The organism is Peribacillus sp. NPDC058002, assembly GCF_042886655.1.
Classification (GTDB): Bacteria; Bacillota; Bacilli; order Bacillales; family DSM-1321; genus Peribacillus; species Peribacillus aracenensis.
Window position 1 is genome coordinate 1 of record NZ_JBHVQU010000011.1, and the last position, 56,724, is coordinate 56,724.

Sequence of the window (56,724 nt, forward strand, 5' to 3'; positions counted from 1 at the left end):
TTTTTCTGTCCTAGTTCCACAGTGACTAAACTGCTGTCTTTAAGTTTACTGATTTTATCGCTTTCCTACAAGTGCATTTTTCACTAAACTTAACATTTCATCCATTAAACAAGATTCAAACCGTCAAAGACTCCTTCAGCTGATCTGAAGAGCGCTCCCACATTCCTTCATCATGGTTTTTCAGGAAGTCTGCAAGCACACGCTTTGATTTATCGTCCATGTCCTCGACGATGATTTTTCGTTTCAGCGATTTATCCATCCGGTTGACATGCTCCGGAAGCGATTTGTAACCGCGTCTAATTGACCTGTCGACCATCATTTCACATGCTGTCACACCTGCATAGTGCGGACCGTTTTGAGTGGCTTCAATGGTCACCCAAACAAGCCAGTAAGGTTTGGCATTCGGGACTTCCTCTTTAGTCTTTAAAAACTTGATCCCTTTTTCCACTGCACTTCTCGCATGCATCGCGCCGATATCGACCTCCGCTTCACCTGCATCCACATCGATGATGACCGGCGAAATATTATCTAGCGTTAAAACCCCTGCTCCATATCCGCCATGACCTTCTGTAGGGTCGTTTTTTATAATATTGAAGCCTACCTTTTTCTTTGGTTGTTCTTCCATGTTTGTATCCCCCTTTATCGTTTGTCATTCCTTATTATTGGTTAAAAAAACAAAAGTGAAAAAAATTGACTCAAGATGCCTCCTACAAATTTAACACCGGTATCCATAATCGGTCTGATTGTATAATCGCCCAGCGGTGTGATGATCAAAATCAAAAAAATCAGGGAGCCATATTGTTCATATTGGGTCATTTTTGCCCGCAAGTCCGCTGAAACAAGATCCTGTACAATCCTATAGCCATCGAGCGGCGGCAGCGGTATCAGATTAAATACAAATAAAAGGACATTTAAATTTATGAGTATATTTAAGAACGGCTCGACGAAAAACGGTAAATCAGGTCCAACGCCTGCTGCAAGCAATCCGTAAAAGATTAAAAACCCCAAAATTGCAACAATCAAATTACTGAACGGACCGGCAAAAGAGACGAGCACTCCTGCCAATTTTGGATTCTTGAAATGAAAACGATTAACCGGTACAGGTCTAGCCCAACCAAATCCGGCTATTAATATCAGCAATGTCCCGATCGGATCCAAATGGGAAATCGGATTCAATGTGACTCTTCCTTCATTTTTTGCAGTCGGGTCACCGAACTTATAGGCCACATAAGCATGTGAAAATTCATGAACAGTAAATGCGATTAACAGTGACACAATGACATATGGAAGCTGCTCCAAAGGATAAACCAAAAACCGTTCTATTTGCTCCAAGAATTGCATCGATAGCTTCTCCCCCATTGTTTATTACCGTTAGTATACATCAAAAGTCCAAGAAGTGAAAAAACTCTGACTTCCGTGTCTTGCAATTCTTTTTCCATTGTGAAACACTACAAGATAAGGAAGGAAGGGGGGAAAAGAGATGCCATATGTAACAGTCAAAATGCTTGAAGGCCGTACAGACGAACAAAAAAAGGCTTTAGTCGAAAAGGTGACTGCGGCCGTTACGGAAACAACTGGAGCACCAGCTGAAGCCGTGACGATTTTCATTGAAGAAATGTCAAAAAATCATTTAGCGGTAGCCGGTGTCCGTAAAAGCGATTTATAAGCTTTACATAATGGGGAAAAGCTAAGCCGTCAATTCGGCTTAGCTTTTGTTTTTAACTGCTCAATATATTCATATGCCTCATCAATTTCTTCAAGCGTATATTTTTGTTTGCTTTTCAGCGTGAAAATTTTCTCGGTGACTTCCTCTTTTTCAAGCGTGTCGAAGTATAACACCGTTGAAACCAGCTCCAAAAACCGGGCATTCTGTTCGTTCATATCCAATAAGCATGCCTCAAGTGCCGGCATCTCCACTTCCTGTATGGATAGGAAATCCTGGCCGGCATCCGTTATCGAATAACAATATTGATAATAACCTGCTTTTTTTTCCCTCACTTCATTCAAGTAACCCATTTCGCAGAGCTCTTCAATCCGTAAGGTCAACTCCTCCGAATACGGTCCGTAAAAGTGAAATTGAAACTTTTCATGAAATGGGAAGGAAAGCTTCTTCGCGATATAAACGATTTTTTGCAACTTTTTCCGACCCGAGATTTCACCTGCAGTAGAAATTGCATTGATAATGTTTGCATGATCCTTAAACAAGGCTCGTCACTCCTCACCAAAAATGTACCACTTTAATCCGATAGCTCCAAAAGCTTACGAATCTGTTTTTTTATATTTTTCTTCGTAGATTCATCACGCAATAAATCCGCTGGATAATACAACTTATGATCCGTTCTTCTTTTCCCTGAAATTGCGTCGACAATTTCGGATTCACGCGATAATTCACGAATTTCTCCATTATTTTTAAGCAAGTGAATCGGCAGTCTCTCCTCTTCCTCACCCGGCCGGTAAAAATCATACGGCAGATCTGATGAAGAATCGACGACAAGATAATAATCCGGATCGATGCCTGCCTTCTTGAATAGCGTCCTTAACTCCATCAACCTGTTCATTTGACTGTTCGATGGATGGAATTCCACATATTTAAATAGTTTACGGTTAACGAAGCGAGTGCATAAATCTTTTAAAATCGCATCGTTCTCCTCTTCCCATGCTTCGAAATAATAGAGCATCACCGCTTCATCCATTTTCAAGTAGTCCGTTAAAGTCACTTCACCCTTGAACAATGAATAAAAATGGTGCGGTTCTTGAGCAAACTCATAACCGGATTCATATAAATGCTTCGCCCTATGTAGAATCTTGGTAAGTATGACCTCCGCACTTCTCGTAACTGGATGGAAATAAACCTGCCAGTACATTTGGTAGCGACTCATGATGTAATCCTCAACCGCATGCATCCCGCTTTGTTTTATGACGGCATGTTCTTCCCTTGGCCTCATTACACGCAAAAGCCTTTCCATATCGAAATGTCCATAACTAACGCCAGTGAAGTAAGCATCACGCTGTAAATAATCCATTCTATCGGCATCGATCTGACTTGAAATCAGGCTGACTACTAATTTGCCTTTATAGGTTTTCGCTATGACTTCTGCCACTTTTTTAGGAAAATCACGTCCAACTCTAAGGAGGATCTTATTCACTTCCGTATCGCCGAGGATTATTTGCCGCGTGAATTGCTCATGATCCAGGTCAAACACTTTTTCAAAAGAATGAGAGAAAGGACCATGCCCCAAATCATGCAGCAGTGCTGCGCATAAGGATAGTAACCGTTCCTCAGGTTTCCATTCCGGTCTGCCCTCGAAAACATCATCCACGATTCTCCGGACAATCTCATATACCCCAAGCGAATGGCTAAGCCGACTATGTTCCGCACCATGAAAGGTCAAATAAGTCGTTCCCAGCTGTTTAATCCTTCTAAGACGCTGGAATTCCTTCGTCCCTATTAAATCCCATATAACCCGGTCACGAACATGTATATATCGGTGCACCGGGTCCTTGAATACCTTTTCTTCTTGTAACTTTTCGCCGGAATATCCCATGAACTTCCCTCTTTTTCATAATCTCGATGCATTCATTATAGCGTGTTTTGACAAAAAACCCTAACATCCACCTTGCTAGCAAGAGAGGTCCTTTTGTAAGAAAACGGAAGTTTCAGTCTGAGTTTGTCTTGAAAATAAGAAAATAAAAAATCACCGCAGTGTGTTGAATTCTGGGTGATGATCACTTGTTCCATTTATCTTAAGCAAACAATCCACTCTACCTATATATCATGGATCCTACTTTAGTTTTTTATTGATTTTATCTAGTAACTCGTCTTCTGTCGGTGCAGCAACTGGACGGTTATTGACAAAGGCAAAAGACTTCTTTCTGCCAGGACCGCAATAGGATTGACAGCCCACTTCAATTTTCGCGTCGGGATCAAGCTTTTCAAGACGCGGGATCAATGTTTTAATGTTTACCGCCAAGCAGTCATCGCACACTCTGAATTCATTGGACATCCTCCGGTCACCATCCTTTCCATGACAAACTATTTTTCATCCATTTATATGACTAAAGGGTATTTTACCGCTTCTACTTATGAATATCAAGAGGGCTTGATTGTGTGAATAGGAAGGGCAGCCGCTGTAAAAGTATGTAATTAATCAAAAAACTAGTATCCTTTTAACCTTTTTGTATAAAAAATCCAGATTTTGTCCAAAATGCTAGTAGAACACTCCATAAATCACTGCCACACGATATTTTATATAGTTATTTATTTTAAAAGTTACCAGAAAGGGAGTATGTAGAAATGAAGGTTCGTCAAGACGCCTGGACAGAAGAAGATGATTTACTTTTGGCTGAAACGGTATTGCGCCATGTGCGGGAAGGCAGCACTCAGCTTAATGCTTTTGAAGAAGTAGGAGATAAGTTGAATCGCACCTCTGCAGCATGCGGATTCCGCTGGAATGCAGTTGTCCGCCATAATTATGATAAAGCGCTTTCCCTTGCCAAGAAACAGCGTAAGCAGCGGCAAAGGATCCTTGGAAAAGATCAAGGAGGAAAAAAACGGCTTCTTTATACACCGCCGTCCCCAACGATTTCCGACATAATGGTTCCCCATGTACAAGAAGAGGAACTAGAGGTGAAATCCGAAGTCGATACAACCAATTATGAAGCAGCAGAGGAATTCGTTGTGGCTGAAGCCCTCGCTCCTAAGACACAGCACACGCCAGTAACTCTGGAAACGGCCATGAGCCTTGAGGCCGTCATCGCTTATTTGGAATCCATGAACGCCCGCATGCTTCAAGCTGAAGTATTAAAAACCGAAAATGAAAGATTGAAGCTTGAAATTAAAGGGCTGAAAAAGCGAAATGAAGATTTGGAGAATAAAATCAGCCACCTGGAACAAAACAGCGGCTTGATGCAGGAAGATTATGAAACTTTGATGAATATTATGAATCGGGCAAGAAAGCTGGTCTTGTTAGAGGAAGAGGAACGTCCGGCAACGAAGTTCAAGATGGACCGGAATGGCAATTTGGAGAAAATGGCCGAGTAATAAGATAATGTGGGGTTCAGTTATAATAGATCAACCACATGCCAAAGGCCGTTTCACCCATGTTTATCTTAAAAAAGGGAGCCGACAAGGCTCTTTTTTTTCATTGTTTCAAGAACTCCGCCTATCATACAGGCCTTTTACAGTTTCAGTGAATGCTAAAGTCGTATTTAATGAAAAAAACCGATCCCGAATTACTGGAACGGTTTCTTTTATATCAATCCTTTAATGCATCGAATACTTTATCATTACGTTCCACCACTCTTGTCAAGTATGCCTCATACATCGGCCATTCCTGAACGGAAAGAGTGTCAGAGAATATCCTTTCACTATGTTCCTTCAATACATGCAGGAATCTGAGCATAACGTCCTGAACACTCAATTGCACGCCAAACAATTCCGTTAGGGACGCCATTACCGAAGGGACGATATCAGGATAAGCGAATTTGGTTTCTGCATTTCCTTTAGCTGCATCATAAAAACCCTTTACGAGGCTGGCACGTTCAGCCCCGCTTCCATTGACACACAAATAGATTTGCACCGCTACGCCATTGCGGATCCTGCGTTGGGATATCCCGGCAAATTTTTGCCCATTAATACTTAAATCATAACTTCCAGGACAATAGGAACCGACGATTTCCCTTGCCTCCATCGTGACCGGGAAATCGGCAAACATCAATTGGACAAGCTCCCACATCGCATCATATCCACGATTGATTTCAATTTTCTGCTCGTTTTCAGGAAAAATGAGCGACAAATTAAGGACACCCTCATCCAGCACGACTGCCAGCCCCCCGGAATTCCTCACGATCGCCTGAAAACCATGTTCTTCTAAATGATCCAACCCCTTTTTAAGAAAAGGCAACTTCGTATCCTGAATACCCATGACGATGGTTCGATGATGTACCCACGCCCTCGCTACGGCCGCTGATTTACCTGACCCTACGGAAGCACAAAATGTATCATCCATCGCAAAGGACTCCAGAGCTGGAAACTGAGGCCCAACGGAAGATTGATCAATAATCCTCCACTCTTGCTGCATTAATAATGAATCTGTTTCACTCATACGAATCTCCCTCTACATTTAATCCTCAGGGTGCCTATTGATACTGCGCCACAAATCCCTGTGCCGCTGTAATGACAGCCAGTTTATATACATCCTCTTCACTGCATCCCCTCGAAAGGTCATTCACCGGACGGTTCAGCCCCTGTAGGATCGGACCGACCGCTTCGAAGCCACCCAAGCGCTGTACCATCTTATAACTAATGTTCCCTGCTTCGAGACTTGGGAAAATAAAAACATTCGCATCCCCCTGAATAAGGGAATCCGGCGCTTTTTTTCTTGCTACCGAAGGAACGAAAGCCGCGTCAAACTGAAATTCCCCATCAAGAATGACTTCAGGGGCCCTTTCTTTTGCCAAATCGACAGCATCAGCCACTTTTAAGGTTTCGGGGGATGTTGCCGACCCCTTCGTCGAAAAGCTCAGCATCGCCACACGCGGTTCGATATCGAACATTTGTGCAGTCTTCGCACTTTCGATAGCAATTTCGGCTAAATCTTGGGAATCGGGGTTTATATTGATCGCACAGTCCGCGAACACATATTTTTCTTCATCCCGGACCATGATGAATACTCCTGATGTTTTTTGGACGCCTGTCTTTGTTTTTATGATCTTTAAGGCGGGGCGAACCGTATCGGCAGTCGAATGCATTGCACCACTCACCATTCCATGTGCCAGTTTCATATGGACGAGCATGGTTCCAAAGTAGTTCTCATCCATTAATATTTCACGTGCTTGTACCTCGGTCGCTTTACCCTCACGGACCTTCACGAACGCTTCAACCATTTCATCCATCATGATATAATTCTTCGGATCATATATTTCGATTGCGTCAAGGGAGATTTTCATATCTTTTGCCTTCTCTTGAATCAACCCGATATCCCCGATCAATACCGGTGTCACCAGTTTAGCATTGGCAAGCCTTGCTGCCGCTCCCAAAATCTGTTCATCCAGCCCTTCTGGAAAAACGATCTTTAAATTATGTCCCATAACTTTCGCTTCCAGTATTTCAAATAAATCACCCATTGGCTCTTCCTCCTTTTTTAGATACGTTTTCCCTCTTTCCTTCAATATTTAACCATCCGGTGAAAATCCATAGTCGTCTTCTTTTAAGAATACTCTAGCAGCCAGGTAAATTCCAGCCACTTTGGTACCCTGCCAATCGGACGCAAATTTGAAAATTGTTTGAACACCGAAAAACAGTGATGGTGTTTGCGGGTTGATATAAATTTCCTTATACTGAAACTATGTTATATTAAAGTTATAATAAGACTTAGGAGTGATTGTAATGAGTGAAGCAGCACAAACACTGGACGGCTGGTATTGTTTACATGATTTCCGCCTGATCGACTGGGCTTCTTGGAAAACGTTATCAAGCGACGAACGCCAATTGGCCATCTCGGAATTCCAAGGTTTACTGGATAAATGGAATATGACACAAAGCGACAATGAAGGCAGCCATGCCCTATATTCCATCGTAGGTCAGAAAGCGGACTTCATGCTTATGTTTGCCCGCCCAACCATGGAAGAATTGAATGAAATTGAAAACGAATTCAATAAAACGAAGCTTGCCGAATATACAGTTCCCGCTTATTCATACGTTTCCGTCGTGGAATTGAGCAATTACTTAGCTGGAGGAGATGGTGAGGACCCTTACCAGAACCCTCATGTCCGTTCAAGACTTTATCCGATACTTCCAAAAGCGAAACACGTATGCTTCTATCCAATGGACAAGCGTCGTGATGGCGATGATAACTGGTATATGCTTTCCATGGAAGAGCGCAAAGGCTTAATGCGTTCCCACGGCTTGATTGGCCGCAGTTATGCCGGTAAAGTAAAACAAATCATTTCGGGTTCTGTCGGTTTTGACGATTATGAATGGGGCGTTACACTTTTCGCAGATGATGTCCTTCAATTTAAAAAATTAATCTATGAAATGCGTTTTGATGAAGTGAGTGCACGTTACGCTGCATTTGGTTCTTTCTTTGTAGGCAATATCCTGCCGGAAGAAAACGTACCTTCATTCCTATACGTATAAGACGATGGGCTTCCGGTTTCCGGAAGCTTTTTTTGCGTCCCCTCCTTTTTATTTTTCCCCGGCTGTGGAATAAATCCAATCCACATCCCATACATTTTCAATAGTGATGAATTTATTTTTTCACAGTCCCATTCAGCATCAGGAAAATTGATCAAGGCAATTCCAGACTCCAGCGAGGTGAAGGAACGTTACTTCTATTCATTGGCCGGCAAGAGGATATGGTTTATATCATGAACGGCAGCCGTTATGTATCGCTTAACTTTCATTGTGGTTTTTTAAGCCACCCGGGGATTGTCCAGAAAACATATACAATACTACCGGTCGCTATAAATCGCACAGTTTCTCCCAGTCCACACTCTTGGATTGTCCAAATTCCACAGCATCAACTAAACCTTGAATTTAGGAGGGAATGCAATGTCACAAAATAATCCTTATGGTAACTACCCGTACGGGGGAAGCCCCTATTATCCCTATGAGAATAATGAGCCTGAACTAAGGCAGCAGAATCCTAGCCCGCAACAAGGTTATCCGCAACAAGGTTACCCGCAGCAAGGATTCCAGCCACAACAGCCCACTATGGCAGGCACGCCACAACAAATGCCGATGCAGGTGAGTCCAGCCACTTCCGGGCCACAGATACCTGGCATGCTCCCGATCGAAGCGTCATACATCGAGAACATCTTGCGATTGAATAAAGGGAAATTAGCCACTGTTTATACAACGTTTGAAAACAACAAGGAATGGAATGCTAAGATCTTCAAAGGAATCATCGAGGCTGCAGGTCGCGATCACTTGATCATAAGCGACCCTCAAACGGGAAAACGATACTTAATCCCGATGGTATACTTAGATTATATAACGTTTGATGAAGAAATCGAATATGAATATCCATTTGGAGGCGCTGGGCTTGCCACCTACTCGCCAAGGTGAAGAAAATCCAAAAAAGAAGAGCCTCAGAATCCATTTGATTTTGAGGCTCTTCTTATATTGGAATGAATTTTTTCATTACAAGTATTTATATGCAGCAATGATCATCAAAACCCAAGCAACCAAGAATGAAACCCCGCCAAGCGGTGTGATGGCCCCAAGGACTTTGATTTGCGTAACGCTTAGAACGAATAGGCTTCCGGAAAACAGGATAATTCCTATTAGCATAAGCCAGCCGGACCAGTTGATCAGCGGACTTGAGATTTTCCCAGCCAATAAACCGATTACCAATAAACCCACTGCATGGAACATTTGATATTGAACAGCGGTTTGCCAGGTTTCTAAATATTTATCAGGAATTTTCCCTTCCAGTCCATGTGCGCCGAATGCACCTAGTGCCACAGCAATAAACCCATTCAATGCACCTAAAATGATGAACAGTTTCAATTATTTCGCTCCCCTTCCCTCATTTAAAAATCGAACAAGGACTCCCCATTGGCTTCATCCATTTTAACCGGTTCTACATTCGGTGTAGCCGGCATAACGGGCTGGGTCAATGTGATTGGCTTCGGCATGCTGATGTTCGCCGCTTTTTCATCCACCATTACTTCACAAAGGGACTTAATGGCGATTACATACCCCTGCACCTTATCCTCTGAATTTGCCTGTTTCGCTTTTAAAACAAGCTCTTCGATTTTATCCAACATTTGTCTTGATGAAATATCCAACTTTATCACCTCGTCTATATACAGGTCAAAACTATCATAACTAGCATAGCAAAAATCAGAGAAGAAAACACCTTGCATATTTCCTACCTCTTAATTGGCTTGGCTTGAAATTTCAAGCATGGCTGTCCTGAAGAATAAAAGACATCAAGAGAAGGCTGGTTTGATGTTTTAAATTGAAAAGCACGGCAGCCCTTTGGAAAACTGGGATCCCAAGTTATATAGAAATGGCGGCACGCCATACAATTCACCCGTTTCGTTTTCTTGCCCATATCATCGGTTCGAGATTTTCCAATCAATTGGGGATTCCCCCATTTCCACCAGCAATTGATTTGTTGTGGAAAAAGGTTTGGTGCCAAAGAAACCACGGGATGCCGACAGCGGACTCGGATGTACAGACTTAATGATTTTATGACGGGTCTCATCAATTAATGGGATTTTGGTTTGTGCAGGTTTCCCCCACAGGATGAATACAACAGGTTTCGGACGGTCATTCAATAGGTGAATAACTTGATTCGTAAAGATTTCCCATCCTTTTCCGCGGTGTGAGTGGGCCTCTCCCTCACGGACAGTCAAGACGGTATTCAATAGAAGCACTCCCTGTTTTGCCCATTCGACTAGGTAACCATTATTTGGAACCTCATAACCTAGATCTGTGTGTAACTCTTTAAAAATATTTCTTAAAGAAGGCGGGATGCGAACCCCCGGCTTAACTGAAAAACTAAGGCCATGTGCTTGTCCAGGGCCATGGTATGGGTCCTGACCAAGGATGACAACCTTTACGTCTTCATAAGGAGTATAGTGAAGTGCATTGAAAATATCGTCCTGATCGGGATGAACGACCTGCTGACTGTACTCTTGCTTTATGAATCCTCTTAGCTCCTGGTAATATTCTTTTTTGAATTCCTCTTCCAATAGAGGCCACCAATCATTTGTTAATAACTGCTTTGCCATCTGCCACAGCCCCTCTCCACTTTTTGAAACTATATTATATCAAACTTCATCGCCTTGCCTTTTTCCATAGATTACGATTTATGTTTCTATATACCCCAAAAGTGGGAACATAGAAAGTTAGCAAGCAATTTAACCATGTTGGAGGATTCCCTATGAAAAAATGGTACAAAAGAAAACGATTTTATCTGCTTGTCAGCATTTTGATCGTCCTTGCACTCGTAATCGCCTATAACAGCTACAAACCTCTCCCCGATGGCATTTCCTATGAAGGAAAGGTTCACCATGTCGAGGATATCGATTTCATCTATGACCTTTCCTATCACGATGAACAAGGGGAAATACAACATGAGCAGCGAATTTTCAAAACCATAAATCAAGCCATAGAAGAGGCTGATTCTTATATCGTAATCGACATGTTTTTGTTTAATGCTTTTTATGATGAAAAGATAAACTTCCCGAAGCTAACCGAGACTCTGAAGGATAATCTCGTTGAACAGAAGAAAAAGAAACCTGGCCTCCAGGTCATTTTCATTACGGACGAAGTGAATACTTCCTATAATTCCTACCAGCTAGAGGCCTTGGAAACGATGAAGAAAAATGGCATTGATGTCATTGTTACCAACTTAGACCGCCTCCGGGATCCGAATCCTCTCTATTCAGGTGTATATCGGACCTTTTTCCAATGGTTCGGTGAAAGCGGGAAAGGCTGGGTTGTGAATCCAATGGCTAAAAGCGCACCAAAGGTCACCTTGCGTTCTTATCTTAGACTGATGAATATCAAAGCCAATCACCGAAAAGTGGTCGCTACTGAAAAAACGGCCATCATCTCATCTGCCAATCCTCATGACGCAAGTGGATTCCATTCCAATATTGCATTCCAGATGGATGGGAATATCATCGGAGATTTTGTCAAATCCGAAGAAGCCGCTTCGAAATTCTCGGGAGGGCCGAAGTCATTTCCTGAATTTAAAAGGACATCAGCAGATAAAGGACCGATATCAGTACAACTGCTAACGGAAGGAAAAATTAATAAACATGTCCTTAAGGCTATTAAGGATGCAAAAAAGGGGGACAACATCCACCTTGCCATGTTCTACATTGCCGATCGCGGAGTTGTTGAGGCATTAACGGATGCAGCTAAACGGGGTGTGAAGATTCAAATGATACTGGATCCGAACCAAAACGCTTTCGGAAGTGAAAAAATCGGGCTTCCCAATCTTCCGGTTGCCGCCGAATTCGAAAAACTGGGGGATGAAAACATCTCGATCCGCTGGTACAAAACAGATAAAGAACAGTTCCATACAAAGTTGATGATGATCCAAAGAGCTGATGAAACGGTTATCCTTGGAGGATCCGCTAATTATACGTCACGCAATCTAGATGACTATAATCTTGAAGCGAATGTTGAAATCCATGCTCCAAAAGATGCGGATGTCTCCAAGGACGTCGATAGCTATTTTCAAAGACTCTGGACAAATCAAAATGGAACATACACGGTGGATTACAGTGCATACCAGAAGAAACTGCCTGTCTTTAAATACTTGACCTACCGCATTCAGAAGGTGTTCCGCTTCACCACTTACTAAAATTTTCTTTTATATAAATGTTTATCAGTGCCCAAATGAGGTTATATATTACTATAGCCGCACAGCAACTGTAATAAGCAAGATTCCATTTACCTATATTCAAGAGAATCTCACTAAATTCAAGGAGGAGTTTATATGTATCAAGTACATGTAGTAGAAAACGGTTTACAAGCAAAGGAAAAAATCGATGAATTAGTTACATCAGGTTATACGAAAGACGATGTATATTTGTTTGCCCATGATAAAACCCGTTCAAAACACCTTACCGAGAATACAAATACAGAAGATGTAGGCATGAAGGAACAAGGTTTCCTTGATACCGTCGGAAATCTCTTTAAATCACGCGGAGATGAACTTCGTAACCGAATGAGCAACCTTGGCCTTAGTGATATGGAGGCAGAACGTTACGAGGAAGTGCTTGACGAAGGAAAAGTAGTCATCGTTGCTTCCAAACAAGATAATAAAGACGGGGTTACACACTAATACCCGCTAACCATTACCCTATATGGATTCATAAAAAAACGAGGCTCCTTAACCGGCAGCCTCGTTTTTTATACTCATTATCCCAGGATGCTTTGGTACGTGGCCTTTGCATGGACCATGTCCTTCGTACCGTGAATCAACGCCCGGCCATCCTTGAAAATGACGATACGCTCCCCAGCTTTTTCACAAGAGAGAAGAAATGGATTGAATTTCACCAAATAGCCGCTGCCGTCCAGATCTTTGGCCAGTTTCTCGAGTTGAAGTTCCAAAGGTTTTGGCGGTCTTACCTGTACAGTATCCCTCCCGCAAAGAACAGCCGTTTTCGTTGCATTTTCCAGTGTTAAAAAGGGGTAGGTCCTCTTCTCCCCGCATGAGAGACAATCCTTCTTTTTTGCTTTTGTCAATTTAACGGTTTGGTATTGATTTCTCCACAGATCAAAAGAAACAAGTGCAGGCCGTACCGATTTCCAATCTTCAACAAGGATTTTCAAAGCTTCGGCAGTTTGGTGTGCCACTACCATCGTTACAGCTGGTGATATGATTCCTCCTGTGTCACAGGTCATTCCTTGAATGGGGATCGCTTTCAGCAAACAGTGCAAACATGGAGTCTGTCCGGGAAGGATCGTCAATGTCATGCCAACACTCCCCACACATGCCCCATAAATCCACGGTATATGAAGCTTTTGTGATAAATCATTAATAATCATCCGTGTCTCAAAGTTATCGGTTGCATCCAATATCAAATCAACATCACCAAGCAACTGTTCGAGGTTCTGGGCAGTTGCGTCCATGATGATGGCATTCACTTCAACTTCATGATTGATATCAAACAAATGACGCTTTGCCGCTTCTGCTTTTGGCAGTTTCTCCTCGACATCCCGTTCCGTATACATTTGTTGCCGCTGTAAATTACTGATCTCTACATAATCCCTGTCGACAATGGTAAGCTTTCCTACTCCTGCCCGAGTGAGGGCCTCGGCATTAGCAGATCCCAAAGCCCCTGCACCAAGAAGCAAGACATGCTTCTTCATAATTTTCAATTGGCCCTCTTCACCAATGGGGCCGAATAAAGTCTGCCTTGAATATCGCTCTTTCACCTTGAACCCTCCCTTCCGAACGCTTTAGCCCCCACTTACTGGTGGAATGAAAGCAACTGTATCTCCATCAGATAGAAGCGTGTCATCATCGGCAAATTCTTCATTGACCGCCGTCATCACGGTTTCTAGACCTTCCAATTGAAAATCCACCTTCATTTTTCCTTTTAGCTCCGCCACACTCATTCCACTTCCCTCTATAGAAAGAGTCTCTTTGCCTAGCTCATCTTTCAATTGGGCAAATAAAAGTACATTAATCATCAATATCCCCCTTTTCCGGTTTCCCCGATGGATATGGAACGGTTTCCAACTGGTTTCCTACCCATGTCTCCCCATCTTCCCAGTGTTCTTTTTTCCAGATCGGGACGATTTCTTTAATTCTTTCAATCGCATACCTGTTCGCCTCGTATGCATCATTTCGATGTGGCGTACTAACGGCAATAACCACTGCGATATCCGTGATTTCAAGTTTACCTACACGATGGGTGATCGCCGTTTCTGCATCAGGCCAACGTTCCTTGATCTCAGATCCGATTTGCTCCAATTTCTTGATGGCCATCGGCTCATACGCTTCGTAAATTAAGAAGAGAGTCTTTTTTCCTTTCGTCATTTCCCTCACTGTACCAATAAAGGTCGTTACGGCACCTGCATTTCGCTTGACTACTTTATCAATCACTTCCTGGATGACAATCGGCTCTTTTGAAATATTATAATTCATGTCTACCATCCTTTATATATAATTCAGTTTGATCAATATAACCTGCCTCTTGATAATCTTCCATTGTATTCATATTGAAAAAAAGGTATTGAAAATGTTCAGGATTCTCGCGATATAACTTAAAGTCGGTTTCTTTCATGACTTTCACCGAAATCTTTTCCAAAAATAGACTCATTTTTAATTCGTGTTTTAATAAACACTCCGTCAATGCAGGAAGGCACCTTTTATGGTAAACAGCAAAAAGCGGCTGGAGCCTGCCATTTATTTCGGGAACGACAGCATCGAATTCAGGTTCATGATGGGAGATGATATCCTTTATGGCTTCTGCACTCACAAACGGCATATCACAGGCTACAAGAAACTGAAGCTCCGTTTTCGATGAGGTCAACCCTGCATGCAATCCGCCAAGCGGGCCTTGATCTTTATGTAAATCCGGAATGAGCGGAAGTTGCAGAAAATGATATTCTTCAAAAGTATTCGTAATGACCATGATGTTTTCTGATACCTTTTTCAATTCGGATGCCACTCTTGAAATGTTCACAACGCCACCTATGGTCAACAGGGCCTTATTCACTCCCATACGACTTGATTTCCCACCAGCTAAAAGCAACATTGTCCATTCCACAAGAATCTCCCTCCCTTTTTGGGTTTAATCCGGCATAGAACGGTAAAGCTATACAAAATGTGTCCGCTATATTTAAATATTTTAAATCAACTTTGAAAATAATGACACCTTCTCAAACTTTACTTTGTATATCAAAGGATGGAAAGTGGGGTCCAAATCTAAACAAGCAGGCTACCCATCCATCCGATTTCCAGAATTCCAGGTACGAAAAAATGACTTATGCGTAACCATTGCAATTCTTTCTCTAAGACACTCATAATAGGGTGAAAACTAAGTTTTACATAAAAGAAATTTTGGTATATTCTAAAAATAGGATATTAACTGGTATGCTGATAATATCGAAAACTAATTCTCCTGAGGAGGTCACATAATGACTATGAAAAGAGCTATGACAGTTGCCGGATCGGACTCGAGCGGCGGTGCTGGTCTTCAAGCAGATTTAAAGACATTCCAAGAATTCGGTGTTTACGGTATGTCCGCTTTAACGACAATCGTGACGATGGATCCGAAGAATGGCTGGTCGCATAATGTATTCCCTACGCCGGTCGAAATTTTGGAAGCCCAAATCGAAACGATTTTATCAATCGGCATTGACGCAATGAAAACGGGAATGCTTGGATCAGTGGAAATCATTGAACTTGTTGCCCGTAAAATAGACGAGCTGAAGCTGGACAAAGTCGTAATCGATCCAGTTATGGTCTGTAAAGGTGAAGATGAAGTATTGCACCCTGAAACGGCCGTAGCTCTGCGGGAACTGCTTGTTCCACGTGCAACTGTAGTCACGCCAAACCTGTTCGAGGCCGCTCAGTTAGCCGGAACTGCGCCTATCAAGACGATTGATGACATGAGGGCTGCAGCTGAGAAGATTCATGCACTTGGTGCAAAATATGTCTTGATCAAAGGCGGTAATAAGCTGGATCTTGATAAAGCCATCGACCTTTTATATGATGGAAAAGAATTCGAAATCCTTGAATCAGAAAAAATCGAAACGACCAATACACATGGTGCCGGCTGTTCTTCTTCTGCAGCTATTGCAGCCCAATTGGCCGAAGGGAAAAGCCCGCGTGAGGCTATCCTCATTGCTAAAGACTTCATTACCGAGGCGGTTCGCCATTCTTGGAAGATGAATGACTATGTTGGGCCTGTCAATCATGGTGCATACCATAAATATGGAATTGCGGAAAAAACACAAAAATAAAACATCAAGTTTAATGGCTGCTCAAATTCATCGAGCGGCCTTTTTCGCTTTTTTTGCTTTTATTTAGTAAAATGGAAAGAAGGAAAAGCTTATCTAGCCGCCCAGTTAAGGAGGAAATTATAGAATGAAACCTATAGACCGTTCAGAGGTGCAAAATGCCATTGATTCTTTCGCAGGACAAGATGTATATCTTCACCTTGAAACAACAAATGGCGCCTATGCCACTCATGTAGATGAAGCTTTCTTTTCGGCAGGTGCCTATATTCGTAATGCTTTTATACAGTATGAACATGGGAAGATAGTTGGGGATGGACCCTACCGCATCGGCTTGAAGCTCAATATTGGCTGGGTATATGCAGAAGGCGTTAACCACTTCGAATTGGATGAACAGGGGAGATTGCTATTGGCAGGCCTTGATTTTTCCGGAAAGCTCGCTGTCTCCATGCAGCTCAGTCCCACTCCCTTTGAATGATGACAACTTGCTTGATATATATCATATGATTCCGATGAAAACTCCCATTCACCGATAACCATACTCTGTAAGTAGAACGGAAGGAGAAATATACCTTGGAAAAAGAACGCCATGTATTAGTTATATTCCCACATCCCGATGATGAAGCATTCTCGGTCTCCGGAACGCTTGCCCTTCATAGAGAAGCGGGCACTCCTGTCACCTATTTATGCTTAACTTTAGGAGAAATGGGACGTAATTTAGGAAACCCTCCATTTGCAACAAGGGAATCGCTACCTAAAATTCGTAAAAAGGAATTGATTGATGCAGCAAATGCGATTGGCATCCAAGATTTACGCATGCTTGGATTGCGTGATAAGACAATTGAATTCGAAGATGATGAAAAGCTGACTTCATTATTTACCGATGCCATCAATGAATTGAACCCTTCATTGATCATTACGTTTTACCCAGGATACAGTGTCCATCCAGACCATGAAGCGACAGCACGTGCTGTGGTTCGGGCAGTGGAAAGGATGGAAGAGAAAGAGAGACCTAAACTTCATTGTGTCGCCTTCTCGAATAACTGCATTGACGAATTGGGACAGCCTGACATCATCCAGGATATCTCTGCCGTCGAAGAAAAAAAGGTAGCTGCATTCACTGCCCACCGTTCGCAAACGCAGGCAATGGTGATCGATTGGAAAGAGAAATTCGAAAATCAGGATGCAGATTTTCTGGACTGGATCCGCAAAGAACGATTATGGACCTATAAATTTTAAGGAAACCGCCAATAGGCGGTTTTTTTGTTTATGGCATAAAAAAAACGCCTGTCGATTACAGGCGGAGAAAAGGGGGATACTTTGGAAAATCAATCATAATATAAGCATCCCCAAAATTCTTCGTTTTATACAAACCTAATCAAAAAAATTAGGCGGACAAGCGTTTTTCATGCTGCATTTTCGTTCTTGCCGAGGCTTTTTTTCCATGCGCCAAGAAATAAATGCCAATAAGTATGAATGCAAAGATCGACATTCCCATGAATAACCCTTTGAACCCTGTAAATGGAATAAGGAATCCCAATAGGAACGGGCCGACACCAATACCGAAGTCATACATTGTAAAAAACGTGGATGTGGCTAATCCCATCCGATTTGATGGAGCTTCCTTAATCGAAATCGCTTGACAGCTTGATTGGAACGTACCATACCCGACTCCGATAAAGGCGCCGGCAATCAGAAGCGTGATACCGTGATGGGATTGGCTGAGGATGACCATACCGACGGCAAATAGTAGTAGCGATGGGTAAATGACTGCATTTTCCCCCTTCACATCAAACATACGTCCTGTAAACGGACGGGACGCCAAAAGGAATACAGCAAATACGACGAAGAAAAAGCTTGCCGCATCCATTAAATCCATTTCCTTTGCAAAAGACGTTAAATAGGACAAAATGCTCGAATAGGTAAATCCGGCAAATCCGATAAAAATGGAAATGGGCAGTGCCCTTTTCTCAAAGTAATCACTGATTTTAAATCCTTTTTGTGTTGAAGCTCCACCCTTTTCCCCTTCAGGCACATTCATGAATAATGATGCAACTAAAGAAAATGCGGCAAATAAGGAGGCTGCATAGAAAATGATGGAATAACTGAAATGCTGTGTTATCAGCAATCCAATAAACGGACCGAATGCCATTGCCAAGTTTGTACTCATGGCAAAGTAACCTGTACCTTCCCCGCGTCTTTCATTCGGAATGATATCTGCAGCAATCGTTCCAGTCGCCGTTGTGGCCAGGCCAAAAGCAAAACCGTGAATAAGCCGGTCAATCAATAAGAGGGATAAACCATTCACCAGGAAATAGCCAATGGATGCGATCAGGAATAGAACCAATGATCCAAGCAACATCTTTCTGCGGCCAATCTTGTCAATTTTTTTCCCTGCAATCGGTCTGACAAGCACAGCCCCGAGAACAAAAATACTTGAAGCAAGTCCTGCTTGTGCTTGCGACGCATGAAAGTTATCCATCGTGTAAATGGTCAATGTCACCATCAAGACATAAAAAGTTAAAAATAAAAAAAAGTTCGCAGACGAGACAATCAGGAAGTCTTTCGTCCACAGTTTCGGTTTGTGATTCATTTCAATCCTTCTTCCTTACTATTGTTTTAATTTTTCCTTCAGGAAAATCAGCGTTCGTAACGTTGCCTCTCGATCCTCTTCAGCCAAACCGCTCATTAATTGAAGTTCAAATTCTTCAACTACCTTTTTGGCCTCGTGATAAGTCCTTAAACCCGACTCCGTTAACTGTATTCTCCGTTCCCGCTTATCTTTCCCTGGGACTTGTTCAATCAAATCAAGTTCTTCCAACCGGTTTACCGTCCTGGTTACCGTCGGTTTCTCCACATCTAGATATGTGCTTATTTCAACAAGTGTAGAACAGCCAAACTGACTCAGATAATATACAATCGACCATTGGGAATGAAAAAGATCAACCTTGGCCAATTGTTCATTTAACTTTTTGGTAAATGACCTCGAAAATTGTAAGTTATGATGAAAAAAACCATTATTAAAGGACAAAGGTATTCCTCCTGTAAATTAGTTACCTAGGTAACTATACACCCATTCATTAGAAATGTCTAGCTTTCAGCTGAACGAAAATAATCGTATGAACACTGTTTCCTCAGCTTCTCCATTGCTTCAGGACAAAATTCAGGAGGTTCATGCTTTTAATTGGAAGTTTGGTGAGAAACACTGTGTATTTGGAGTAAATACCCGTGGGTTTGGACGTTACTCGTGAATTTGGAGCGAATACTCGTAAGTTTCGCGCTTTTACTCGTGAGTTTGGAGCAAATACTCGTGAGTTTCACGCTTTTACTCGTTAGTTTGGAGCAAATACTCGTGAATTTGGCGAAATCGTATGGGGCAAATCGGGGCCATGTCATGCTCTTCGTGGTCGATGCTTCGAGGCCATAAACAAAAAGGAAACCCCGCTATTAAAAAGCGGGGCGTCCGATATTCGATCCTTGCGATGCAGAAGGATTTCATTCGAACAAATCCACATCTCCGAGCTTCTCATGATAACTTCAGGGCATATTTCCTTTTAAGCTAGATAGTGGCAAACGAAAAAGTTTATCATCCTTTTCATCAGGATTTCCTCGGCCGTCCGTATTATTGCTTATGAAATAAAGGAATTCTTCATCAACGAATACATCACGTATCCTTCCTGAGCCTGTAATGATATTAGTCAGTTTTCCGCTTTTTACATCATAACTCTTAAGCGCTTCGCCCCTTAAGGCTGCAAAATAGAGCTTTCCGTCAAAATAGGCCATGCCAGATGGAGCCCACGTATTCTCACCGGAATGAATCAATGGTGTTACCATATCAGGTTTTTGCTCATCGCCCTCTATATCTGGCCAGCCATAGTTCTTACCTGGATCAATTTTATTTAATTCATCGTGTGCAAAATCTCCGTGTTCACTTTCATATAACTGTCCTGCTCCATCCCAGGCCAGACCTTGTGGATTGCGGTGACCGTATGAATAGACGTATGAATTCCCGAAAGGATTATCTTTCGGAATGGTGCCATCCAGGTTCATGCGCAGAATTTTCCCGCCTAAAGAATCCAGGTCCTGTGCGATTTCAGCCTTTCTTGCATCGCCTGTTGTTGCGTATAGCTTATCATCCGATCCAATCTTGATCCTGCCGCCATGGTGGTAGTCCCCGCTTGGTATTCCGTCGATTAAGGTCTCCATCTCCTGCCATTTATCATCATTTTTTTCTAAAACGACGATTCGATTGATGGAATCCCCGCCTTCTTCATAGGTATAATAGGCGAAAGCTTGCCCGCTCTTAGAGAAATCGGGAGCTAGCAAAAACCCAAGCAACCCGGCTTCCGCTTTAGCTGACAATGTCCTTTTAAGGTTGACCTTTTGCCGTGTCATCTTATCCTTGTCCAATTCAACGATTGTTCCTGCCCGCTCTGACACATACATTGTGTCGCCATTCTTCTGGATCGACCATGAGGCCTGCAGGTTCGTTACAAGCACATCCGGGTCTCCCCCTATAGTGCCCGTCTCTTCTTTGACAGGATTCGGCTGAGGTTTGCTGTCGCCATCTTTCATGTTACAACCAGTTAAAATCAAAGCCATAAGGAAAAAAAAGAGCGATTTTTTCAAAATCTTTCCTCCTTCGATTCATGAGTTTAATAGGCTGACTGTTTAAGCACCTTTAAAATGGCCTCCGCGACACCGGCTTCATCATTCCTTCCTGTTATTTCATCACACAGTTTTTTAATTTCGAGCGGGGCATTTCCCATTGCGACAGACAAACCTGCCCGTTCAAACATGGATATATCATTATAATTATCCCCGATAGCCATCGTTTCCTGCATTGAGCCGGATTTTCCATTCACGTATGTTTCAAGTGCCGTACCTTTTTGAGCTGTTTCACTCATGATTTCCACATTTTCGCGTCCCGATGAAGTGACTGTAACTCCCTGTCCTTTCAATTTCGAAGCAATTTGATTTAATAAAGTTAAATCCTTTGAGAAGCTAAGAATTTTATAATATTCCTCATTCGAACGGCTGAATAACTCGGAATAATCGGAAATGGAAGTTACCTGTCCAAGCTGTAAACGCTGCTCCGCATATTTCCGCATGTTCTCAGGGTCAATGTCAGGGTTCGCTGTAACGAATACATCAACCAAAACAGATATTGCATTTTCATAGTCTTTAGAATAAATCCCTTGGCTCGTATATATTTCGAAATAAATCCCTTGTTCTTCGAGGAATTCAGCGACCATTTTGGCAGTGGCAGCTGACATTGGATTGGAAGCGGCAATTTTTCCGTCCTCCGTGAAGATGGCCGCACCATTTACACAGATGACAGGGCAAACGATGCCAGCTTCATCCAAGGCGAACCTAGCTTCCACATAAGATCTTCCAGTAGCAATGATCACTTCCACACCCTCGCTTTGCGCCTTCTGGATGGCATGTTTATTTTCCTCACTGACTTTTTGCATTTTGTTTAGCAATGTTCCGTCCATATCAATCGCAATCGTCTTAATCAATTCAATCGGCCCCTTTTTTCAATATAATCCCTATTTTAACCGAAAGATCGTGGATAAACACGTTTAACAAACCCGTATATATTCTTGGTGTGACTTCAGTCATTAGAAAATTCGATTATGTAAATAAATAAACTGCACCTAACTAAGATAGGTGCAGTTTGTTTTCTTAATGTAGAATCGTTTTTCTATCCACATCTTGGGCACGTTCAATAATCTGTTCGTGGATGTCTTTTTGAATGTCATCGATTGCTGTAAAATCCATTGCTTTTACATAAATCCTTTCGAGTTCGTCATGCAGCTCTTTTGCCTTAGCCAGATTTGCTGTCGCTTCATTCATTTTCGTCCGGTACCTAGTGGAAACATCCTTTAACTGTTCGGCATATATTTCATCTGTTCCCGGCAGGATGGCCGTCTTATATATATCAATGATTTCATCCCCTCCACAACTCGGGAAATATTCATGCGGCGATGTGCTGTCAAATATGGCGATTCCAACCTCCCGGACGATTACCATGTCCAAGCTATGCGGATCGAAACCACAATGATATATTTCCACATCAAAGCCTCTTTGCTCCGCAGCTTTTGCTATCTTCTTCAGCATCGTTGATTTACCGGAACCTGGACGGCCCTTTAAAAAGTACCGTTTTTGTATTCCCTCAGTAATATTGGGGATGAAATCAACTGCACCCTTTGGTGTAGCTGCACCTAAGAATCGGTGACGAACATCCGACTTTTTATTAAGGACGATATCTCTATAAAAGCTTTCTATCAATTTATTGGTCAACCCATTCAATTTTGCGAAATCAATATTTGCCTTATAAATGTCTTCCCATTCATCATGTATTTTCAATGCTTCAGCGAACAAGGCATATGCCTTATCGAAACTCTTGCTTCTCGCATTCGTCAACTTTATGATGGCCGCTCTTTCAGAAGCCAACTGCTGGGAATCCCAGGCTGCTCCTAGATTGACATATTCCTCAATGGCCCCTGGTGCCTTCGGTTCAATCACATGCGGGGCGGTCCCATCCACGATCCCGATTTTCAAAGCCGGTATGATGATTCCATCAATGGAATCATTATCGGATGAACAATGTAAATACTCGATGTCAAAGCCTTTATCCAGCCATTCTTGGCCGATTTTTTTCATAATGGTCGATTTACCGGAACCAGGTCCGCCTTTTAATATGAATAATCTTTCCAGACCTTTTAAATTGGAATCATATAAACTATAAAAACCTTTAGCCGTATTGCCCCCAGCAAAATAATTCATCACTTTTCCTGTCACTATCACACTCTCCCTCACAATACAGATATGACTTCAAGACAGCGTATGATGAAAAGACCCAATAGGTGAATACCTAAAGGCAAACAGTTTATTTTATGAGGGCTACAGATTCCGCTTGGGTGACTTCCAGGAATTCCGACGGTTTTAATACGATCTGTGTACCGATTTTCCCTCCACTTACGATGATTTCAGGCAGGTTTGTTGCACTTTCATCGATAAAGGTCGGGTATTGCCTTTTCATTCCGATCGGGGAACAGCCTCCCCGAATGTACCCTGTGTATTTTTGCAGATCTTTAACCGCAAGCATTTCAATTTTTTTTGCACCTGCGGCCTTCGCTGCCTTTTTCAAGTCCAGTTCGGTTGCTACAGGGATGACAAATACGTATAGCTGCTGCGGTCCGTTATGGGTAACAAGCGTTTTAAAAACGGTTTCCGGCGCTTTTCCAATCTTGTCCGCAACAGTGATCCCGTCGATTTTTCCATCGCGGGCATCATAACTCATCATGCCATACTCTATACGTTTGTTATCAAGAATTCGCATTGCATTCGTTTTACTGGCTCCCATAAGAAAATTCCCCTTATCGTTTTCTTCCATCTTACCATTTTAAAGACCGGGCAAAAAGAAAAGCACAGTGCTTATTCATCTGTGCTTTCCCTAAAATTTATTCTAAGTGGCGTCTTTGGAAATCAGCGATCCTCTTGTAGTCGCCTTCCAATTGCCTGCTCACGGATAAATAAATCGACATTAACTCTTCATACACTTTAACGTTCTCTTCGATTGGGACAAGTTCATTCGTTTCACCAACCATACCCTCAACCTCATCAAGGCTTTCGATTTCGCCTAAAGCGTATAATCCAATAACGGCGGCACCTAAGCTCGAACTCTCAAAGCTTTCAGGAATTGTCACGTTTTGATTGAATATGTCAGCCATGATTTGGCGCCAGAGCTTCGAGCGGACAAATCCGCCGCTTGCATGAATCTTCTCGGGAGCACCAGTCAGCTCCTTTACAGCAATAAGGACGCTGTACAAATTATACATCACACCCTCCAGCACTGCCCGGACCATATGGTCACGAGTGTGATGTAGCGCCAACCCAAAGAAGGAGCCCCTTGCATCGGCACTCCATAATGGTGCCCGTTCCCCTGCCATATACGGGTGGAATATCAACCCATCTGAACCAGGTGCAATATTAGAAGCCATATCCGTCAGAATCTCATAGGAGTCCTGTCCCGAAGCCTTCGCTTTTTCGATTTCCATACGGCCCAATTGATCGCGAGCCCATCGGAAGGTGATTCCCCCATTGTTGACCGGTCCGCCGATTACCCAATGATTCTCAGTAAGGGAATAGCAGAATGTCCTGCCTTTGGGATCGGTAAGCGGCCGGTCACTGACGGTCCTTACCGCACCGCTCGTTCCGATTGTCACTGCCAGAACTCCTGGCTTGATTGCGTTTTGCCCTAAGTTGGCAAGCACGCCATCACTCGCGCCAATCACAAACGGGGTACTAGCATGAATGTTCATTTTTGCAGCTAATTCCTCACTTAAGCCTGAGAGGATATGGGTCGTAGGGACAAGCGCCGGCAGCTTGTCAGCCCCGATTCCAGCGATGGTGAGTGCCTTTTCATCCCACTTCAGGTCATTCAAGTTGAACATGCCCGTTGCAGAAGCGAGCGAATAATCCATCACATACTCATTGAAAAATTTATAGATGATGTATTCTTTTATTCCTATAAATTTTTCCGTTTCGTTAAAAATCCCGGGATGCTCATTTCTTAACCACATTACTTTCGTGATTGGCGACATTGGATGAATGGGTGTTCCCGTTCTGTGATACAATTGCATCCCCTGTTCCGAAGCCTTCAATTTCCCCGCATAGGCAACACTTCGATTATCTGCCCATGTAATGCTATTCGTCAGCGGGTTGCCGTCTTTACCAATTGCGATCAAGCTATGCATCGCCGAACTGAACGATATGAAGCCCAGTTCTTGCTTTTCTATTCCGCTTGCAATCATAACCTCGCCTATTGCAATGATGACCGCTTTATAAATTTCCTCGGGATCTTGTTCCGCAACGGAAGGAGTTGGACTGTGAAGAGGATATCCCCTCGAACAAGATTGGACAACCTCCCCCCCTTTAGAAAAAAGAACGACCTTCGTACTCGTCGTACCAATATCGATTCCCATCATATAACCTGAATGTCCCATATTTACATCATGCTCCTTTCTCTTAAACAATTGAATTCAATAGTAAGATTAGGATAAGTGAAACGACTGATATAATCGTTTCCATAACCGACCAAGACTTTAACGTTTGCGTGCCTGTTAAAAAAAGCTTTTTGATCATCCAAAATCCGGCTTCACCCCCATGCATTTTTAAATGCACCGCCGGCTCCAATAATCAAGATGATGGATCCAGTGGGGCGAGGCAGGGTGCCATGAATTGGCTTAGTTCTTCTTTATTAAAACCTTTAGCTCAACCTAATGTAAAGAATGAAACAACCACAGAAACATAAGGGGATGATCGGTTTTCCAATGAAGGCAATCCCATCATCCAATATTGAATCTTCACCAAACACAGCACCGAAAGCTCCGATCAACATTAGTAAGAACGGCATTAAAATCATGATCAAGGAAATGCCGAAACCTGGGTGCTCACGGTTATGTATATTGGAGAATTGATCCGCTAACCCCTCGCGTGCTTGTCCATCCATTCTTTTAGATATGCAGGAACCAAAAACAGGTCCAGTTAACATGGGAATTCCTATTTACACACTCGGCCATCGCCTTTCCATGCATGGCACCTAAACCGACAAAGAGTGCTATCTAACCAAAATTATTACCTGCCCCTGTCTGAACAGCATCTGCAACATCCGGAATATCCATACGTGCGATAATCCCTAAAACGACGGAGGCGAGAAGTAACGCACTACATGGGTGCCATTTTACTTTGGCCATGGTAATGATCAAGAAAACTAAACAACTTAAATCAGGAAAGGAATGCATAAAGGTATGGCTCTCAAAGAAAAAAGCATCGAACCAGTTCATTGTGAACTAAACTCGATACCTGATTCAGTCTTGAAATATCATTCACCAATAAAAAGAGGACCGGATCGGTGCTTGATTTCTTCCTCCAGTTGTTCAGGATAAGCAATGAGGAAGCATGTGGATGGACCTGATGATTTTGCAATATCGACTTTATTACTAATATGCACGGAAACACCTTCACCATTTTGATCCAGATGCCCCCATTCATATGCTATCCCTTTTGAACCGATTGGAAGTGCCTGAACACCTTCCATTTCACAAAGGCTTTTATATAAAGATAACGGCGCGACCCAATCTTGCTGTTCCATTACTTCTTCTCCAACGAGCGGCCTGCCGATCAGAGCTATTTTCCGTTTAGGATGCTGCTTTTTAACGGATTCATTCGTTCGTTTACCGATCACCATAAGTCCAAGTGCTGATTGAAGAAGCGGCATGTTACTTTCAGTGCTGCCTGTAATGGGGAGATCCTCCATTCCCAATTCATTCAGCCCCTTCCTGACACCCCTGGTCAAGTCCTCCCAGGCTTGATCGCCGCAAAAATTATTTAGAACGACTGATACTGGACTCCCGCCAACGCCCAAACATTCCATGACGGCAACCCGAAAGGAATAATATCCAACGACCTCATAAGGGACATGGACAAGATCTTTTTCTTTCAGGCCGATTCCGCCGCTATTATCACTTGAAATAATCAAAGAATCTGATTCGGAAAATGGCAAAATCAATGAATCATTCATTCTGCGAGTCCATCTTTAAAAATCATTTTTTTCAAGACAGGCTCCAAGCGTGGCAGTAAAAGGCCAGCCAATGCTACATTTACCGCCGTCGCTGTCGTCAATCCCGGAACCAATAACGTGTAAAAACCAGGGCTGATCAGAAATGCGAAAGGCAGGGCTAAAACGAAGGCATTACCGATAAAGAAGAGGAAAAATGCGCCTATTTTTTTTCCGTTTATATATAAAATGCTAAACATCCATGTCAGGACCGCCATTTCGACCATGATCAAAAAGTGGAATGGCCCAAGTGGCATTCCGCCGAATAACGCTGAAATGATATGGCCAAGCCCAGCTACAATAGCCCCCGATACCGGGCCAAGTATGACAGCCGCCAAAAGGGCCGGAAAACTATCCAAAGCGATACTCCCGATCGGGGAAGGGATTTTAATCATTGCCCCTACCGCCGATAAGGCAATGAATATAGCAATTGCACTAATTTTTCTTACATCCATGTTTACTCTTTTTCCTTTCTTTTCCCTCCACGGAATACATTTGCGCTGCGGATATATTCCACATCTTTCACACCAAGACGGAAGTTGATCACACGTGCAACGGCAAAGAAATAATCCGACAAACGATTTAAATATTGAAGTGATAATGGTGAAACGGCCGCACCAGACTTGATCAATGAAACGACCAATCGTTCCGCCCTTCTTGTAACGGTACGGGCGATGTGAATGGTTGCAGCCGCTTTTGAGCCGCCAGGCAGGATGAACTTTTCCAATTCTGGCGCTTCAAGTATGAAGGCATCTATTCGTTCTTCCAAATAGGTAATGGCCTCCTCCGTCAGCTTTTGTGGGGCCTTCTCGGAAACGGTTGCCAAATCACCGCCACAGTCAAACAGCTCATGCTGGATTTTCTCTAGATCGGCCAGTACATCCGTAAATATCGCTGAATCCAATTCTGTCACCGCAAGACCGATATAGCTATTCACTTCATCGACCGTTCCATAAGATTCAACACGGATGTCATCCTTATCAAGTCGACCTCCGATTACGCTTGTTTGTCCCTTATCCCCTGTACGTGTATAGATTTTCATCCCAATTGCCTCCTCTACTTTATTTGCTGGTTCATTCCATACCAGATGATATCAACGCGACTGGATATGGATGCTACATCTTGAAAGACCCATCCGCAGGCATCGCGCCATCTGCGATCTTTTGCTTCGATCGGGACAATGCCTTTGGAAATATCAGAACCGATCACAATGCAATTGTGTTCATCCTTTTCTTTCTCCCATATTCGCCAATCAGCCATGATTTCCTTCCATCTTTTTCGAATCGAATCTGAATCCATATTTTCTGCATCTTGTTGAATCCATGCATCCAACCCTTGCAATACAACAGTCTTGCCTTGAAAACCAATCAATTCAGGCGGTTCTTTTCGATAACCGGACAGCCAAAGGACATCATTTTCCAAACCATACAATTGCTTTACCCATTTAGTTTTCCCATTATAGGCGCCTCCTGTAACAAAGTGCAGCGTTCTCCCCTCCTTAAGCTTTCCCGGTCTTCCCATATCAGCTCATAACCCTTGCCATGGGAAATTCCCCAATCAAAAAAGGACTTTTCCTTCGGTGCATGGCGGACCAGTAAATCACGAATTACCCCTCCATGTGTCATTATGGCAATTCGGTTCTCCTTACAGGCAATCAAATGGTTCCAGCCATTATTCACACGCTCGGAAAATGCCGGATAGCTTTCACCCCCGGGCACAAGGGCCTCCATGGGACGTTCCAGCCAATTAAGATAATCTCGATCTGTCTTCAACTCATGATACGTCCGACCTTCCCAACTGCCGAAGTTCATTTCACGGAACAAAGGGTCTTTGACCGGAACTGCATGTGGAAACAGCAGTCGTGCAGTTTCCACACAGCGGGGCAAATCACTGCTGTGAATTTTTTCATACTTTGGGTAAGAGCCTCTTAATTCCAGTATTTCCTTTTCTCCTTTGATGCTTAATGGGGAATCGGTCCAGCCCAAGTAGGCCTTTCGCTCATTTGCTTCCGTCAGCCCATGGCGAAGTAGTGTAATAGCCACAATATCAGCCATAACCAAAGCTCAACCCCTTCCACTGATGCCCCCAGTACATCCCCCGTTATCCCACCGAACCAACTGACGACTTTACGTTTTATATAAACCAGGAAAAATACTGCAGCCAGACACATGATGAAAAATAAGGTGACAAGCTTAAAATCGATGATCCAGGCAACCGCCAGACTTACAAGGAGGTACAGCCAATAAATGGGCAAACTGCTTTTCTTTACTGCACTTTGAAAAAAAGCACCGAGCCCCTCTTTTTTAGCCAGCGGCATCCGGATGAGCAAATAACCCATCACGCATTTGCTTAGGAGTGGAAGGGCAATGATCAAGAAGTATGTCCATTCATTAACCCTTTCGACAATTTCATAGATAAATAGAAACCGGGCGGCCAATAGGACTATGACGGAGATGACACCGAATGCACCTGTCCTGGAATCCTTCATGATTTCCAATCGCCGCCCTTTATCCTGATAGGAAAAAAAAGCATCACTTGCATCGATCCAGCCATCGAGATGCAAACCTCCCGTCAATGCCATCGTCAAAAACCAAAGGAAAAAGGCAATGGCAAGCGATGACAATGGGGTCCATTCCACGAGCGCATACAAAACACCGCCCAATATCAAGCCTAGCAAAAGACCTACCAATGGAAAGGTTTGAATGGCACGGTGAATATATTTCTTCTCCATCGGAAGCTGCTTCTTTATTGGAAAAACCGTAAAGAACTGCAGGTTAATTAAAAAACCGATCACTCCGCTCATTCCTGCATGCACCCTTTCTTCCGCAATGGAATTCCCGCTTCAACAAGATAGGCTTCATCGGCCTGCCCGACGATCGCTTGATGAAGCTGGCCCAGTGTTTTTCCGTATATATGAAGGAAGTCATCCTGGAAAATCGGTTCCTGCACCAATTCATTGCTAACGACTATTAAACAGCTGGATTGTTTTCTTATCTCATTGATTCCGGTTATTATTTTTGAAAAAATGCTATCTAAAAATTCTTTTTCAAGCGGAATACCAGGGCCAAATAGCTCGTTATCAAGCAGGGTTGTCAGACAATCGAGCAGAATGATGGAATCCTGATCAATGTCCTCCCCTATCCTTGTAATATCCGTTGCGTATTCGGAAGTTTTCCAAGCAATCGGGCTGCTTTCTCTATCCTTCCGGTGCCGAAGGATGCGTTCACCCATCTCCACATCACTGATACGGCCACAGGCCAGGTAATGCAAGTTCCCATCCGTTTGGAGTGCATACTCCAGTGCTTTTCTTTCTGCGAAGCTGCTTTTTCCGGAACGGACACCCCCGGTTATAAAACAGAGCCTTGCTTTCTCCACTGTCTTACCCCCTCCATCAATGCTTCGTTATCATGTTCACTCTTCACTGCAAACCGAAGCCACCTTCCATCCAAACCGGGAAAATTATGGGTATGACGCGGTACGATTCCTTTTTTCAGCAAAAAGGGGAAAAGGGATAAGGATTCATCCTTCACCAAATAAAAATTGACTGTGCTATCGGAGACATTCAACCCTTGCTCCTCATAAAACCGGAATAGTTTTTGCTTTTGCCATGCAATATAGTCTCTTGTCTTTCTCATATAAGCCTCTTCTGCAAGACATATTTTCCCTACTTCAAGTGCCACATGGTTAACGCTCCAATGCGGTTTATAATTTCTTACCCGTTTTATGATGTCAGGTGCCGCAAGCAAATAGCCCAGTCTTAGACCCGGAATTGCAAAGATTTTAGTCATTGATCTTAGAATGAGTAAATGTGGAAATATATTGATTAAAGAAGCATAACTAAAGGCATCCTCAGTAAAATCATAAAAAGCCTCATCCAGGACTACCAGGCAGTCCGCTTTTTGGCATTCAATGATCAATTCCCTAACTGCATCCCGCTCAAATGAAACACCCGTCGGATTATTAGGCGTACATAAGAAAATTGCATCATATTCGGGTAATCGGGGAATCAATCGATCCAATTCCAATTGCCACTCAGGAGCATCCAACTGGTGAAAATCGACCTTACATCCTGCTGCCAAACAAGCTTCAGCATATTCCGCAAATGCCGGCTGAATGATTAGCACCCTTTTATTGGCTAATCCGTTCGCTACCAACATGATGATTTCAGCACCGCCGTTCCCCATCAAAACGGATTGCTCAGGAAGCTCTTCTTTTTTTGCCATTGTTTTTGTCAGTTCAATGGCATGCGGATCTGGGTATTGAAGGATTCCTTCAAAAAACTCAGACCACTGTTCCTTTATGCATAAAGGCGGACCCAATGGATTGATATTAGCACTGAAGTCGATAATCGATTCAGGCATCTCGATTTCCAGCGCTTCGTAAAGATAATGAGGATTAGAGCCATGAGAAGGTAATGTCAAGAATAAGTCCCCCTAACCATAGCATCAGCAGAAATAGAAAAGATGACCGATGCATGATGGCAATCGTTTTTGGTATATGTTTTGCTTCCAGTCGAACAAGCGGAACTCCCATCCTCGCACGGTCGGAAACAATTCCTTTGTACATATTCCGGCCTCCAAGCTGTATTCCCAAAATGGCAGCAACACCTGCTTCACACCACCCGCTATTCGGGCTAGGATGTTTTTTTGCGTCATTGAATAATACCTTCCATCTGGCACCGAATCCATGATGGCCAGATTTCGAGCTTAGCAACATCAGGAATCCGGTGAGGCGGCTGGGAATCCAGTTGACGATATCATCGAGCTTGGCTGAAGCCCAGCCGAATTGCCCATATTTATCATTTTTGTACCCTACCATGGAATCGCAGGTATTAATCGCCCTGTACATCATCGCGAGCGGCGCACCGCCAAATGCTGCCCAGAACATCGGTGCCGTAATCCCATCACTGGTATTTTCCGCTACGGTTTCCACGGTGCCCCTGACTATTTCGGATTCATCAAGATCAGCAGTATCACGGCCAACGATATAGGAAAGCTTTAGCCTTGCTTCAGGAAAATCCCGTTCATTAAGCGGATTGCAAACATCCATCCCAGCTTGCTTCAAGCCCTTCTGAGCTATAGTAGTGGAAATGACAACAGCTTCCCAAAGGATGCCTGCAAGCGGGTGGATCCGATAAGCCAAATAGACGGTAAGACCAGTAATCAATATCACCGCCGATACGACGATGAACAACATGAAGAATCCATTCCGTTTCTTATATGCCCCTCTATTGAATGCCAGGTCCAACTTGCTAATCATCGTTCCTATCCATTTGACTGGATGCGGCCAATTTGGCGGATCACCAATTAATAGATCAAGGAAAAATGCCAGCGTAACTGCAAAAAGATGATGATAAATCATAAATCCTCAATCCGTTTCCGAGTATTCTTTAATGCTTCCACTGTACAATCATAAACACCGCGGCTGATCAGCTTCCCTAACGGAGTGATGGTGCCCGCATATTGAAGCTTTGCCCCTCTTTGAGTTGCCGCAATCAAAATGCTGTCTGTCGATGTTCCTGTTGCACATGTATTTGTCACCTTATCCATGACATGCAAATCATGAAGCGCTTTTACTTTTGCCTCGGTCGCAGTAACTATGCTGTGGATGAAAGCCTCTTCTGCCAAATGCCCATTTACGAATATCCAAGTATTTATCGTTCCTGGAGCGGAACTCCAGGAATGCCGGTCTGCTAAAGAAGCGTCGATAGCATTTCCTACACCAGCCGTCACGATAATGAAAACCGAGAAATCTTCAGCTCTTAATAGCTTGAAAGCAACCGTGTCGAGAAAGACGGCGGTCATCATCCCTACCGTTTCCTGAGGTTCAAAACCATGAGTCTTTAAATAGTCGGCCATTTCAACATGATGATCCTCGCAATCATAGCCATGATGGACGTGCCTATTCACAAAATATTTATGCCAGCCCGTCCCTGAACCAGTCACTCCAGAAGACATCGTCCTAAGTGGAATCGGTGAATCCAATTGAATCATCTCAGGACCGACTGTCAAATAGGAACCATCGATTTCCAATGGGATAGTATCATGGCCATGCCTTTCCGGAACGATGAACATCTGCGGTTTCGGAAGGGCGGGATGTGGATGTTTTTCGATCGTCGTATGATATACATCCTGAATCCGTTCCTGTTGGAGCACTTCGTTCGGCACATCAACAACCTGAATCTGCCCTTTCTCAAGCAACATAAGCCGATCACAATACAATCCAGCCAAATTCAAATCATGAAAAATTGAAATAACGGTCAAGTTCTGCTCTTTTGCCATTTTCCTCATTAGATCCAGAAGATCTTTTTGATAGGAAAGATCCAAGTGGTTCGTAGGTTCATCCAAAAAAAGGATTTCCGGCTCTTGGGCAAGTGCCTGTGCCAGCAAAACCCTTTGTCTCTCCCCTCCTGATAATCGTTCAAAATGAAGATCCTGAAAATCAGCTACTCCCGTTTGTTCCATAACTCGTTGGACAATCGATTCATCTTCTGCGGACCAACTGTGGAACCAACCTGATTGATGGGCATATCGCCCAAGTGAGACCGTCTCTTTTACTGTATAGGAGAAAGCTAATGAGGAATGTTGGGGGAGCACAGCAATGACCTGAGCAAGTTGTTTTGACGAATAATCCTTCAAACCCCTACCTCTAATCCGTACGCTTCCGCCTTTATAATCGAGCACCCCGCTAAGCATGCTTAAAAGCGTCGTTTTTCCGCTGCCATTTGGACCAAGAATCCCGAATAATTCCCCTTTATGTACATCAAAAGAGACAGAGTCCAAAACAGCTTTGTTATGATATCCACCTGTTAACCCTCTTACTTCAAGCATCCGTTTTTACCCTTCTCTCCGTCTCTTTAATAAAATCAGCGCAAATGCAGGCGCCCCGATAAGTGAGGTGATCACCCCGATCGGCAGTTCCGATGGGGCAATGATCGTTCGTGCCACAAAATCCGCCAATATTAAGAATCCACTTCCTACCAACAATGACAAAGGAAGCAGATGTTTATGGTCAGGCCCCCAAATCTTTCGGACAAAATGAGGAATGACCAATCCTACAAAGCCAATCGCCCCTGAAACGGCAACGGCTGCCCCTGTCAATGTCGAACCGGCTATCAAGATCCACATTTTCCGCCGCTTAACATTCACACCTAAGTGCTTTGCCCGGTCTTCCCCGAAAGTCATCGCATTCAATTCACTTGTATTCATGATCAAAATCAATGATCCAATGATAAAAAACGGCAAAATGATTGCAATGTAATTCCAACCTCGCATTGAAACGCTTCCCATCAGCCAGCCGATGATTTGTCTTAATTCGTCACCCGTCAGCGCAATCATCAATGAAATGAAGGCACTTAAAAATGAGCTGAAAATGATTCCCGTTAAAATGATCGTTTCCACTTTCATCGATCGATCCATTTTTTTTGCGAAAGTCAGTACGCAAAGCATCGTGAGCACTGAGCATAAGATGCTCAATGCCGGAAGAGTATATAAACCGATGAACGGCAGTGAAATATTCAAGAATATTGTCAATACGGCGCCTACCGATGCTCCTGATGAAATACCCAATGTGTAAGGATCAGCGAGCGGGTTCCGGAGCAGTCCCTGAAAAGCCGCACCCGCAATCGCAAGTGATGCCCCGACCAAACCCGCAAGCAATACACGCGGCAGGCGGATGTTCATCACGATATTCGTAAGCATCACATCCGGATCAGCAGAAATCGGCAAATGGAAAATCTCCTTGCCGATTATTTGTATAAGTACGGGAATCGGTACTGGCACCGAACCAAAGGAAATGCCTATCGTCATCGCGAATAACAAAATGAACAACGCAATCAAATAAGCAAACGCCCATTTAGTTGTCAAATTGGTTCGGATAGACTGATTTGGCAAGTTCCTCTACTCCCTCTATTAAACGTGGACCGGAACGGGTCACCAAGTCTGAATGGACATCAAAGACTTGGCCATTCTTAACGGCATTTACGTCTTGCCATCCCTTTCGGCCCGTCACTTCACTAACTGGATCTTTCGTATAATAACCATACGTTGTAATGATGACATCCGGATTTGCAGCAATCATCGACTCTTCATCAATTTTTGCCCATCCGTCCAATTCTGCAGCAGCATTATCCGCTGAAATAATGTTAAGCATCTCATTCATGAAAGTATTTTTTCCAGGTGTGTATATTTCCGGTGAAGGCGAAACTTCCACTAAAACGGTCTTCCTATCCTCTTCCATTACGGATTTGGCCTTTTCCTGGATATCCTTGAGCTTCGTTTTCATATCCGTAACGATTTCTTTTGCCTTATCCTGTTCCCCCGTTGCCTGTCCAATCATTTCAATAGACTTATAGACTTGGCCAAAGCTTTGTGCATCATTGACTACGAGGACATCTATACCAGCATCCTTAAGCTGCTGTAAACCCTCATTCGAATTATGGGCACTTGATGCATGCGCAAGAACAAGATCAGGCTTCATGGAGACAATCAGCTCCGTGTTCATTTCCATTCCGCCAACTTTTTCAATTTCTTTCGTTTCTTCCGGGTAATTATCATTGTCGGAAACACCAACGACCTTTTTTCCCAATCCAAGTGCAAAGACCACTTCCGTATTACTTGGTATCAACGAAACGATTTTCTTCGGTTTTTGTTCTATCGTCACTTTTTCCCCAGTTGCATCTTTAATCGTAATCGGAAAAGCTTCGTGTTGAGCATGATTCGTTTGCTGCTTTTCTTTTCCTTCATCAGCAGCGTCACTGCAGCCAACCATCAATCCTGCAGTAAGCAACATCAACAGTATCAGACCAAAAATTTTCTTCATTTTCATTCCCCACAATCTTTTCATTTAATTTCTTCCCACCTGTAATTAAGAAAACGCATTGTTGGAAGATGCCCCCAAAACAAAAAGCACCTCCCGTTAAACGGAAGGTGCTTGCATGGCAACAATATCATTACGGACTCTTTCTCAGGGTCTGCCACACACCTTCCCATCCGCGTAGGTTACAGGTGTACGAATTCTGGCAGGTCTCCTGGCTCATGGTCATCGTCAACGGCACCTTCCCATATCTCATACAGTGGTACACAGCCGTCAGCTCCCATTTACAGTGGCGGGACCGCGTTGGCATTTCACCAACTTCCCTTTTAAGTCATTAAGACACCAAATCGTTCTTATGTATATAATTTTCACTGCCTTCATTATACACCATGTAAGAATCGATTATTATATGATTTTTCTGAACAAGTTCGAAATGACCCGTCCACCTTCAATGATTTGAAGAATTTTCAATCAGTGACGCAAACCCATCGACTGATAACCCGGGTGAAATCCGAACTCGATGCAGGGCATGCATCCCTTGGTCCCTTGAAGCTCCCCCAGGTTCGGTGGTGACTGCCATCTTGTATCCCGCTTCTTCTGACAGCGCTAGACTCTCTTCATTATACCGGCCAACCGGATAGGAAAGCACTGTCGTGTCCTGGTCGAGCTTACGGTCGAATAGCTCTTTCGACTGAACCATTTCCGCTTCTTGCTGTACTGCCGTCATGCGGTTCAGCTCCAAATGGTTGATGGTATGGCTTTCGATCGAAATCCCATTCCTGCTCATCACCAACATTTGATCTTCAGTCAGGTGATGACCTTTATCAATGGACTTACCGATCATGAAGACAGTTGCTTTCATATCATTTTCTTTTAATATCGGAAAAGCCTCCGTGTAGTTATCTGTATAGCCATCATCAAAAGTAAGCCAGACACACTTCTCACTCGGCATCCGATTCTCGGTTAAAACGAGGTATGCTTCTTCAGGGGATAATGTATAGTAACCATTCTCCCGAAGCCAAGCCATCTGTGCTCGGAATTCCTCAATTGGAACCCGAAGTCCATTCCCTTCAGAAATGCTGTGATACATCAAGATTGGAAGCCTGACCGCGGACTTGGCCATTATCCAGTCTCCCGTATCGATCTGGCCATCCAAATCCTGACCAGTCTCAGTCCCATTCTCGGCCGCTTCGACCATTTCAATGTCATCTTCCGCAATCGGTGCAGCCGTTTTTATGCCTATACCCTCTACAATCCCTTGTGAACATCCAGGTAAAATTAAAATTCCCAGCAATGCCACCATCCATAAAACTCTATATCTTTTCACTATCATTCCCCTAATTTTTTCTAGTATAATAGTATCAGAATACTATTCGATAATAAAGTATTCCATTTAAAGAATTAATAGGAAAACAAAAGTGCATAGTGCCCTGCTGAGCATTTATGAAGATTTTTTTCATAAGTATGTGCTATAAGCTTGAAAAGTTTGCCTATAAGAAATATAATAAATAAGTCGTCGACTTAAATATATGTCCCAGTAGCTCAGCAGGATAGAGCGACAGCCTCCTAAGCTGTAGGTCGTAGGTTCGATTCCTATCTGGGACGCTAATTTGAAAAACCCTGTTACAATGCAGTTCTTCCGCATCGTAACAGGGTTTTTTTCTGTAATTTATGTGGCGGTCAGACAAAGTTAACCACTACTTCATCAATCCCTATAGATATAAAAAAATCCAAGCCCTGTAAAACACAGAACTCAGATATTTATTATATTTAGACTTCAAACAAATTCCAATTAGCTATACTTACTTTTCAATTAAACCTATCTCATTGATTTTTTCTTCAAAAACAGGTCCGAAACTTTCAGAATAAGTATTCGTTAAATGTCTATTGTCACGGTAAATTATAACATTACCTATAATGGGCTGGAATTTACCGTTTACCTTGAAGTAATCTGTTAAGTCAATTTTATGCAAGGATTTATTCTCTTTTTCAAATTGTCTCCAAAAGCTTTCGTCTTTCTGATTATCTGCTGAATTCATTTTTTTTGTAGTTTCTTCTAGTCCATCTGTTTCTAATGATTCCAGTACGTTAAAACTATATCTTGGATCATCACGAATCGCTAACACTTCAATACCATATTCATCTTTAACATACTGCAGCTGATCGACCATTTGTTGTTGTATTTTATTATTAGGCGAATCAGAAGCTGTGGCGTGAGAAATGACAAGATCTACATCTGCATCCTTTAGATAATCGAGAACATTATTGACCCAGATACCTTTCAAATCATCATCCGCATAACCTGTTGAAAAACGTGTACCTGAACGAGTCATATTCAATACACGATAATTATCATCTTTTGTTGCTTCTAAAATGGCACCTAACCAATGCTCTGAATGGGAACTGCCGATCAGGGCAATTGTAGCATCGTAATTTTCAGTTTTGCCATATTCCCCAATTTTCAAGTCACTTTCCTTTAACCCTTGGTTACTGCCGTCCAAATGCGCTTTTGGTAAATCATCAAAGACTTTAGAATATGACGGAATTGGTTCTTGATCAGGTATATCGTCAGGGTTTTTTACAGCTAACGCTCCTGGATAATTTTTATCGTTTATATTATTTTCCAACCTATTTTTATCTATATATACTCCAATTAAAAGAGATGCAATCAAGAGTACATTCACACTGCCCATTAACCCTATTCTCTTGAATGAGAATTTATTGTCCTTTGAGCTTCGGATTGGTTCTTCTATAAATCGAGTCATTAAAAACGAAAGGGCAATTGATGAAATGATAATAAGAGTTCCAACGATGAATCCTGGAGTTTCCTGGACATTATAACGGTAGAACTCCAATAATACCCAATGCCACAAATAGATTCCAAAGGCTATTCCACCTAGCTTCACCATTACCGGGGAACCTAAAAAGCGTTTGACACCATATTTCGTATCGCGTGTACCAGACAAAACAATGAATAATGCGCAGGTCATTGGCCATAAGGCAATATACCCTGGAAACATTTCAGATACATTAAAGACTATTCCAGTTAAAATTAATCCGATTAATCCGAGCCAGCCTATCACTGTAGCAATATATTTATTTACCTTGATTAATGATAAATTGATACAGAGCAAACTGCCTAAAGCAAATTCCCACACACGTGTCATCGTAATGAAATAAGCCCATGGCTGATTGACAGAGGTTAAATATATGGAATATATAAAAGAAGAAACAAATAATATGACTAAAATAGTATTGATTAATGTTTTAACTTTAGTTAATTTATATTTTTTTATTAAAAATAAAATTAAAGTGAATACCAAAAACCAGATGATATAAAATTGTCCTTGTATGGACAAAGCCCAAAAGTGTTCAACAGGCGTTTTCATTTGGCTGGAATCTAAATAATCCGTGCTCGAAAATGCCAATTGCCAGTTTTGGTAGAAAAACATGGAGGCAAATACTTCATGTATAGTTTTATCTAAAATTGATTTAGGTAATAAAAACCAACTTAAAACGAGAACAATTGCAAGAATAAAAAATACAGAAGGAAGTAATCTTTTCATTAACTTTGTGACATATGGCAGAAAACGATATTCCCCTGTTCGATTAATTGTGGAAACGATTGAAGTGGTAATAAGAAAACCTGAAATTACAAAGAATACATCAACCCCGCCGGAAACACGATTTAACCATATATGATATACCGCTACCAGCAGTGCCGCAACAACGCGTAACCCTTCGATCTCGGGTCTGAATTTACTCTCAATATTAATTAATGGTTGTTTCATTTGATTCTATCTCCTACTTTTTCGTCATGCATACAATTTAAAATTATATCACTTTACAATAATGATTTGTCAATATAGTAGAAAAGGTTCTTTAAAGTTCGGAGCTTCTTCCAACTTATCAACCAGGCCACTTACAGAAAATGTATGTTACCTGGATACGAAGCCCCCTCGCTTTTCCATTCATTGAAATAGAACGTTACTTTATAAAAAAGGTCAGTCCACCATGGACTAACGAAAACGTGGGCATGCTCCAACTGACCGGGTTTATTAAACTGTCAAATTCAAGAAAATCCCCGCAAAAAAAACGAACAATACAATTCACACTGTTTGATTGTAAAAGGAGGTTTGTTTTATTACATGGATTTCTGGATAAAATCATGTTTTTTTAAAAATATATGTTTTAACCTGTCCCGTCCGGGTATAAATATACTGTAAGACATTCTCACCAAAGGAGATGATGTGCATGATGAGTACAATCAGAAGCCAATGGAACAAAGAGAATGACGCAGCGGTGTTTAGTCCCGGTGATCAGCGTTAGAGTCAATGGAAGCGTTAGATGATAATCAAGTATGGGAATTACTAGTCTTCTCATCCAAAGGAGGAGGATACGATCATGAGTATTTACAGCCTATGGAATCCAGAGAATGATGAAGCAATTTTCAGTCCGGGTGATCAGAAACCATTCAGTACACTCACACGAGTAGATTCGGATAAACACACACACACTGACAAAACACTTGAATATGAATTACATGGCACCGTACTGAATGAAGTTTAACAGAAGCAGATATATGGAAAGGGATGGAGCACTCGCTCCATCCCTTTCTGCCGTCATTTTCATTCATAAGGATTTCGCCATTTCAAATAACCCCATAAAAAAAGAGCCCTTTCACCACGGAGCTAAAGGTGAAGGACTCTTTTCTTTTATTTATCGAATTTCAGTTTTGCTAAGGCATCCGCCAAAGCAGTATTGATCGGCTCTTCTTTATTTTGCTTTTTCATATAATTGGAGACTTCATTTTTGGATACTTTTTGATTTTTATTTTGCCCTCTTCGTTTATTGTAAGAAGAAAGTTTTTCGTGAAAACCGCACTTACAGGTGAATGTCTGTGCTTCTCCTTGACCGCGCATTTCCATCTTTTTGTGACATTGTGGGCATCTGGCATTTGTTACACGTGAAACACCTTTTTTGTGGCCACATTCTCGATCTTGGCAGACAAGCATTTTTCCCTTTTTACTTATTCACTTCAAGCATCAGCTTGCCGCAATCAGGACATTTCGTTCCTGACACGTTATCATGCTTGAATTTTTGGTCACTATTTTTGATTTCATGGACGATATTTTTGGCGTAGGCGCGCATATCGCCGATGAAAGCCTGTTTTGGCAGCTTCCCTTTTGCAATCGCGGTTAGCTTCTGCTCCCATTGAGCTGTCAAAGCTGGAGATCGCAGATCTTCAGGTGCCAATTGAAGAAGTTGTTTTCCTTTCGAGGTAACATGAAGGCCCTTTCCCCTCTTCTCGATCAGGAAGCTATTGAACAGCTTTTCAATAACATCAGCACGCGTTGCAACAGTTCCGATCCCGCCAGTTTCACCCAAGGTCTTGATGAGCTCTTTGCTTTCCCCTGCCATGAAACGAGCAGGATTCTCCATTGCCGAAAGAAGCGACCCTTCATTGAATGGTTCCGGCGGTTTCGTTTCACCCTCTGTTTGTTTCACGGTCGAAATGGTTAAATTGTCACTTTTTTGAACGTTCGGAAGCAGTTGCTCTGCAAGGCCATCTTTAGCTTCTTCCTCATCGAATTGGTGATCATAAACTTCCTTCCAACCTGACTTCAAGACGACCTTCCCTTTTGCCATGAACGTCTCCTGCCCCATTTTTGCGGTGATGGTCGTTTGTTCATATTCAAAAGGCGGCATCAATACAGCAAGGAACCTTTTCACGACCAAATCATAGATTTTCGATTCTTTGTCGCTCAGTTTTCCCGGCAGCGGTGTTTGCTCAGTAGGGATGATTGCATGGTGATCGGAAACCTTGCTATCATCCACGAACGATTTATTGACCTTAATCGGGCTGCGCAGGATCCTCGATGCATACTGGGCATATGGCTTGGAACGTGTGAAAGCTGGTGATACTCGACATTTCGCTATCATAAATATGTGTTTACAAGGTTTTAGTATGCATAATGTGGCTACACTAGCCGGTCATAATGAACTTAAAATTACGCAAGGTTATTTCAGTCATGCTAAACATTTCGCACAATCTTATGTATATAGGTTAGCTCAACTAAAACTTGAAACTAATATTAGCTATAAAATGGACAGCTCTATTGTAGGTTGGAAAAAGTATATTGTTCATAAATCTTTAATTGAGAGGAATAAAATAAATGAATCGCATGTAGGTATAGTTCAATATGGTTTTTGTTCAGAACTTAAAGATAATTTCCCGAACACTTGTATCGAATTTTGCGAGTTTTGTCCAAAATACATTTTCTCTCCTAGTGTGAATGAAAGAGAAGAAGCAATTAAATGGCTTTCTCATCACTCTAAAGATTTAGAAAAACGGATTGAAGAGTCTATTGCGCTCTTAGATAGCTTATTTTCATTACCACAAAGATATGGCCACGATTTAAATACAGCAGAAAGAAATTCAGCAGCTAAAAAATTACAACATTATATTGAATTAAAATCTAAAGTAGATGCTGATATTACAGGTGATATGAATGGTAAATACTAAACGAGGTAAACCACTAAAATGGTCTGATGAGGATTTAAAGCAAATTGCTTTAGAAGTTAAATACAAACAACCTAATCGTAAATTAACATCTCTACTATTAGAAAAGGAAACTGGGATAGGTAGAAATACTTGGAGCAGACGAATGAAAGAATTCATCGAACAATTAAATACACCTGTCCACATTCCTAAACTTGATGAAAGTGGTATTATAACTATTCCTAGCGTTGAAGAACTATTTTTAAAATACGGTACTAATACAATAGAGTTAAAAAATGAAATTGCAAAGCTTTTAAATATTATTAGCGATCTATATACTGACGCTAAACAATTACATACACTTAAAGAATCTGCGCATAAAATACAGTTAGAAAAGGATCAACTAAAAGAACAGCTATCCAAAACAACGGAGCAGAAAATACACTTCGAAGCACTTTATAATCAAATAGTTGCTGAAAGTTATTTTCCTCATTTATACGGTCGTTCAGAAAAGTTAAAACAAGCTAATGTAAAGGCTGAGGTTATTCCTTTACCAAAGCAAATTTCAAAAGTATTAGAATTAACTAATCCTAATGAAATTTTTCAAAATAAAATAGATTCTGGTACTACCAATGTAAACGAAAGAAAGATGAAAAAACTTGACGAGCTATTTAATCTTGACTTGGAAAACAGCTAAAATTATAAAGTTACAAATAAGAGCCTTACTAAACTATTCAAGTAAGGCTCAAAATAATTATAAAGGAGTTATACCAAATGAGTTATTACCTTTTTACTTTAAATCATCTTACTTGTTAGATTAATTGTTACAAATAACTTTTAAGTCTATACCGGTTGTTTCTTTAATGAAATTTTCTGTTACTCCTAATAAAGTTAATATATCATCATTGACATTTTTCTGTGAGATACTTGGTTGAACAATATAAATTTCATAAGACATGGGGATTTTCTTTTTAGCTTTAGTCTTTAGTGTTTCTAAAAATTCTAAATCACCTTTTTCCAATCGACTACACTGTTCACCAGAGTATGTCTTTACATGTCTTCTAAGTAAATGACTAAAAAATTCTTTGCCAGATTTATATTTCCATTGAGTAGATTTTTGGGCTTGTCCACAAACTTCATAAAGATTTGCAATTGCTGCAGATACTCTACCTTTTTGAGCGTATTTTAAATGGTAAAATTGTATTTTCAACTCATTTTCAACTTCTTTAATTGTTACAATATCCGCTATTTCACCGCTTCCATCATCATCGTAAATAACATCATAATCCTTTTCTTTTAAATATTGTATCATTTTATATTGTATAGAATCTTTTACTTTCGGATTAACATGTTGGGACTCTTTAGATATATCGACATTAGTCCAATCAAATGGAATTAATGCTTCTCTATTGTATAAATTGATTTCGTGCTTCAAAACAATATAATCGTTACGTGTCAATGAAGAACCATCTGCAAACCAAATAGTTGGAGTATAGATATCAAGAAAATCTAGAAGAGGCACTCTTTTAGAGCCATACTTTACTTGAACTTGATCTTCACTTGTAATTTCAAATCTAAAGTTTGGTACACCTTCATCAAAACCATCAATAAAATCATTAAATACTCTAAAATTAATAGGTATATAAATTTCTCCTATTTTTAGTTCAATTTCAATGTGGTCTTTAACATCAAAACTTTTTATACTTAACTCTACTTCACTTAAGTTTTTTTCAATATTTCCAACCTTAAATTGAAATCTAGTTTCGTTCTCCTTATATACTTCATAATCCCAATCAATACCTATTGGAACTACATCAGGAATTTCAGATATTCTTTCAGGGACTAAACATTCAATTAATACTTGATTTGGGTCAATTGATGAATTCGTTAATTTTTCTCCAACATTATTACACCATTTTTTTAGAGTAAATAAATTCCCTTGTAACTTAGTCCAGATCCGTCCCTTATAAGAACAACCAATATTAACTGGCTCCCCATTTTCAAATCCCGCTCCAACTACATATGACTTTTGACTTCTCTGTTTTTCCATTAATGGTATAGCTTCACTTAAATCACTACCTACACTCATACGATAGCGAATATCCTTAGCTAAGAAAAGTTTCATACCAACATTTTGTAACCTTAATCTGTCTATATTATAAAGTGACTTAAAAACCTGCATTTCATTGATTAGTTTTGCATTTTCTATTACTTGATTTGCTATTTCTTTGTATAGACTAGAATTATCCGAACTATTAATGTACAATAATTTTTGATCTGGGTTCCAAATTAAAATTATTAAAGTCCATGATAAATTATAGGTGTTTTTATCGTTTAACCAATCAAGAGAATTTTTTGAAGCATAAATAATCACGACCATATTTTCAGCCTTATTAATATCATAAAACACATACTCATAATTAGTATTTGACTCAAAATAAGTTTTTAATACCAAAGGTGACCAAGACTCACTCCTACCTACATATACAACTGTACTTAATTTCGGATGTATATTATTAAATGCAAAGTTAGATTGATTTATATTTTTAAAACCCTCAAGGAAATCTTTATACTCTACTTCAGATTCAACACTAGTGGAACTTATATTACTAATCAAATTATTCCAGTTTGCATCATTACTATATAAATCATCAAGTACTCCTGTAACTTCTAAATCAGCTATATTAGCAACAAATGCTGCTCTACCTAATACTTCATCGTGTTTCGTTCGAGTAAATCTCCCTATAAATTGTAATGTAATAGGCAAACTTTTTCTTATATCATGTAGTGCAGCAACTTTTAATTCGGGCAAATCAAAGCCCTCTCCTAACATATCTACACATACAATAATATTATATTTTTTATCAATAATTTCTTGATAAATGCCTTTTTGATTTTCTATTCCTGAATATATCAAGGCAGGAATTAAATCAGTCGTAGCTGTTAATTCTTTATATATTTTGAAAACTTCGAGTGCTCTATTTTTATTTGCACATCTAGCCATCAGAATATGAGGAAGATTATTACCTATATCATGAATTAACCTCTCAATAGCTACTTCCGCTACTACTCTATCAACCTTTTTACTATCGTATTCTTTAACAGCTATAAATTCTATCTCTGTAAAATAACCCTCTTTTTGTGCTTCTTCTAGAGGGTAATTAAATATAATCTTTCCATCTAAGCTTTTTCCATCATTCCTAAATGGAGTAGCAGTAAATTGAATTACTTTACTGTCTGCAAAAACCTTTCTAACAAATTCCCATGAAGCTGCTTTTACATGATGAGCTTCATCTATAAATACATTAGTACAATACTTTGAGAGTAAAGTTCTACTTTTCTCATCCATTCGAGATAAAATATTCATTGTGGTAATAATAACATTGGATTTTTCTAAAAACTCTTCCAATAACTCTGTAGAAGGAAACTTTTCATAAATCAAACCCACTTTCGGGTACATGGCACTTTTATTAACAATCCCAAATTCTTTTAATAAACCTAATTTTAAAAATTTATTGCCAACCTGGGCTCTTAAAGAATCACTTGGAACGGTAATTAAAAGTTTCTCACATTTGGCTGCTATTAATGTTGATAGCATTGTTTCTGTTTTACCCGTTCCTGTAGGCATTACTACTGTTGCTACATCACTTGGCACTTTTAGGTGGCTCAAAATTGAATATAACGCGCCGATTTGTGGTCTCCGAAGCCCCTTTTCTCCCCTATCTAAATTTTCCTCAATGAAATTAAATGCCCGATTCCAGCTATCTATAATTTCTTCATTATTGAATTCTCTAGAGAGTAAAGGATGTTTAACCCAATCCTTTATCATAATTTCCTCAACATTTAAATTTTGTTCAATTTTCATTTTCTCTATAAGAAGCACATGAGCTATTGATAGATCGAACACCTTTTTATCGGTGGTGAAGCAATATAATTCTTTTCCACACTTCAAATTAAAGAACATTATTTCTGCCTTAATAATTTCACCATTTATCTCTTTTCCACCTTCAAGTATATGGTCAATATAATTCCTACAACCTGTTTGTTTAAAAATTTTTTTTCGAACATCGGGTACTGTGATTTTCAAAATATCTCCCCATCCCATAATCACTTTTCTTCGAAATGTTATATATACCGGCGATCCTGCTATCACTCTCAACTTTTTAATAGAATTTTGATTAATAACTATTTTACTACCTTTATTCTATAAAATGGAAGCCAGCACTACTATTTGATAGTGCAGGCTCATACTTTTTCACTGAATAGGTTTTGTAATTTCTTCTATTTCTTTAATTAATATATGTGGTGAGACATTTAAAACTTCGCATAAAGAAAATAATGTAGATATACTCGGTTGCCTCTGGGCCCTTTCAAGTAAACCAATATATGTTCTGTCTAAATCACATTGCAGAGCTAATTGTTCCTGTGAAAGATTAGCTGCTTTTCTGTGCTTACGTAATACTTGTCCGAATGCTTCTGGAATTTTCATGACATCACCTCTTAGTTAATTAACTAAGGAAAACGCCATCCTATTCGACCGACTATAGTCATCAAAACTTAACGATGTTACAATATTAATCAGCCTAATTAAAATTTTGTCAGGAGTTATAGCTATGACTTATAAAAAATATGACGAGCAGTTTAAAAAACGTATTGTTAAATTACATATTGAGGGTAAATCTGTTCCGGATTTAGGGGCTGAATATGGAATATCCCCTACTTCTATTTACACATGGGTTAAGATTTATTCAAATATAGAAACTACAATTTCTCCTAAAAAGTTAAATGAGATTTCTAGAGAAAATATACGCTTAAAAAAAGAAGTTGAAATTCTCAAACAAGCGATGTCTATTATGTCCTCTAAATAGGAGTGTATAGGCAATTCCCTCCTTGAAATTATGTTATATTAGACGGTAAATAGTTAGTAAGGGAGTTTGAACAAATGTCAAAAAGTGTGGTAATTGCTGAGAAGCCTTCAGTTGCACGTGATATTGCAAATGTATTGAAGTGTAATAAAAAAGGTAATGGGTTTTTAGAAGGCGATAAATACATCGTTACGTGGGCATTAGGACATTTAGTTACACTAGCAGATCCAGAGGCATATGATATTAAATATAAAACATGGAAGCTAGAAGACCTTCCTATGCTTCCTGAACACATGAAGTTAGTTGTCATGAAACAAACTGGAAAGCAATTTAATACTGTTAAAACACAATTAAATCGCAGTGATGTGAATGAAATAATTGTGGCTACTGATGCGGGGAGAGAAGGAGAATTAGTTGCACGTTGGATTATTGATAAAGCAAAAGTTCATAAGCCAATCAAACGCCTCTGGATTTCTTCTGTAACAGATAGAGCTATTAAAGATGGATTCAATAACTTAAAGCCTGGTAAAGCTTATGAAGATTTATATATTTCTGCAGTAGCACGTTCGGAAGCAGACTGGTATATCGGATTAAATGCAACTCGTGCCTTAACAACAAAATTTAATGCACAATTAAACTGTGGACGTGTTCAAACACCAACAGTTGCAATGGTTGCAGCACGTGAAGAGGAAATTACGAATTTCAAACCTCAAACCTATTATGGAATTGAAGCCCAAACAGATGGACTTAATTTAACGTGGCAAGATGCAAACGGAAATAGTCGTAGCTTTAATAAAGAAAAGACCTATTCAATCGTGAAATCACTTGGAAGTAAAGATGCGACTGTTGTTTCCATTGACCGCAAAGCAAAGAAAACATTCGCACCTGGTCTATATGATTTAACAGAGTTACAACGTGATGGGAATAAACTCTTTGGCTATTCTGCTAAAGAAACATTGAACATTATGCAAAAATTGTACGAGCAACACAAAGTCTTAACTTATCCCCGTACAGATTCACGTTATTTATCTTCAGATATCGTTAGTACGCTTCCAGAGCGTTTAAAAGCGTGTGCTGTAGGTGAATATCGTTCTCTTGCAAATAATGTATTAAATAAGCCTATTAAAGTGTCAAAAGGGTTTGTAGATGATAGTAAAGTAAGTGATCATCATGCCATTATTCCTACTGAAGGTTATGTGAATTTTTCATCTTTCACTGATAAAGAACGTAAAATTTACGACCTTGTCGTGAAACGTTTTTTAGCTGTTTTATTCCCTGCATTTGAATATGAGCAATTAACCGTGCAAACGAAAATCGGTGATCAAAAGTTTATCGCTAAAGGAAAATTAGTGATTAATTCTGGCTGGAAAGAAGTTTATGCAAACCATTTTGATGATGAAGAATCTATAGATGATGTAAAAGATCAGCTATTACCTCGTATTGAGAAAGACGATGTATTAAAGACAAAATTAATAACTCAAACGTCAGGCCAAACAAAGCCCCCTGCACGCTTTACTGAGGCGACTTTACTATCAGCAATGGAAAACCCTACGAAACACATGAAAACAAACGATAAAAAGCTTGTAGACACGTTAAAATCGACTGGAGGGCTTGGTACAGTAGCCACTCGTGCTGATATCATTGATAAATTATTTAATTCGTTCTTATTCGAAAAACGTGGCGGTAAGGAAATCTATCTCACATCTAAGGGACGTCAGCTTTTAGATTTAGTGCCAGAAAAATTAAAATCTCCTGCGACAACAGCTGAATGGGAACAAAAGCTTGAGCTAATCGCAAAAGGGAAACTGAAAAAAGATGTGTTCATCAATGAAATGAAAGATTACACAAAAGAGATTGTCAGTGAAATTAAAACTAGTGATAAAAGATATAAACATGACAATATCTCAACAAAATCTTGTCCAGACTGTGGTAAGCCAATGCTTGAAGTGAACAGCAAGAAAGGTAAAATGCTGGTCTGCCAAGATCGTGAATGTGGTCATAAAAAGAACGTGGCACGCGTAACCAACGCACGCTGCCCTCAATGTAAAAAGAAAATGGAACTACGTGGTGAAGGCGACGGTCAAATTTTCACATGTAAATGTGGATATCGCGAGAAACTTTCTGCTTTTGAAGCAAGACGAAAAAAAGAGTCTGGTGGAAAAGTGGATAAACGCTCTGTACAAAAGTACTTAAAACAGCAAGAAAAAGAAGCTGAACCGATTAATAATCCGTTTGCAGACTTATTAAAAGGTATGAAGTTTGATAAATAAATTAGTTCATCAATTAAGCATAGAGTGTATGCTGTTGAAGCATGGTAAATATCGAAAAAATATATGTCTGTATGGAAATAGTTACTAAATTATTACGTATCTTTCTGGAGTAACAGAAAAAAGCCCAACTTCTCAATTTTAAAATTGAAAAGTTGGGCTTTTTAATATTTTCGTTTCCTTAACGTTGTAAATCCACATTTTCCTGACACTACCCCATGCCCTCTTTGCTAAGAAAACAGGCCACCCCCAAAACGATAAATGTTACAAGAAGTCCAAAATTTCGTTTTGGGGTGCATAAAATTTTAACTTGATGGCGATGCGTCAGGACCCCAAATATAATAGTTATTAGGTTGCATGAAAAAGCCCTGAATTCAAAGACATTCTGGTGCATTTTGGTTCTTCTCTAGGATAGAGATGAATAATAAAAATTAATAACCTATCTCACTTTCAATTAACAATTTAAGATTATGTTTCTCTTGAAATTTGTGAATAAATACCTCTCCGAATTTTTCTATTAACTTACTATATTCCATCATTTTTTCTTTAGTTAAGTGTTTATTATATTTCGTCTCGTGAACTATCTTATGTCTAATATCGAGAATTTCTTTTAAAAGGAGCAGGATTGTTATAGTTTCATTTTTATAGTTTATATCTAATACCTCTTTCTTTAAATCAAAAGTAAGGAATTTTTTATATACATTAATCGCAGATTTTTCGTAATTAGGGTTCAGGTTTTGAAAACTACAAGATTTTTTTACATAATTTTCAATTTTCCTCTCATTACTTAGTTCTTTCTTTGGAAAACCTGTAAAATTTTCATAAGCCTTATCATTTGTCTCTAAATATTTCACAAAAAAATCTTTCAAAAATGTTTCAAAAATTGAAACGAATTGAGTAAGTAATCTGTTGTTGTTATGTAAAGATGGTGGAAGTTCGTACCTATCTAAGCTTACATCTAAAAATATTTGTCTTGTGTCTACTTTTTCGATTGAGTACCTGGCATTATATAATTCAACCTTAAAATTAACATATACCATACCGCAAGCTATTTCAGTTTTTGAAAGTTGAGGAATCTCGTTTTCTCTAAGCTCCCAAGTATTAAAATTTGGATCGTATACCTTGCCTCCATATAAATCCTGAATAGTTTTTATAATTTCGATTTGTTTGTTTCGGTCAGCATAACTGCAACCTAAGCGAGTTGAAGTGGCACAAAGTGTTTTATAGATATCTGTTTCTATAGCATGATCACTTAAATCTACATCATAACCAAATGAAAAATAGCACCCCCTAATAGATTCGTATTTTGGACCTTCCCATGAATAAAGATCTTCTCGTCCATAATGATTATATGGTCCTTCCTCTTTTTTAAAATCACAGCCGATAGCAATCTTATGAATCTCTTCCTTTTTGATATATTTATCTAACAAAAGATAATAGGTCTGTGCACTCAATTTAATTCCTCCTATATTTTTTGGTAATCACTACAATTTATAACAAATATAGGCGTGTATCATATAATGAATTAAAAGAAATATCAACTTGATCTATAATTTTTTATTTAGGTATAAAAAAAGAGAGCTTATTTGACCTCTTTAATGTTTGAATTTCTAGTATATTCCTCATAAGCTTTCTTCTGACGGTAATTGAAAGCTTTAATTTGATAATAATGCTGGTCACAAAAATACCCTTCCAGCTCACCATTGGTCCAACCATAAAGAGGTTTTAGCCATTCAACTTCATTACGGCTCCAAAGATTACTTTCCGTTACTGTTTCAAGCGATAGCAGTTGGCACAGAATAACTTTTGAAAATTCTGCATCGCCTTTATCAGCTGCTAAAAAAGAACGGTCGTAAATGTCATCGGTATAAGAGGATGACCGTCTTTGATATTCTAGGGGTCGTGTATGAAACGACGGTGAAGCATAGACAAGCTGCCTAGCGAAAAAATCGCGTTTTAATAGGCTTAGGCATGCCTATTTTTCCTCACTCGCTAGTTTTGAAACAAGGATCATTTCATATCTAGTAATTTACTTAGTTAGCTTGATGGGCATGCGACACTACCCCTTATTGAAGGTTATTTCTTCTACGATTTTAGATTCTCTTAACATATCGTATAGGGGTGATATTATTGTATTATTACAAAATGAACCATTTCTAATATCAGCGAAGGTAAAGTAAAGGTATGACTTTGCTCTTGAAAGTGCCACGAAAAATGTACAGGTATCTTCATTGGCTTGTTCAGTAAATTTCCAGAATGCTTCATCTTCAAACCCAACAAAAAAAACTGCTTCGTATTCTAAACCTTTACTTTTATGGATAGTCATAATTGGAATGGATGTTTTTCCTTCAAAACTATTAATAGCCTCGAACCAATTGCTCTTCTTTAAATAATATTGATACAAATAATTCGCTACATTATCTGTCAGCTGATTTATAAAATTTCCTTGGGCATACTGAGGATAAATTTTTTTTATTTTTTCCAGTTCGTAAAAATTTATAATATCTGAAATAATACCTCTAAATTCTTCAAAATGAGCTACTTGAATTAGATTATTTTTAATACTAGTTAGAAAAGATTTCAGTGTATAAACTATAATTGTAACGGATCCGTTAAGTGTCGTTCCTTTTTTTCCCAACAAAGACATTTTTATATCTAAAATATTTAACCAAGCATCGCTGTCTTTAACATTAAAAGAACTTTTTATAGTATCTATTATCAATATTACTACCGGTTCTTTTAATAAGTCCTGAAAAATGGCTTCATTTCGAGCTTCTATTTCTAATGACTTTAACTCTTTAATAATTTCTCTAGCATACGTATCTACAGTCTGTTTTACTAATATACATATTTCGTTAGGTGAAATCTCATTTTTTACTATAAGTTCTCTTATTTTGCTCGCAATTGCTGATGCTTCCTCTGAATAATTTTCAAAGTACCATAACTCAGCTATCCCGTCTTCTTTAGACCATTTTGAGCTAGCTATTGGCACGAAAGCTTCTTCTTGTAGATAATTATTAACTACTTTTTGAATTTCCAACAATCTAGGAGCAGAACGATGATTCATTAATAAACTGTACGTTTCTGTTTTAAAATCGTTTATATACGTCTCAAAGATATCCGTTTTAGCTCCAGCCCAAACCATTATTCGTTGTCTGTTATCTCCTACAGCAGTGATAGCAGCCCTTGAAGTCAGGAAGCAGGTCTTAACCAATTCATATTGATATGAGGTAGTATCTTGAAATTCATCTAGAAAAACATGACTATAGGTTTGCTGCAAAGATTTTAATATTAAAGGATTTGATTTCAAGATGTAGTTAGCGATATAACTTATCATTGTAAACGTCAACTTTGAAGGATTATTATCGTCTTCTTTAATAAGATAATCCCAGACGTTCTCTAAAAGTTCATTATCTCGAATAGGTAATATTTGGCTGTACAAATGAGCTTCTATTCTCTTTATAAAGTCGGATCTTTTTTCACCTTTTAAAGGGAAAATTTTAAAATAAGCATATGCACTAACAATGTCCTTAGTGGTAGCTATTTCATAATTTATCCCTGGCCTATACTTTGTATCTATAGCAGATATAAAATGATCTACTATATTTTTGGCAAAAGAGTCAAAAGTTTTTGATACAAACCTTATACCAAGTTCATTTCCTACTCTCAAGTCCACTCTTTTTTTCAAGTTTTCCGCGGCGTCTTTTTTAAAACTTATTGCTAGTATTTTTCGAGGCTTTCTACACATATTCGTTTCTAGTAAAAAACAGGCTTTTTGTGCTAACAACTCAGTCTTTCCTGCACCCGGTCCCGCAACTACTAAACTGTTATTTAGCTGCTTTACTGCTAACATTGCATTCTCTTCTAATATTATTTCTCCTTTTGGAATCCAATCCTCCAAGGAAACACGCATTAGCTGATTCCACCTTCATAAATATTTTGCTTTTGAATTTTTATTTTAGCTTTCCCAGCTAATCTTTTTAAAACAGGTGGTATTGATTCTCTTAAAACTTCAATATCTATATTGCTTATTGCTTGTATATGTGTAACTGGTTTTCCACGCCCCAAAAAGAAATAGCCATACCAAATCATTAATTCTTTTTGTTTCTCTGTATAACTATCGCCATTTCCGCCTTCTTCTTTTAACGCTTTTCTAATATCCTTTATTAATCTTTGTTGATACTCATTCGACTCTTGCTGTTCCTTAGTTAAATCTTGAATTTTAACTGATAAATTTTCATCTATTTTCAGACGTGGTCCCTCATTACTTTTAATGATTCCAATATAATTTTCTAAAAAACTTTCTAACATTAAGAAATCAATATCTAAAGGATTAGAAAAATAAACATTATATTTTTCGAGAAACTCACACCACTTATTAAGAATTTCGATATCCGTTTCTATTTCATCCAAACCCCAAGTATGCATTTGATCCAATTGTTCAAGTGTAAGAACAATCCCACTTTCCAACTTTAATATTTTTTCTTTACTGGCACCCATTTCAATGAGCTGTTTTAACACATATTTTATTCTTCCCCATCCTCCACCACTACGTTCCCTATCCAAATCTAATAGTGTAATGAAAGGTATGTTCAGTTGATGTAATAGTTTCCAAAAGTGGTTAACATGTCTTCCACCTAGAGGAACTACAGAAACTCCACTTGCATCTAAATCTCCATTTAACAATGATAAAAATTTAGGTAATAGAATTTCTTCACTATCACCTTCTCCTAAAATTACTAATGAAGAAAAATAAAGTTCCGGATAAGCCTTTACTGCTTCTTTTACATATTTAAAGGCTTCATCTTCTTTGGAAGGTAACAAAATTTCACGTACAATTGTTGAGCTACTTTCTTTATTAATTCTCAAATGTCTCACTTTAGAAGGATCAACTCTTTTTATTATAGACGGACTATGAGATGTTAGAAGAATTTGAGAGTTCTCTCTACTTCCTAAACTTTTAAGATTATTAATAACATTCCCCAATAAATGTGGACTAACATGATTCTCCGGTTCTTCCACTAAAACTAACGTTAATGCAGGAGGATCTATATTAAGAATTCGATTTTCTTCTTCAACATTATTAATTATTTCTTCAATAGCTTGATTTTCTAATTCTAATAGCGAATCTACTAAACTTAAATAAAACAAAGATTTAAGGCCATCTCCTAAATCTGATACTGTAAATGCTTTTTCTGTATGGGTTGGTGTGAACTCAACCTCTAATTTTTTTAGTATACTTTCTAACTCATTACTACCAAATTTAATACTTGCATTATTATATCGGTGATCATAATGATACATTTTCCACTGCTCAGCTATAATAGTTTTAATTGCTGATATTCCATTTTGATCTGCAATTACTGCATCTAATGCTTCAATCTTACTTTTAATTAAATTTTCGTCACTTTTTTTCCAATTTATCTGTTTTAAAATTCTCCATAAAATAGTACCTGTCGCGTTTTTTAATTGTTCGGATGGATTTCTTACTGCAGGAACATAAATAACCTTTATTTTTGATCTGTCGTGGGCAGAGATTGGTTTCAGATGATTCTCACTATCTTCACTCTCGGGACAAGCAATATAATAAATTTTATAATCAATACTTCCCTCTGGATCATAACCTTGCTTCCAAGTTGCCTCTAATAATATTCTGATATAGGGTACTCCACCTGGATCAGATACTACAAAATTTTCAAAGTAAATGGGTATAGCATAGCTTTCTTTATTATCTTCTAAAGGTGTAAAATCAAACTTTGCTTCAATCTTAAAGTAATTCTCATCTATTTCTTCAGCTGTTTGGTTATGCAAGAGATGAAAATCTGATTTTTTAATATCTTTACTATCACCCAATAGTTTTAGTATTGCATTCAATATAGTGGTTTTCCCTGAACTATTAGCTCCTATTAATGCCGTTAAATCATCAATATTTATAGTCGTAGGGATAGGTCCGAAGGATCTAAAATTTTCAATTATTAGTTTTGTTAATTTCATATTACACCTCATCTAATGTGCTCATTTTACCATATTATAACATGTAAAATGAGCACATTAGATGAATAATGTACTTTTGTACAATTGAATTTTATAGAGATAAATTAACAATAGTTCAATAATAATCTCACTGACATCTCAGTCCTGCCTCCATTTTAAATGGTGAATTAGCTAAAGAGAATGGTACCGGTTTACCTTTATTCATACTTCTCCTTAACTTAACTTTTTTTCGATTATTAATCTCCATAAAACACCTCTTCTACCAGAAACTATTAACTATAGAAATCACTTTATAAATGGTTTATAATTCCAAAAGCACCTTCTTTCCAATCGACTTTACTATAAATACAGAAGAATATTTTTAAATCGGAGGCTATATGAATAAACTTTGGATACTCATTGATAATATGGATACAAAAAAAGGAATGGGACATTCAATAATGTATCTTGCTATCGCCTGCATTTTTTCCATAATTCATTTTTATTTGTTTTACATATTTGCAGGTGTATTAGCACTACTTTGGGTTTTAAAAGCTATAAGGCTATATATTTCATTGAGGAGACTAGATTTCCTAGATATTAAAGAAAAAGACTATAAGACAGATCGACAAGAAAGAGGGAGTTTTTTAGTAATAATATCAGCTTTTACTTTTTTAATAATATTAATTTTAAAATATAGGCCAAATTCAGAAGCATTTTGGGATAGTATACATGGATTCTCAATATTATGTATCTCCATTTGCATTTTCTTTAGTGGTGTTGCAATATACTATAATTGTTTTATTCTGAGATTTATCAGTATATTATGCACTACATTTTTTGGAGTACTGGTAATACTTTTAGTAATCACTTCAATATTAGACGTTTTATTATGGGTAATGAACTGGGCAATGGACGGAGGTAATATAGAATATTCAAATAATTTTAATTTTATATCTTTTTTTGAACCTACTAATTTGATACTTAACTCATATATGTTTGAAGTAAATGACTTATTCGATTTCATTATAATAAGCATATACTCCATTATCTTTTTAAGTTTTATAATTTTAATACATCCACCCTATCAGCTTGAACAACTCGGTAATGTTTTAAAAATAAGCAATATCATTATTTCAGTAATTTCCACTCTTATTTTTTTCTTTGTAAGTATGAAATTCTCTAGTATTTCATTACCAGAATATAAGGAACTCACCCTATCAATAGTAGAAAGC

The 56,724-nt window shown here is 39.7% G+C and carries 58 protein-coding genes, 1 tRNA gene, 2 pseudogenes and 1 riboswitch; of the genes and pseudogenes, 17 read left to right on the plus strand and 44 right to left on the minus strand.

The genetic code is table 11. From position 1 onward, the window contains the following. Positions 1–115: 115 nt before the first annotated feature. Positions 116–625 carry a YwhD family protein gene (locus ACFVSH_RS04075; protein WP_260285873.1) on the minus strand — a complete coding sequence of 170 codons (510 nt, stop codon included), beginning with the start codon at positions 623–625 and terminating at the stop codon, positions 116–118. 41 nt (positions 626–666) lie between these two features. Then, complete coding sequence (locus ACFVSH_RS04080) at positions 667–1,341, minus strand: site-2 protease family protein (protein ID WP_387704991.1); 675 nt, start codon at positions 1,339–1,341, stop codon at positions 667–669. 139 nt (positions 1,342–1,480) lie between these two features. Here ACFVSH_RS04080 and ACFVSH_RS04085 point away from each other — a divergent pair, with 139 nt between their 5' ends. Further along, a complete protein-coding gene (locus ACFVSH_RS04085; protein ID WP_034315897.1) occupies positions 1,481–1,666 on the plus strand; it encodes a 2-hydroxymuconate tautomerase in 186 nt (61 codons plus the stop codon). 29 nt (positions 1,667–1,695) lie between these two features. Here ACFVSH_RS04085 and ACFVSH_RS04090 read toward each other — a convergent pair whose 3' ends face one another. The 3 genes from ACFVSH_RS04090 to ACFVSH_RS04100 all read right to left on the minus strand — a co-directional run bounded on the left by ACFVSH_RS04090 (position 1,696) and on the right by ACFVSH_RS04100 (position 4,004). Next, the gene (locus tag ACFVSH_RS04090; protein ID WP_076368383.1) at positions 1,696–2,205 is read right to left on the minus strand and encodes a YwgA family protein; all 510 of its coding nucleotides are present in this window, start codon (positions 2,203–2,205) and stop codon (positions 1,696–1,698) included. A gap of 32 nt (positions 2,206–2,237) precedes the next feature. After that, positions 2,238–3,545 (minus strand): HD domain-containing protein, encoded by a 1,308-nt coding sequence (locus ACFVSH_RS04095; protein WP_096339124.1) that lies wholly within the window; start codon positions 3,543–3,545, stop codon positions 2,238–2,240. Positions 3,546–3,782: 237 nt separating this feature from the next. Continuing rightward, positions 3,783–4,004: a YuzB family protein gene (locus ACFVSH_RS04100; RefSeq protein ID WP_048683566.1), complete on the minus strand. Its 222-nt coding sequence runs from the start codon at positions 4,002–4,004 to the stop codon at positions 3,783–3,785. Between the two features lie 290 nt (positions 4,005–4,294). Here ACFVSH_RS04100 and ACFVSH_RS04105 point away from each other — a divergent pair, with 290 nt between their 5' ends. Next, positions 4,295–5,041, plus strand: coding sequence for an RsfA family transcriptional regulator (locus tag ACFVSH_RS04105; protein ID WP_260285872.1), 747 nt, complete (start codon positions 4,295–4,297; stop codon positions 5,039–5,041). A gap of 214 nt (positions 5,042–5,255) precedes the next feature. On the opposite strand, the gene lipL is transcribed toward ACFVSH_RS04105, so the two are convergent. Together lipL and pta are read right to left on the minus strand one after the other, a co-directional pair. Then, entirely contained in the window at positions 5,256–6,104 is an 849-nt protein-coding gene (lipL, locus tag ACFVSH_RS04110) for an octanoyl-[GcvH]:protein N-octanoyltransferase (RefSeq protein ID WP_387704993.1), read from the minus strand. A 34-nt stretch (positions 6,105–6,138) separates the two neighbouring features. Next, on the minus strand, positions 6,139–7,125 hold the full coding sequence (pta, locus tag ACFVSH_RS04115; RefSeq protein ID WP_387704995.1) for a phosphate acetyltransferase: 987 nt from the start codon (positions 7,123–7,125) through the stop codon (positions 6,139–6,141). 262 nt (positions 7,126–7,387) lie between these two features. Here pta and hemQ point away from each other — a divergent pair, with 262 nt between their 5' ends. Then, on the plus strand, positions 7,388–8,137 hold the full coding sequence (gene hemQ, locus ACFVSH_RS04120; RefSeq protein WP_260285869.1) for a hydrogen peroxide-dependent heme synthase: 750 nt from the start codon (positions 7,388–7,390) through the stop codon (positions 8,135–8,137). Between the two features lie 414 nt (positions 8,138–8,551). Further along, entirely contained in the window at positions 8,552–9,067 is a 516-nt protein-coding gene (gerQ, locus tag ACFVSH_RS04125; protein WP_387601429.1) for a spore coat protein GerQ, read from the plus strand. A 75-nt stretch (positions 9,068–9,142) separates the two neighbouring features. On the opposite strand, the gene ACFVSH_RS04130 is transcribed toward gerQ, so the two are convergent. The 3 genes from ACFVSH_RS04130 to ACFVSH_RS04140 form a co-directional block, all read right to left on the minus strand. Beyond that, positions 9,143–9,511 (minus strand): DUF423 domain-containing protein, encoded by a 369-nt coding sequence (locus ACFVSH_RS04130; RefSeq protein WP_076368389.1) that lies wholly within the window; start codon positions 9,509–9,511, stop codon positions 9,143–9,145. 23 nt (positions 9,512–9,534) lie between these two features. Further along, positions 9,535–9,870, minus strand: coding sequence for a YwdI family protein (locus ACFVSH_RS04135; protein WP_387704997.1), 336 nt, complete (start codon positions 9,868–9,870; stop codon positions 9,535–9,537). A gap of 192 nt (positions 9,871–10,062) precedes the next feature. Continuing rightward, positions 10,063–10,743: a uracil-DNA glycosylase gene (locus ACFVSH_RS04140; RefSeq protein ID WP_260285866.1), complete on the minus strand. Its 681-nt coding sequence runs from the start codon at positions 10,741–10,743 to the stop codon at positions 10,063–10,065. Between the two features lie 152 nt (positions 10,744–10,895). On the opposite strand from ACFVSH_RS04140, the gene ACFVSH_RS04145 reads away from it, so the two are divergent. Continuing rightward, positions 10,896–12,329: a phospholipase D family protein gene (locus ACFVSH_RS04145; RefSeq protein ID WP_387704999.1), complete on the plus strand. Its 1,434-nt coding sequence runs from the start codon at positions 10,896–10,898 to the stop codon at positions 12,327–12,329. A gap of 135 nt (positions 12,330–12,464) precedes the next feature. After that, a complete protein-coding gene (locus ACFVSH_RS04150) occupies positions 12,465–12,812 on the plus strand; it encodes a YflT domain-containing protein (RefSeq protein WP_192207294.1) in 348 nt (115 codons plus the stop codon). Between the two features lie 77 nt (positions 12,813–12,889). On the opposite strand, the gene ACFVSH_RS04155 is transcribed toward ACFVSH_RS04150, so the two are convergent. From ACFVSH_RS04155 to mobA, 4 genes are read right to left on the minus strand one after another with little or no spacing between them, the layout of a single operon-like run. Next, a complete protein-coding gene (locus ACFVSH_RS04155; protein WP_387601443.1) occupies positions 12,890–13,909 on the minus strand; it encodes a MoeB/ThiF family adenylyltransferase in 1,020 nt (339 codons plus the stop codon). A gap of 24 nt (positions 13,910–13,933) precedes the next feature. Next, positions 13,934–14,167, minus strand: coding sequence for a molybdopterin converting factor subunit 1 (gene moaD / locus ACFVSH_RS04160; RefSeq protein ID WP_387601446.1), 234 nt, complete (start codon positions 14,165–14,167; stop codon positions 13,934–13,936). Beyond that, positions 14,160–14,624: a molybdenum cofactor biosynthesis protein MoaE gene (locus ACFVSH_RS04165; protein ID WP_192207297.1), complete on the minus strand. Its 465-nt coding sequence runs from the start codon at positions 14,622–14,624 to the stop codon at positions 14,160–14,162. The genes moaD and ACFVSH_RS04165 overlap by 8 nt, the downstream gene beginning before the upstream one ends. Continuing rightward, entirely contained in the window at positions 14,614–15,249 is a 636-nt protein-coding gene (mobA, locus tag ACFVSH_RS04170) for a molybdenum cofactor guanylyltransferase (RefSeq protein WP_387705001.1), read from the minus strand. Before mobA ends, ACFVSH_RS04165 begins: the two co-directional genes overlap by 11 nt. A 370-nt stretch (positions 15,250–15,619) precedes the next feature. On the opposite strand from mobA, the gene pdxK reads away from it, so the two are divergent. From pdxK to bshB2, 3 genes are all read left to right on the plus strand, one after another. Next, on the plus strand, positions 15,620–16,447 hold the full coding sequence (gene pdxK, locus ACFVSH_RS04175; protein WP_387705003.1) for a pyridoxine/pyridoxal/pyridoxamine kinase: 828 nt from the start codon (positions 15,620–15,622) through the stop codon (positions 16,445–16,447). A gap of 124 nt (positions 16,448–16,571) precedes the next feature. Beyond that, on the plus strand, positions 16,572–16,919 hold the full coding sequence (locus ACFVSH_RS04180; RefSeq protein ID WP_387705005.1) for a YojF family protein: 348 nt from the start codon (positions 16,572–16,574) through the stop codon (positions 16,917–16,919). A gap of 95 nt (positions 16,920–17,014) precedes the next feature. Next, positions 17,015–17,680 carry a bacillithiol biosynthesis deacetylase BshB2 gene (gene bshB2 / locus ACFVSH_RS04185; RefSeq protein WP_098370231.1) on the plus strand — a complete coding sequence of 222 codons (666 nt, stop codon included), beginning with the start codon at positions 17,015–17,017 and terminating at the stop codon, positions 17,678–17,680. A gap of 148 nt (positions 17,681–17,828) precedes the next feature. On the opposite strand, the gene ACFVSH_RS04190 is transcribed toward bshB2, so the two are convergent. The 23 genes from ACFVSH_RS04190 to ACFVSH_RS04300 form a co-directional block, all read right to left on the minus strand. After that, positions 17,829–19,034: an MFS transporter gene (locus ACFVSH_RS04190; RefSeq protein ID WP_387705007.1), complete on the minus strand. Its 1,206-nt coding sequence runs from the start codon at positions 19,032–19,034 to the stop codon at positions 17,829–17,831. Between the two features lie 18 nt (positions 19,035–19,052). Further along, positions 19,053–19,472 carry a MarR family winged helix-turn-helix transcriptional regulator gene (locus tag ACFVSH_RS04195; RefSeq protein ID WP_228467576.1) on the minus strand — a complete coding sequence of 140 codons (420 nt, stop codon included), beginning with the start codon at positions 19,470–19,472 and terminating at the stop codon, positions 19,053–19,055. A gap of 506 nt (positions 19,473–19,978) precedes the next feature. Beyond that, the gene (locus ACFVSH_RS04200; RefSeq protein ID WP_387705009.1) at positions 19,979–21,070 is read right to left on the minus strand and encodes a PQQ-dependent sugar dehydrogenase; all 1,092 of its coding nucleotides are present in this window, start codon (positions 21,068–21,070) and stop codon (positions 19,979–19,981) included. A gap of 26 nt (positions 21,071–21,096) precedes the next feature. Next, positions 21,097–21,963, minus strand: coding sequence for a Cof-type HAD-IIB family hydrolase (locus tag ACFVSH_RS04205; protein ID WP_387705011.1), 867 nt, complete (start codon positions 21,961–21,963; stop codon positions 21,097–21,099). Between the two features lie 166 nt (positions 21,964–22,129). After that, complete coding sequence (locus ACFVSH_RS04210; RefSeq protein ID WP_387601467.1) at positions 22,130–23,248, minus strand: PRK06851 family protein; 1,119 nt, start codon at positions 23,246–23,248, stop codon at positions 22,130–22,132. An 88-nt stretch (positions 23,249–23,336) separates the two neighbouring features. Then, positions 23,337–23,813, minus strand: coding sequence for a Cys-tRNA(Pro) deacylase (gene ybaK / locus ACFVSH_RS04215; RefSeq protein WP_063234213.1), 477 nt, complete (start codon positions 23,811–23,813; stop codon positions 23,337–23,339). A gap of 97 nt (positions 23,814–23,910) precedes the next feature. Continuing rightward, entirely contained in the window at positions 23,911–25,455 is a 1,545-nt protein-coding gene (gene gntK, locus ACFVSH_RS04220; protein ID WP_387705013.1) for a gluconokinase, read from the minus strand. A gap of 22 nt (positions 25,456–25,477) precedes the next feature. Next, positions 25,478–25,621 (minus strand): GntT/GntP/DsdX family permease, encoded by a 144-nt coding sequence (locus ACFVSH_RS04225; protein ID WP_387601590.1) that lies wholly within the window; start codon positions 25,619–25,621, stop codon positions 25,478–25,480. A 97-nt stretch (positions 25,622–25,718) separates the two neighbouring features. After that, complete coding sequence (locus ACFVSH_RS04230; protein ID WP_387705015.1) at positions 25,719–26,003, minus strand: GntT/GntP/DsdX family permease; 285 nt, start codon at positions 26,001–26,003, stop codon at positions 25,719–25,721. Between the two features lie 70 nt (positions 26,004–26,073). Continuing rightward, positions 26,074–26,295, minus strand: a complete 222-nt coding sequence (locus tag ACFVSH_RS04235; RefSeq protein ID WP_387705017.1) for a GntT/GntP/DsdX family permease — start codon at positions 26,293–26,295, stop codon at positions 26,074–26,076. A 38-nt stretch (positions 26,296–26,333) separates the two neighbouring features. Further along, positions 26,334–27,032, minus strand: a complete 699-nt coding sequence (locus ACFVSH_RS04240) for an ATP-binding protein (RefSeq protein ID WP_387601478.1) — start codon at positions 27,030–27,032, stop codon at positions 26,334–26,336. Further along, positions 27,029–27,523: an ECF transporter S component gene (locus tag ACFVSH_RS04245; RefSeq protein ID WP_387705019.1), complete on the minus strand. Its 495-nt coding sequence runs from the start codon at positions 27,521–27,523 to the stop codon at positions 27,029–27,031. The genes ACFVSH_RS04240 and ACFVSH_RS04245 overlap by 4 nt, the downstream gene beginning before the upstream one ends. Before the next feature lie 2 nt (positions 27,524–27,525). After that, positions 27,526–28,110: a cob(I)yrinic acid a,c-diamide adenosyltransferase gene (locus ACFVSH_RS04250; protein WP_063234218.1), complete on the minus strand. Its 585-nt coding sequence runs from the start codon at positions 28,108–28,110 to the stop codon at positions 27,526–27,528. 14 nt (positions 28,111–28,124) lie between these two features. Continuing rightward, the gene (locus ACFVSH_RS04255; protein ID WP_387601484.1) at positions 28,125–28,499 is read right to left on the minus strand and encodes a bifunctional adenosylcobinamide kinase/adenosylcobinamide-phosphate guanylyltransferase; all 375 of its coding nucleotides are present in this window, start codon (positions 28,497–28,499) and stop codon (positions 28,125–28,127) included. A gap of 5 nt (positions 28,500–28,504) precedes the next feature. Next, complete coding sequence (locus ACFVSH_RS04260; RefSeq protein WP_387705021.1) at positions 28,505–29,122, minus strand: histidine phosphatase family protein; 618 nt, start codon at positions 29,120–29,122, stop codon at positions 28,505–28,507. Next, complete coding sequence (gene cobS / locus ACFVSH_RS04265; RefSeq protein ID WP_387705023.1) at positions 29,080–29,871, minus strand: adenosylcobinamide-GDP ribazoletransferase; 792 nt, start codon at positions 29,869–29,871, stop codon at positions 29,080–29,082. Before cobS ends, ACFVSH_RS04260 begins: the two co-directional genes overlap by 43 nt. Next, a complete protein-coding gene (locus ACFVSH_RS04270) occupies positions 29,868–30,443 on the minus strand; it encodes a bifunctional adenosylcobinamide kinase/adenosylcobinamide-phosphate guanylyltransferase (RefSeq protein WP_387705025.1) in 576 nt (191 codons plus the stop codon). The genes cobS and ACFVSH_RS04270 overlap by 4 nt, the downstream gene beginning before the upstream one ends. Then, positions 30,416–31,489, minus strand: a complete 1,074-nt coding sequence (cobD, locus tag ACFVSH_RS04275) for a threonine-phosphate decarboxylase CobD (RefSeq protein ID WP_387705027.1) — start codon at positions 31,487–31,489, stop codon at positions 30,416–30,418. Before cobD ends, ACFVSH_RS04270 begins: the two co-directional genes overlap by 28 nt. Next, a complete protein-coding gene (gene cbiB / locus ACFVSH_RS04280) occupies positions 31,464–32,429 on the minus strand; it encodes an adenosylcobinamide-phosphate synthase CbiB (RefSeq protein ID WP_387705029.1) in 966 nt (321 codons plus the stop codon). The genes cobD and cbiB overlap by 26 nt, the downstream gene beginning before the upstream one ends. Further along, positions 32,426–33,898, minus strand: a complete 1,473-nt coding sequence (locus ACFVSH_RS04285; RefSeq protein WP_387705031.1) for a heme ABC transporter ATP-binding protein — start codon at positions 33,896–33,898, stop codon at positions 32,426–32,428. The genes cbiB and ACFVSH_RS04285 overlap by 4 nt, the downstream gene beginning before the upstream one ends. A gap of 6 nt (positions 33,899–33,904) precedes the next feature. Beyond that, positions 33,905–34,960, minus strand: a complete 1,056-nt coding sequence (locus ACFVSH_RS04290; protein WP_076368413.1) for a FecCD family ABC transporter permease — start codon at positions 34,958–34,960, stop codon at positions 33,905–33,907. Next, positions 34,923–35,888, minus strand: coding sequence for an ABC transporter substrate-binding protein (locus ACFVSH_RS04295; RefSeq protein ID WP_483878299.1), 966 nt, complete (start codon positions 35,886–35,888; stop codon positions 34,923–34,925). The genes ACFVSH_RS04290 and ACFVSH_RS04295 overlap by 38 nt, the downstream gene beginning before the upstream one ends. Positions 35,889–36,069: 181 nt before the next feature. Then, positions 36,070–36,242, minus strand: a riboswitch (cobalamin riboswitch). An 88-nt stretch (positions 36,243–36,330) separates the two neighbouring features. Next, the gene (locus ACFVSH_RS04300; protein ID WP_387705057.1) at positions 36,331–37,185 is read right to left on the minus strand and encodes a polysaccharide deacetylase family protein; all 855 of its coding nucleotides are present in this window, start codon (positions 37,183–37,185) and stop codon (positions 36,331–36,333) included. A 228-nt stretch (positions 37,186–37,413) separates the two neighbouring features. Between ACFVSH_RS04300 and ACFVSH_RS04305 the strand changes: the two genes are divergently transcribed. After that, positions 37,414–37,487 (plus strand) — tRNA-Arg (locus tag ACFVSH_RS04305). Between the two features lie 197 nt (positions 37,488–37,684). On the opposite strand, the gene ACFVSH_RS04310 is transcribed toward ACFVSH_RS04305, so the two are convergent. Beyond that, positions 37,685–39,673: an acyltransferase family protein gene (locus ACFVSH_RS04310; RefSeq protein WP_387705033.1), complete on the minus strand. Its 1,989-nt coding sequence runs from the start codon at positions 39,671–39,673 to the stop codon at positions 37,685–37,687. A gap of 613 nt (positions 39,674–40,286) precedes the next feature. On the opposite strand from ACFVSH_RS04310, the gene ACFVSH_RS04315 reads away from it, so the two are divergent. Then, complete coding sequence (locus ACFVSH_RS04315) at positions 40,287–40,451, plus strand: hypothetical protein (RefSeq protein WP_260285827.1); 165 nt, start codon at positions 40,287–40,289, stop codon at positions 40,449–40,451. Positions 40,452–40,597: 146 nt separating this feature from the next. Here ACFVSH_RS04315 and ACFVSH_RS04320 read toward each other — a convergent pair. Then, a pseudogene (locus ACFVSH_RS04320) lies at positions 40,598–41,783 on the minus strand (DNA topoisomerase); the annotation flags it as partial. Between the two features lie 67 nt (positions 41,784–41,850). Between ACFVSH_RS04320 and ACFVSH_RS04325 the strand changes: the two are divergent. Together ACFVSH_RS04325 and ACFVSH_RS04330 are read left to right on the plus strand one after the other, a co-directional pair. Continuing rightward, a complete protein-coding gene (locus ACFVSH_RS04325) occupies positions 41,851–42,408 on the plus strand; it encodes a hypothetical protein (protein WP_387705035.1) in 558 nt (185 codons plus the stop codon). Continuing rightward, positions 42,395–43,081, plus strand: a complete 687-nt coding sequence (locus ACFVSH_RS04330) for a hypothetical protein (protein ID WP_387705037.1) — start codon at positions 42,395–42,397, stop codon at positions 43,079–43,081. Before ACFVSH_RS04325 ends, ACFVSH_RS04330 begins: the two co-directional genes overlap by 14 nt. A 120-nt stretch (positions 43,082–43,201) precedes the next feature. Here ACFVSH_RS04330 and ACFVSH_RS04335 read toward each other — a convergent pair whose 3' ends face one another. Together ACFVSH_RS04335 and ACFVSH_RS04340 are read right to left on the minus strand one after the other, a co-directional pair. Beyond that, on the minus strand, positions 43,202–46,471 hold the full coding sequence (locus tag ACFVSH_RS04335) for a DEAD/DEAH box helicase (RefSeq protein WP_387705039.1): 3,270 nt from the start codon (positions 46,469–46,471) through the stop codon (positions 43,202–43,204). Between the two features lie 168 nt (positions 46,472–46,639). After that, positions 46,640–46,873: a helix-turn-helix domain-containing protein gene (locus ACFVSH_RS04340; protein WP_387705041.1), complete on the minus strand. Its 234-nt coding sequence runs from the start codon at positions 46,871–46,873 to the stop codon at positions 46,640–46,642. Positions 46,874–46,997: 124 nt separating this feature from the next. Here ACFVSH_RS04340 and ACFVSH_RS04345 point away from each other — a divergent pair, with 124 nt between their 5' ends. Beyond that, positions 46,998–47,252: a transposase gene (locus ACFVSH_RS04345; protein ID WP_387705043.1), complete on the plus strand. Its 255-nt coding sequence runs from the start codon at positions 46,998–47,000 to the stop codon at positions 47,250–47,252. Positions 47,253–47,326: 74 nt separating this feature from the next. Continuing rightward, complete coding sequence (locus ACFVSH_RS04350) at positions 47,327–49,519, plus strand: DNA topoisomerase III (RefSeq protein ID WP_387705045.1); 2,193 nt, start codon at positions 47,327–47,329, stop codon at positions 49,517–49,519. Between the two features lie 428 nt (positions 49,520–49,947). Here the strand turns inward: ACFVSH_RS04350 and ACFVSH_RS04355 are convergent, their stop codons facing one another. Then, positions 49,948–50,970, minus strand: a complete 1,023-nt coding sequence (locus ACFVSH_RS04355; RefSeq protein WP_387705047.1) for a HEPN domain-containing protein — start codon at positions 50,968–50,970, stop codon at positions 49,948–49,950. Between the two features lie 289 nt (positions 50,971–51,259). Between ACFVSH_RS04355 and ACFVSH_RS04360 the strand changes: the two are divergent. Continuing rightward, positions 51,260–51,457 (plus strand): annotated as a pseudogene (locus ACFVSH_RS04360) (IS4 family transposase); the annotation flags it as partial. Positions 51,458–51,575: 118 nt separating this feature from the next. Here the strand turns inward: ACFVSH_RS04360 and ACFVSH_RS04365 are convergent. Together ACFVSH_RS04365 and ACFVSH_RS04370 are read right to left on the minus strand one after the other, a co-directional pair. Further along, positions 51,576–53,429 carry a UvrD-helicase domain-containing protein gene (locus ACFVSH_RS04365; RefSeq protein WP_387705049.1) on the minus strand — a complete coding sequence of 618 codons (1,854 nt, stop codon included), beginning with the start codon at positions 53,427–53,429 and terminating at the stop codon, positions 51,576–51,578. Next, positions 53,429–55,510, minus strand: a complete 2,082-nt coding sequence (locus ACFVSH_RS04370; RefSeq protein WP_387705051.1) for an ATP-dependent nuclease — start codon at positions 55,508–55,510, stop codon at positions 53,429–53,431. Before ACFVSH_RS04370 ends, ACFVSH_RS04365 begins: the two co-directional genes overlap by 1 nt. A gap of 377 nt (positions 55,511–55,887) precedes the next feature. Between ACFVSH_RS04370 and ACFVSH_RS04375 the strand changes: the two genes are divergently transcribed. Next, a partial coding sequence (locus ACFVSH_RS04375) for a hypothetical protein (protein WP_387705053.1) occupies positions 55,888–56,724 on the plus strand: 837 nt, incomplete at its 3' end.

Coding starts and splice junctions, on each gene's coding strand:
- ACFVSH_RS04075 (WP_260285873.1), bottom strand. CDS start 625: ATGGAAGAACAACCAAAGAAAAAGGTAGGCTTCAATATTATAAAAAAC.
- ACFVSH_RS04080 (WP_387704991.1), bottom strand. CDS start 1,341: ATGCAATTCTTGGAGCAAATAGAACGGTTTTTGGTTTATCCTTTGGAG.
- ACFVSH_RS04085 (WP_034315897.1), top strand. CDS start 1,481: ATGCCATATGTAACAGTCAAAATGCTTGAAGGCCGTACAGACGAACAA.
- ACFVSH_RS04095 (WP_096339124.1), bottom strand. CDS start 3,545: ATGGGATATTCCGGCGAAAAGTTACAAGAAGAAAAGGTATTCAAGGAC.
- ACFVSH_RS04100 (WP_048683566.1), bottom strand. CDS start 4,004: ATGTCCAATGAATTCAGAGTGTGCGATGACTGCTTGGCGGTAAACATT.
- ACFVSH_RS04105 (WP_260285872.1), top strand. CDS start 4,295: ATGAAGGTTCGTCAAGACGCCTGGACAGAAGAAGATGATTTACTTTTG.
- lipL (WP_387704993.1), bottom strand. CDS start 6,104: ATGAGTGAAACAGATTCATTATTAATGCAGCAAGAGTGGAGGATTATT.
- pta (WP_387704995.1), bottom strand. CDS start 7,125: ATGGGTGATTTATTTGAAATACTGGAAGCGAAAGTTATGGGACATAAT.
- hemQ (WP_260285869.1), top strand. CDS start 7,388: ATGAGTGAAGCAGCACAAACACTGGACGGCTGGTATTGTTTACATGAT.
- gerQ (WP_387601429.1), top strand. CDS start 8,552: ATGTCACAAAATAATCCTTATGGTAACTACCCGTACGGGGGAAGCCCC.
- ACFVSH_RS04135 (WP_387704997.1), bottom strand. CDS start 9,870: ATGCAAGGTGTTTTCTTCTCTGATTTTTGCTATGCTAGTTATGATAGT.
- ACFVSH_RS04140 (WP_260285866.1), bottom strand. CDS start 10,743: ATGGCAAAGCAGTTATTAACAAATGATTGGTGGCCTCTATTGGAAGAG.
- ACFVSH_RS04145 (WP_387704999.1), top strand. CDS start 10,896: ATGAAAAAATGGTACAAAAGAAAACGATTTTATCTGCTTGTCAGCATT.
- ACFVSH_RS04150 (WP_192207294.1), top strand. CDS start 12,465: ATGTATCAAGTACATGTAGTAGAAAACGGTTTACAAGCAAAGGAAAAA.
- moaD (WP_387601446.1), bottom strand. CDS start 14,167: ATGATTAATGTACTTTTATTTGCCCAATTGAAAGATGAGCTAGGCAAA.
- ACFVSH_RS04165 (WP_192207297.1), bottom strand. CDS start 14,624: ATGAATTATAATATTTCAAAAGAGCCGATTGTCATCCAGGAAGTGATT.
- pdxK (WP_387705003.1), top strand. CDS start 15,620: ATGACTATGAAAAGAGCTATGACAGTTGCCGGATCGGACTCGAGCGGC.
- ACFVSH_RS04180 (WP_387705005.1), top strand. CDS start 16,572: ATGAAACCTATAGACCGTTCAGAGGTGCAAAATGCCATTGATTCTTTC.
- ACFVSH_RS04190 (WP_387705007.1), bottom strand. CDS start 19,034: ATGAATCACAAACCGAAACTGTGGACGAAAGACTTCCTGATTGTCTCG.
- ybaK (WP_063234213.1), bottom strand. CDS start 23,813: ATGGGAGCCAGTAAAACGAATGCAATGCGAATTCTTGATAACAAACGT.
- gntK (WP_387705013.1), bottom strand. CDS start 25,455: ATGGGACATTCAGGTTATATGATGGGAATCGATATTGGTACGACGAGT.
- ACFVSH_RS04225 (WP_387601590.1), bottom strand. CDS start 25,621: ATGCATGGGGGTGAAGCCGGATTTTGGATGATCAAAAAGCTTTTTTTA.
- ACFVSH_RS04230 (WP_387705015.1), bottom strand. CDS start 26,003: ATGTTAACTGGACCTGTTTTTGGTTCCTGCATATCTAAAAGAATGGAT.
- ACFVSH_RS04235 (WP_387705017.1), bottom strand. CDS start 26,295: ATGAACTGGTTCGATGCTTTTTTCTTTGAGAGCCATACCTTTATGCAT.
- ACFVSH_RS04240 (WP_387601478.1), bottom strand. CDS start 27,032: ATGAATGATTCATTGATTTTGCCATTTTCCGAATCAGATTCTTTGATT.
- ACFVSH_RS04245 (WP_387705019.1), bottom strand. CDS start 27,523: ATGGATGTAAGAAAAATTAGTGCAATTGCTATATTCATTGCCTTATCG.
- ACFVSH_RS04250 (WP_063234218.1), bottom strand. CDS start 28,110: ATGAAAATCTATACACGTACAGGGGATAAGGGACAAACAAGCGTAATC.
- ACFVSH_RS04260 (WP_387705021.1), bottom strand. CDS start 29,122: ATGGCTGATATTGTGGCTATTACACTACTTCGCCATGGGCTGACGGAA.
- cobS (WP_387705023.1), bottom strand. CDS start 29,871: ATGAGCGGAGTGATCGGTTTTTTAATTAACCTGCAGTTCTTTACGGTT.
- cbiB (WP_387705029.1), bottom strand. CDS start 32,429: ATGATTTATCATCATCTTTTTGCAGTTACGCTGGCATTTTTCCTTGAT.
- ACFVSH_RS04285 (WP_387705031.1), bottom strand. CDS start 33,898: ATGCTTGAAGTAAGAGGGTTAACAGGTGGATATCATAACAAAGCTGTT.
- ACFVSH_RS04295 (WP_483878299.1), bottom strand. CDS start 35,888: ATGAAGAAAATTTTTGGTCTGATACTGTTGATGTTGCTTACTGCAGGA.
- ACFVSH_RS04300 (WP_387705057.1), bottom strand. CDS start 37,185: ATGGTGGCATTGCTGGGAATTTTAATTTTACCTGGATGTTCACAAGGG.
- ACFVSH_RS04310 (WP_387705033.1), bottom strand. CDS start 39,673: ATGAAACAACCATTAATTAATATTGAGAGTAAATTCAGACCCGAGATC.
- ACFVSH_RS04315 (WP_260285827.1), top strand. CDS start 40,287: ATGAGTATTTACAGCCTATGGAATCCAGAGAATGATGAAGCAATTTTC.
- ACFVSH_RS04325 (WP_387705035.1), top strand. CDS start 41,851: ATGCATAATGTGGCTACACTAGCCGGTCATAATGAACTTAAAATTACG.
- ACFVSH_RS04330 (WP_387705037.1), top strand. CDS start 42,395: ATGGTAAATACTAAACGAGGTAAACCACTAAAATGGTCTGATGAGGAT.
- ACFVSH_RS04340 (WP_387705041.1), bottom strand. CDS start 46,873: ATGAAAATTCCAGAAGCATTCGGACAAGTATTACGTAAGCACAGAAAA.
- ACFVSH_RS04345 (WP_387705043.1), top strand. CDS start 46,998: ATGACTTATAAAAAATATGACGAGCAGTTTAAAAAACGTATTGTTAAA.
- ACFVSH_RS04350 (WP_387705045.1), top strand. CDS start 47,327: ATGTCAAAAAGTGTGGTAATTGCTGAGAAGCCTTCAGTTGCACGTGAT.
- ACFVSH_RS04365 (WP_387705049.1), bottom strand. CDS start 53,429: ATGCGTGTTTCCTTGGAGGATTGGATTCCAAAAGGAGAAATAATATTA.
- ACFVSH_RS04370 (WP_387705051.1), bottom strand. CDS start 55,510: ATGAAATTAACAAAACTAATAATTGAAAATTTTAGATCCTTCGGACCT.